The organism is Sphingomonas sp. 2378 (assembly GCF_038084995.1).
Lineage (GTDB): Bacteria > Pseudomonadota > Alphaproteobacteria > Sphingomonadales > Sphingomonadaceae > Sphingomonas.
The window spans coordinates 1-55,639 of the sequence record NZ_JAXCMJ010000037.1 but is presented as its reverse complement, the minus strand read 5'-3'; the positions used below and the strand labels follow the sequence as shown (position 1 = coordinate 55,639).

The 55,639-nt window shown below is 67.0% G+C and carries 53 protein-coding genes, 2 tRNA genes, 1 other RNA gene and 1 pseudogene (1 of these 57 cut by a window edge); 32 read left to right on the top strand and 25 right to left on the bottom strand.

Annotated features, from left to right (window positions below):
• Window positions 1-20, top strand: the end of a protein-coding gene (locus SM191_RS15460) for an NAD-dependent deacylase (protein WP_341506971.1). The gene continues 682 nt to the left of window position 1, outside the view; 20 of the gene's 702 nt are visible here — the last part of the coding sequence; its start codon lies beyond the left edge, outside the window; its stop codon occupies window positions 18-20.
• Here SM191_RS15460 and SM191_RS15455 read toward each other — a convergent pair.
• Both SM191_RS15455 and SM191_RS15450 read right to left on the bottom strand, forming a co-directional pair.
• A complete protein-coding gene (locus SM191_RS15455; protein WP_445949873.1) occupies window positions 10-819 on the bottom strand; it encodes a 3'(2'),5'-bisphosphate nucleotidase CysQ in 810 nt (269 codons plus the stop codon). The genes SM191_RS15460 and SM191_RS15455 overlap by 11 nt on opposite strands.
• Window positions 806-2,152, bottom strand: a complete 1,347-nt coding sequence (locus SM191_RS15450) for a TldD/PmbA family protein (RefSeq protein ID WP_341506970.1) — start codon at window positions 2,150-2,152, stop codon at window positions 806-808. Before SM191_RS15450 ends, SM191_RS15455 begins: the two co-directional genes overlap by 14 nt.
• Window positions 2,153-2,453: 301 nt before the next feature.
• Between SM191_RS15450 and SM191_RS15445 the strand changes: the two genes are divergently transcribed.
• A complete protein-coding gene (locus tag SM191_RS15445) occupies window positions 2,454-2,663 on the top strand; it encodes a hypothetical protein (RefSeq protein ID WP_341506969.1) in 210 nt (69 codons plus the stop codon).
• A gap of 12 nt (window positions 2,664-2,675) precedes the next feature.
• Here SM191_RS15445 and SM191_RS15440 read toward each other — a convergent pair whose 3' ends face one another.
• Window positions 2,676-3,305, bottom strand: a complete 630-nt coding sequence (locus SM191_RS15440; RefSeq protein ID WP_341506968.1) for a DNA-3-methyladenine glycosylase family protein — start codon at window positions 3,303-3,305, stop codon at window positions 2,676-2,678.
• Between the two features lie 57 nt (window positions 3,306-3,362).
• Here SM191_RS15440 and SM191_RS15435 point away from each other — a divergent pair, with 57 nt between their 5' ends.
• Window positions 3,363-3,680, top strand: coding sequence for a 2Fe-2S iron-sulfur cluster-binding protein (locus tag SM191_RS15435; RefSeq protein ID WP_267434059.1), 318 nt, complete (start codon window positions 3,363-3,365; stop codon window positions 3,678-3,680).
• Window positions 3,681-4,162: 482 nt separating this feature from the next.
• Here the strand turns inward: SM191_RS15435 and rlmB are convergent, their stop codons facing one another.
• The gene (gene rlmB, locus SM191_RS15430; RefSeq protein ID WP_007405685.1) at window positions 4,163-4,906 is read right to left on the bottom strand and encodes a 23S rRNA (guanosine(2251)-2'-O)-methyltransferase RlmB; all 744 of its coding nucleotides are present in this window, start codon (window positions 4,904-4,906) and stop codon (window positions 4,163-4,165) included.
• Window positions 4,906-6,516 carry a M20/M25/M40 family metallo-hydrolase gene (locus SM191_RS15425; protein ID WP_341506967.1) on the bottom strand — a complete coding sequence of 537 codons (1,611 nt, stop codon included), beginning with the start codon at window positions 6,514-6,516 and terminating at the stop codon, window positions 4,906-4,908. The genes rlmB and SM191_RS15425 overlap by 1 nt, the downstream gene beginning before the upstream one ends.
• Before the next feature lie 169 nt (window positions 6,517-6,685).
• On the opposite strand from SM191_RS15425, the gene SM191_RS15420 reads away from it, so the two are divergent.
• From SM191_RS15420 to uvrB, 7 genes are all read left to right on the top strand, one after another.
• Window positions 6,686-6,771: transfer RNA gene (locus tag SM191_RS15420), tRNA-Tyr, on the top strand.
• A 43-nt stretch (window positions 6,772-6,814) separates the two neighbouring features.
• A tRNA-Gly gene (locus tag SM191_RS15415) sits at window positions 6,815-6,888 on the top strand.
• Between the two features lie 157 nt (window positions 6,889-7,045).
• Complete coding sequence (locus tag SM191_RS15410; RefSeq protein ID WP_341506966.1) at window positions 7,046-7,354, top strand: polyhydroxyalkanoic acid system family protein; 309 nt, start codon at window positions 7,046-7,048, stop codon at window positions 7,352-7,354.
• A gap of 337 nt (window positions 7,355-7,691) precedes the next feature.
• A complete protein-coding gene (locus tag SM191_RS15405) occupies window positions 7,692-8,144 on the top strand; it encodes a DUF2721 domain-containing protein (protein ID WP_341506965.1) in 453 nt (150 codons plus the stop codon).
• Entirely contained in the window at window positions 8,141-8,542 is a 402-nt protein-coding gene (locus SM191_RS15400) for a DUF4345 domain-containing protein (protein WP_341506964.1), read from the top strand. The genes SM191_RS15405 and SM191_RS15400 overlap by 4 nt, the downstream gene beginning before the upstream one ends.
• 60 nt (window positions 8,543-8,602) lie before the next feature.
• Window positions 8,603-9,772, top strand: a complete 1,170-nt coding sequence (locus tag SM191_RS15395) for an MBL fold metallo-hydrolase (protein WP_341506963.1) — start codon at window positions 8,603-8,605, stop codon at window positions 9,770-9,772.
• 157 nt (window positions 9,773-9,929) lie between these two features.
• Complete coding sequence (gene uvrB, locus SM191_RS15390; protein ID WP_307002573.1) at window positions 9,930-12,122, top strand: excinuclease ABC subunit UvrB; 2,193 nt, start codon at window positions 9,930-9,932, stop codon at window positions 12,120-12,122.
• A 191-nt stretch (window positions 12,123-12,313) separates the two neighbouring features.
• Here uvrB and SM191_RS15385 read toward each other — a convergent pair whose 3' ends face one another.
• Window positions 12,314-12,685 (bottom strand): PRC-barrel domain-containing protein, encoded by a 372-nt coding sequence (locus SM191_RS15385; protein WP_341506962.1) that lies wholly within the window; start codon window positions 12,683-12,685, stop codon window positions 12,314-12,316.
• A 129-nt stretch (window positions 12,686-12,814) separates the two neighbouring features.
• Between SM191_RS15385 and SM191_RS15380 the strand changes: the two genes are divergently transcribed.
• Window positions 12,815-13,345 carry a hypothetical protein gene (locus SM191_RS15380; RefSeq protein WP_341506961.1) on the top strand — a complete coding sequence of 177 codons (531 nt, stop codon included), beginning with the start codon at window positions 12,815-12,817 and terminating at the stop codon, window positions 13,343-13,345.
• A gap of 727 nt (window positions 13,346-14,072) precedes the next feature.
• Here the strand turns inward: SM191_RS15380 and SM191_RS15375 are convergent.
• The 3 genes from SM191_RS15375 to ruvB form a co-directional block, all read right to left on the bottom strand.
• Window positions 14,073-14,807 (bottom strand): hypothetical protein, encoded by a 735-nt coding sequence (locus SM191_RS15375; RefSeq protein WP_341506960.1) that lies wholly within the window; start codon window positions 14,805-14,807, stop codon window positions 14,073-14,075.
• 4 nt (window positions 14,808-14,811) lie between these two features.
• The gene (locus SM191_RS15370; protein ID WP_341506959.1) at window positions 14,812-16,020 is read right to left on the bottom strand and encodes a toxic anion resistance protein; all 1,209 of its coding nucleotides are present in this window, start codon (window positions 16,018-16,020) and stop codon (window positions 14,812-14,814) included.
• 190 nt (window positions 16,021-16,210) lie between these two features.
• On the bottom strand, window positions 16,211-17,236 hold the full coding sequence (gene ruvB, locus SM191_RS15365) for a Holliday junction branch migration DNA helicase RuvB (protein WP_307002582.1): 1,026 nt from the start codon (window positions 17,234-17,236) through the stop codon (window positions 16,211-16,213).
• A gap of 170 nt (window positions 17,237-17,406) precedes the next feature.
• Between ruvB and SM191_RS15360 the strand changes: the two genes are divergently transcribed.
• On the top strand, window positions 17,407-18,300 hold the full coding sequence (locus tag SM191_RS15360) for a 2-hydroxyacid dehydrogenase (protein WP_341506958.1): 894 nt from the start codon (window positions 17,407-17,409) through the stop codon (window positions 18,298-18,300).
• A 108-nt stretch (window positions 18,301-18,408) separates the two neighbouring features.
• Here the strand turns inward: SM191_RS15360 and ruvA are convergent, their stop codons facing one another.
• The 4 genes from ruvA to SM191_RS15340 form a co-directional block, all read right to left on the bottom strand.
• A complete protein-coding gene (ruvA, locus tag SM191_RS15355) occupies window positions 18,409-19,008 on the bottom strand; it encodes a Holliday junction branch migration protein RuvA (protein ID WP_307002585.1) in 600 nt (199 codons plus the stop codon).
• A gap of 223 nt (window positions 19,009-19,231) precedes the next feature.
• Entirely contained in the window at window positions 19,232-19,750 is a 519-nt protein-coding gene (gene ruvC, locus SM191_RS15350) for a crossover junction endodeoxyribonuclease RuvC (protein ID WP_341506957.1), read from the bottom strand.
• 86 nt (window positions 19,751-19,836) lie between these two features.
• On the bottom strand, window positions 19,837-20,580 hold the full coding sequence (locus SM191_RS15345; protein ID WP_307002589.1) for a YebC/PmpR family DNA-binding transcriptional regulator: 744 nt from the start codon (window positions 20,578-20,580) through the stop codon (window positions 19,837-19,839).
• A 27-nt stretch (window positions 20,581-20,607) separates the two neighbouring features.
• Window positions 20,608-21,147: a DUF1003 domain-containing protein gene (locus SM191_RS15340; RefSeq protein WP_341506956.1), complete on the bottom strand. Its 540-nt coding sequence runs from the start codon at window positions 21,145-21,147 to the stop codon at window positions 20,608-20,610.
• Between the two features lie 71 nt (window positions 21,148-21,218).
• On the opposite strand from SM191_RS15340, the pseudogene SM191_RS15335 reads away from it, so the two are divergent.
• A pseudogene (locus SM191_RS15335) lies at window positions 21,219-22,664 on the top strand (helicase HerA domain-containing protein); the annotation flags it as partial.
• Window positions 22,665-22,778: 114 nt separating this feature from the next.
• Here SM191_RS15335 and SM191_RS15330 read toward each other — a convergent pair.
• Window positions 22,779-23,039: a DUF2312 domain-containing protein gene (locus tag SM191_RS15330; RefSeq protein ID WP_058746354.1), complete on the bottom strand. Its 261-nt coding sequence runs from the start codon at window positions 23,037-23,039 to the stop codon at window positions 22,779-22,781.
• A gap of 141 nt (window positions 23,040-23,180) precedes the next feature.
• On the bottom strand, window positions 23,181-23,483 hold the full coding sequence (locus tag SM191_RS15325; RefSeq protein WP_341506955.1) for a DUF1244 domain-containing protein: 303 nt from the start codon (window positions 23,481-23,483) through the stop codon (window positions 23,181-23,183).
• A 72-nt stretch (window positions 23,484-23,555) separates the two neighbouring features.
• On the opposite strand from SM191_RS15325, the gene pyk reads away from it, so the two are divergent.
• Both pyk and SM191_RS15315 read left to right on the top strand, forming a co-directional pair.
• Window positions 23,556-25,025: a pyruvate kinase gene (gene pyk, locus SM191_RS15320; RefSeq protein WP_341506954.1), complete on the top strand. Its 1,470-nt coding sequence runs from the start codon at window positions 23,556-23,558 to the stop codon at window positions 25,023-25,025.
• A 540-nt stretch (window positions 25,026-25,565) separates the two neighbouring features.
• Entirely contained in the window at window positions 25,566-26,117 is a 552-nt protein-coding gene (locus SM191_RS15315) for a GNAT family N-acetyltransferase (protein WP_341506953.1), read from the top strand.
• Between the two features lie 85 nt (window positions 26,118-26,202).
• Here SM191_RS15315 and SM191_RS15310 read toward each other — a convergent pair whose 3' ends face one another.
• Window positions 26,203-28,461 (bottom strand): NADP-dependent malic enzyme, encoded by a 2,259-nt coding sequence (locus tag SM191_RS15310; RefSeq protein WP_341506952.1) that lies wholly within the window; start codon window positions 28,459-28,461, stop codon window positions 26,203-26,205.
• Window positions 28,462-28,750: 289 nt separating this feature from the next.
• Between SM191_RS15310 and mutS the strand changes: the two genes are divergently transcribed.
• The gene (gene mutS, locus SM191_RS15305; protein ID WP_341506973.1) at window positions 28,751-31,321 is read left to right on the top strand and encodes a DNA mismatch repair protein MutS; all 2,571 of its coding nucleotides are present in this window, start codon (window positions 28,751-28,753) and stop codon (window positions 31,319-31,321) included.
• Between the two features lie 358 nt (window positions 31,322-31,679).
• Here the strand turns inward: mutS and ssrA are convergent.
• Window positions 31,680-32,029: a transfer-messenger RNA gene (gene ssrA, locus SM191_RS15300) on the bottom strand.
• Window positions 32,030-32,066: 37 nt separating this feature from the next.
• Between ssrA and SM191_RS15295 the strand changes: the two genes are divergently transcribed.
• Entirely contained in the window at window positions 32,067-32,498 is a 432-nt protein-coding gene (locus tag SM191_RS15295; RefSeq protein WP_307002597.1) for an RrF2 family transcriptional regulator, read from the top strand.
• Window positions 32,499-32,654: 156 nt separating this feature from the next.
• On the opposite strand, the gene mscL is transcribed toward SM191_RS15295, so the two are convergent.
• Window positions 32,655-33,107, bottom strand: coding sequence for a large conductance mechanosensitive channel protein MscL (gene mscL / locus SM191_RS15290; RefSeq protein ID WP_341506951.1), 453 nt, complete (start codon window positions 33,105-33,107; stop codon window positions 32,655-32,657).
• Window positions 33,108-33,214: 107 nt separating this feature from the next.
• Here mscL and SM191_RS15285 point away from each other — a divergent pair, with 107 nt between their 5' ends.
• Genes SM191_RS15285 through SM191_RS15270 form a run of 4 tightly spaced genes read left to right on the top strand, consistent with a single transcriptional unit; the run spans window position 33,215 to window position 35,906 of the window.
• The gene (locus SM191_RS15285; protein WP_307002600.1) at window positions 33,215-33,808 is read left to right on the top strand and encodes a LemA family protein; all 594 of its coding nucleotides are present in this window, start codon (window positions 33,215-33,217) and stop codon (window positions 33,806-33,808) included.
• Between the two features lie 10 nt (window positions 33,809-33,818).
• Window positions 33,819-34,709 carry a TPM domain-containing protein gene (locus SM191_RS15280; RefSeq protein WP_445949872.1) on the top strand — a complete coding sequence of 297 codons (891 nt, stop codon included), beginning with the start codon at window positions 33,819-33,821 and terminating at the stop codon, window positions 34,707-34,709.
• A 1-nt stretch (window position 34,710) separates the two neighbouring features.
• Complete coding sequence (locus tag SM191_RS15275) at window positions 34,711-35,376, top strand: TPM domain-containing protein (RefSeq protein ID WP_341506950.1); 666 nt, start codon at window positions 34,711-34,713, stop codon at window positions 35,374-35,376.
• The gene (locus SM191_RS15270) at window positions 35,373-35,906 is read left to right on the top strand and encodes an NUDIX hydrolase (RefSeq protein WP_341506949.1); all 534 of its coding nucleotides are present in this window, start codon (window positions 35,373-35,375) and stop codon (window positions 35,904-35,906) included. The genes SM191_RS15275 and SM191_RS15270 overlap by 4 nt, the downstream gene beginning before the upstream one ends.
• A gap of 260 nt (window positions 35,907-36,166) precedes the next feature.
• On the opposite strand, the gene SM191_RS15265 is transcribed toward SM191_RS15270, so the two are convergent.
• The 3 genes from SM191_RS15265 to SM191_RS15255 all read right to left on the bottom strand — a co-directional run bounded on the left by SM191_RS15265 (window position 36,167) and on the right by SM191_RS15255 (window position 40,245).
• A complete protein-coding gene (locus SM191_RS15265; RefSeq protein WP_261269007.1) occupies window positions 36,167-36,448 on the bottom strand; it encodes an ETC complex I subunit in 282 nt (93 codons plus the stop codon).
• 12 nt (window positions 36,449-36,460) lie between these two features.
• Window positions 36,461-38,911: an ATP-dependent helicase HrpB gene (gene hrpB / locus SM191_RS15260; protein WP_341506948.1), complete on the bottom strand. Its 2,451-nt coding sequence runs from the start codon at window positions 38,909-38,911 to the stop codon at window positions 36,461-36,463.
• 323 nt (window positions 38,912-39,234) lie between these two features.
• Window positions 39,235-40,245, bottom strand: coding sequence for a polyprenyl synthetase family protein (locus SM191_RS15255; protein ID WP_341506947.1), 1,011 nt, complete (start codon window positions 40,243-40,245; stop codon window positions 39,235-39,237).
• Window positions 40,246-40,355: 110 nt separating this feature from the next.
• Between SM191_RS15255 and SM191_RS15250 the strand changes: the two genes are divergently transcribed.
• Entirely contained in the window at window positions 40,356-40,634 is a 279-nt protein-coding gene (locus SM191_RS15250; protein ID WP_307002610.1) for a chorismate mutase, read from the top strand.
• 1 nt (window position 40,635) lies between these two features.
• Window positions 40,636-41,307, top strand: coding sequence for a thymidylate kinase (locus SM191_RS15245; RefSeq protein WP_341506946.1), 672 nt, complete (start codon window positions 40,636-40,638; stop codon window positions 41,305-41,307).
• 244 nt (window positions 41,308-41,551) lie between these two features.
• Here SM191_RS15245 and SM191_RS15240 read toward each other — a convergent pair whose 3' ends face one another.
• Both SM191_RS15240 and SM191_RS15235 read right to left on the bottom strand, forming a co-directional pair.
• On the bottom strand, window positions 41,552-42,145 hold the full coding sequence (locus SM191_RS15240; RefSeq protein ID WP_341506945.1) for an NADPH-dependent FMN reductase: 594 nt from the start codon (window positions 42,143-42,145) through the stop codon (window positions 41,552-41,554).
• A 77-nt stretch (window positions 42,146-42,222) separates the two neighbouring features.
• Window positions 42,223-43,071, bottom strand: coding sequence for a DUF4253 domain-containing protein (locus SM191_RS15235; protein WP_341506944.1), 849 nt, complete (start codon window positions 43,069-43,071; stop codon window positions 42,223-42,225).
• Window positions 43,072-43,242: 171 nt separating this feature from the next.
• On the opposite strand from SM191_RS15235, the gene SM191_RS15230 reads away from it, so the two are divergent.
• The 6 genes from SM191_RS15230 (at window position 43,243) to rplA (ending at window position 48,210) form a co-directional block, all read left to right on the top strand.
• Window positions 43,243-45,288 (top strand): carbon starvation CstA family protein, encoded by a 2,046-nt coding sequence (locus SM191_RS15230; protein WP_341506943.1) that lies wholly within the window; start codon window positions 43,243-43,245, stop codon window positions 45,286-45,288.
• A complete protein-coding gene (locus SM191_RS15225; protein ID WP_341506942.1) occupies window positions 45,285-45,467 on the top strand; it encodes a YbdD/YjiX family protein in 183 nt (60 codons plus the stop codon). Before SM191_RS15230 ends, SM191_RS15225 begins: the two co-directional genes overlap by 4 nt.
• A gap of 488 nt (window positions 45,468-45,955) precedes the next feature.
• Entirely contained in the window at window positions 45,956-46,153 is a 198-nt protein-coding gene (gene secE / locus SM191_RS15220; RefSeq protein ID WP_058715474.1) for a preprotein translocase subunit SecE, read from the top strand.
• 10 nt (window positions 46,154-46,163) lie between these two features.
• Window positions 46,164-46,700, top strand: coding sequence for a transcription termination/antitermination protein NusG (gene nusG / locus SM191_RS15215; protein ID WP_261268998.1), 537 nt, complete (start codon window positions 46,164-46,166; stop codon window positions 46,698-46,700).
• Between the two features lie 381 nt (window positions 46,701-47,081).
• Entirely contained in the window at window positions 47,082-47,513 is a 432-nt protein-coding gene (gene rplK / locus SM191_RS15210) for a 50S ribosomal protein L11 (protein ID WP_007407063.1), read from the top strand.
• Window positions 47,514-47,517: 4 nt separating this feature from the next.
• Entirely contained in the window at window positions 47,518-48,210 is a 693-nt protein-coding gene (gene rplA, locus SM191_RS15205; protein WP_058715478.1) for a 50S ribosomal protein L1, read from the top strand.
• Between the two features lie 433 nt (window positions 48,211-48,643).
• Here rplA and SM191_RS15200 read toward each other — a convergent pair whose 3' ends face one another.
• Together SM191_RS15200 and SM191_RS15195 are read right to left on the bottom strand one after the other, a co-directional pair.
• Window positions 48,644-50,320: an alpha-L-fucosidase gene (locus SM191_RS15200; RefSeq protein WP_341506941.1), complete on the bottom strand. Its 1,677-nt coding sequence runs from the start codon at window positions 50,318-50,320 to the stop codon at window positions 48,644-48,646.
• 175 nt (window positions 50,321-50,495) lie between these two features.
• Window positions 50,496-51,401: a sugar kinase gene (locus SM191_RS15195; protein ID WP_341506940.1), complete on the bottom strand. Its 906-nt coding sequence runs from the start codon at window positions 51,399-51,401 to the stop codon at window positions 50,496-50,498.
• 141 nt (window positions 51,402-51,542) lie between these two features.
• Between SM191_RS15195 and uxuA the strand changes: the two genes are divergently transcribed.
• The 3 genes from uxuA to SM191_RS15180 are packed head-to-tail and all read left to right on the top strand — an operon-like array spanning window position 51,543 to window position 55,527.
• On the top strand, window positions 51,543-52,745 hold the full coding sequence (gene uxuA, locus SM191_RS15190; RefSeq protein WP_341506939.1) for a mannonate dehydratase: 1,203 nt from the start codon (window positions 51,543-51,545) through the stop codon (window positions 52,743-52,745).
• Entirely contained in the window at window positions 52,742-54,154 is a 1,413-nt protein-coding gene (gene uxaC / locus SM191_RS15185) for a glucuronate isomerase (RefSeq protein WP_341506938.1), read from the top strand. Before uxuA ends, uxaC begins: the two co-directional genes overlap by 4 nt.
• Window positions 54,151-55,527 carry a mannitol dehydrogenase family protein gene (locus SM191_RS15180; protein ID WP_341506937.1) on the top strand — a complete coding sequence of 459 codons (1,377 nt, stop codon included), beginning with the start codon at window positions 54,151-54,153 and terminating at the stop codon, window positions 55,525-55,527. The genes uxaC and SM191_RS15180 overlap by 4 nt, the downstream gene beginning before the upstream one ends.
• Window positions 55,528-55,639 lie beyond the last annotated feature (112 nt).

Sequence of the window (55,639 nt, the reverse complement as noted above, 5' to 3'; positions counted from 1 at the left end):
AGCAGATGCTCAGCGGCTGACCGGCACGATCACGTCGCGCGCGCGCGGAGCCAATCGCTCGACCGCCGCATCCTGCAAGCCCCTTGCCGTCACCAGCACGCCGAAGGCGCGCGGATCGGGCTTGTTGAAGAGCAAAGGCTGGCCCAGCGCATCGGCCACCCCCGCCCCCGCTTCGGACGCGATCAGCGCGGCGGCGGCGATGTCCCATTCATTGCCCCAGCGCAGCGTCGCGACCAGATCGGCCTCATCGGCGGCGACCATCGCGATGCGCAGCGCGATCGAATTGGGCTTGAACACGGCGACCAGATCGCGGTCCGCCTTGGGCAGCGCATCGACCGGCACGCGCGCCCCCGGCATCTGGCGGCAATAGCCCGCGCTCAGCACCCGTCCGTTGCGGGTCGCGCCGCCACCCGCCTGCGCCAGCCACAACTCCCCACGAGCGGGCGCGGCCAACACCCCGATCACCGGCCGCCCGTCCTCGATCAGCGCGACCGACACGGCCCAGCCTTCGCGCCCCCGGATATAGTCGCGCGTGCCGTCGATCGGATCGACCACCCAGACCCGGCGCGCGGCCAGCCGGTCGGGCTTGTCCGCCGTCTCCTCCGACAGCCATCCGGCATCGGGGATCAGCGCCTGGAGCCGGGCATGGAGCATCCGGTCGACGTCCAGATCGACCTCGCACACCGGGCTGCCCGGCACCTTCTCCCATTGACGGAAATCGGTGCGCCAACGGGCGAGCGCCATCGCAGCCGCCTCGCGGGCCGCCGCCACGACCCCCGGAATGATGTCAGGGGCTCGGATCAGATCAGCCGCTGGCAACCGTCATTCCATCGATGCGCAGCGTCGGCACATTGACGCCGTAGCGGAATTCCAGATCATTGGCTGGCGTCATGGCGAGGAACATCTCTTTCAGATTACCTGCCACGGTGAACTCCGCAACCGGTTCCGCGATCCGCCCCTCCACGATGCGGAAGCCCGCCGCGCCCCGGCTGTAATCGCCGGTGACGGGGTTCACGCCACTGCCGATCAACTCGGTGACATAGACGCCGTCGGCGATATCGGCGATCAGCGTATCGACCGGCACGCGCCCCGCCGCCATGAACAGGTTGCTGGTCGACACCCCCGGCGCCCCCGCGCCCCCCCGCGCGGCATGACCGGTCGGCTCCAGCCCCAATTGCCGGGCGGAGGCGGAATCGAGCAGCCAGGTCTCCAGCACGCCGTCCTCGACGATCGCGGTCGGCGACACCGCCAGCCCCTCGCCATCGAAGGGGCGCGAGCGAAGCCCGTGCGGGCGGTGCGGATCGTCCTCGATCCGGATGCCCTCGGCCATGACCCGCTCGCCCAGCCGGTCGAGCAGGAAGCTGGTCCGCCGGGTGATCGCCGCGCCCGCAATCGCGGAAACGAGGTGGCCGACCAGCGACGAGCCGACGCGCGGGTCGAAAACGACCGGCATCGTACCGCTCGCCAGCTTGGCCGGGTTCAGCCGCGCCACGGTCCGCTCGCCCGCGCGGGTGCCGATCGCCTCGGGGCTTTCGAGCAGGCGACGAAGGCGGGCGCCGTGATGGGCATAGTCGCGCTGCATCCCCGCGCCCTCGCCCGCCACCACGCTGACCGACAGGCCATAGCCGGTCGCGCCATAGCCCGCCGCAAAGCCATGGCTGGTCGCCAGCGCCGAGACGGCGCGCGAGGCGGAGGCCCCGGCTCCTTCCGAATTGGTCACACCGGCCACCGCGCGCGCAGCCTCCTCGGTGACCAGTGCGGCGGCGCGGAGCTGCTCGGGTGCGACCTCTCCTCCGTCATCCAGGTCGAGCATCGGCGGTGCGCCCTTGAGCAACCGTTCCTCCGGCGCCAGGCCCGCCCAGCGATCCTCGGGCGCCTCGCGCGCCATGGCGACGGCGCGCTCGGCCGCGAGGGTGATCGCATCGCCCGACAGGTCGGAGGTGGAGACGCTGGCCGAGCGCCGCCCGACGAACACCCGCAGGCCCAGTTCCTCGCTCTCCGACCGCCCGACGTCCTCCAGCGCGCCGAGGCGCACCGACACCTCCAGCGCGGCGTCGGCGGCGAAGATGGCGTCGGCGGCGTCGGCTCCGGCGGCACGGGCGCGGGCGACGATATCGGCGGCCCGGTCGCGGGCCTGTTCGGGGGTCAACATGGGTAGGGACTTAAGGGCGCGGGGGGCGGGATGCCAGTGCGCGCTTGCCACGACCGCGACAATGATGGGGAACATGGCCGGTCAGTGGGGGGAAGGAAAACGCAATTCCTGCGCATGGCCGTTCTGATCGGCCTGGCCCTTGTCGCTACGTCTTTCACCCCCTCCGCGTCCTGCGCCGAGAGATGGATGATGCCGACGACCCGGGCCTTTACGTCCCGCAAGGGCCATGCGCGCGTCACGGTCACCCATGGTTCAGCGTTATGGCGCGTGAACGGATGGGGCGCCGCCGCGTTGATCGCCCATGTCCCATTCCGTTACGCCACGCCGTCCCAGCCATCAGTCCGCCACTCTTCGCGCCGCGATCGGGCGCAGGGTCGTGCTGCGGGCCAAGGTGCGGGTGACGTCGGGCGGACTGCTCGCCATCGGCGGGCTGGTGTCGTCGATCCTGTTGTCGACGGCGGTGCTGGTCGGGGTGGCGACCCACCACCGCACGACGCCGCACAGCGATTAGCGTCCGGGGCTTCTAGACGGGCGCGGCGTCCGCCCCGGCGCCGTAATGATGCCAGGTGAAGATCGCCAGCGCGCTGCGGTGCGGGCGGAACGCCTCCGCCAGCGCACGGACCTGCTTTTCGGAAGGGCGCGCGTCATGGCCCAGGATGCGCCCCATCTCGATCTGCACCGCCAGGTCACCGGCGGGCCAGATGTCGGTCCGCCCTTCCGCGAAGAGCAGATAGACCTCCGCCGACCAGCGGCCGATGCCCTTGACCGCGACCAGTTGCGCGATCGCTTCCTCGTCGTCCTGTGGAAGCTCGGCGAGGTTCAGGCGACCGCTGGTCACCTCTTCGGCCAGGCTACGCAGATACCCGGCCTTTTGCCGCGAGATGCCGGCACCACGCAGTTCCTCGTCGGTGACGCCGTGCATCCTCGTCGGATCGGTCGCATCGCCGAGCAATTCGTTCAGTCGCCGCCAATGCGCATTGGCCGAGGCGACCGACACCTGCTGACCCAAGATCGTGCGAACCAGTGTGGCATAGCCGCGTTCGCGGATGCGCGGTTCGGGATAGCCGATGCGCGCGAGCGCCGCCGCGATGGCGGGCTCGGACGCGGCAAGCGCGTCCATGCTTTGGCGAATCTGTTCGGCGCTCAGCCCCATGAAGCTTGATCCGTGCGTTGAGGATCGGCAGAGCCGCTACCGACAAGGAGAATGGACATGCCCAAGCTTATCGTCGTGACCCGCGACGGGGAAGAACGCGAAATCGACGGCGAGGCCGGTCTGTCGGTGATGGAAGTCATCCGCGACGCCGGAGTGGACGAGTTGCTGGCGCTGTGCGGCGGATGCTGCTCCTGCGCGACCTGCCATGTGCATGTCGATCCCGAATTCGCGGGCACCCTGCCAGCGATCGGGCCGGACGAAGACGACCTGCTCGATTCGACCAGCGAGCGGGACGCGACCTCGCGCCTGTCGTGCCAATTGCCCTTCGGTGCGGCACAGGACGGGATGCGCGTGCGGATCGCGGCGGAGGACTGATCGGGCATTTCGCGAGAACGCGGGGGGCGGGGCGATGGCCCCGCCTCTTTTTTTTGCGCCGGGGCGCGGAGGGAACAGCGTGACTTCGGCTCGCCGCCTTCTCAGAGTTTTTGTTCGCGCGGAGACGCGGAGGCGCGGAGATGTCCGGCATAGGGCCAGCGAAGGCCGCCCTCGCGACCGGGAGACTTTGCGGCGGCCGGCAGGGCTGGAGAGGCCTTGCGGCCGGATTCACAATCTCCGCGCCTCCGCGTCTCCGCGCGAACCACATGCCCATGGCCTTCGACTGCGCTCAGGCTGAACGGAGGCTGGGAGCGGATCTTCTGGAACCTACCCGCCCCGAATACCCCGCCAACACGACCGACAGCCGTTCACGCTGAGCGAAGTCGAAGCGCACGCCCGGCGCTTGCCCCAAACCCCTCTGCGCCCTCCGCGCCTCTGCGCGAACGAAAAGGCGGCAGGACCACCCCCGCCGCCCTCACAAATCACCGCGCCGCCACCGCGTACAGCGCGATCGCCGCCGCGTTGGAGACGTTCAGGCTCTCCACCTTCGGGCTGATCGGCAGCTTGGCGAGTTCGTCGCAATGCGCCTCGGTATTCTGGCGCATCCCCTCGCCCTCCGCACCGAGTACTATGCAGATGCGCTGCGTCCCCATGGCCTGCGCCAGCGTCTGATTGGCATGGCCGGTCAGGCCGATGCGCCAGAAGCCCGCTTCCGCGATCTCCTCCAGCGCGCGCGCCAGGTTCACCACGCGAATCCACGGCACCGTCTCCAGCGCGCCGCTGGCCGAGCGGGCGACCGTGCCCGATTCGGGCGGCGCGTGCCGGTCCTGGGTCACGATGCCCAACGCGTCGAACGCCGCCGCCGAACGCAGGATCGCACCGACATTGTGCGGGTCGGTCACCTGGTCGAGCACCACCAGCGGCCGCTGGTCATCCTGCCCCTCGTGCAGCAGGTCGCCCAGCCACATATCCTCCAGCGGATCGACTTCGGCCACCAATCCCTGATGCGGCGCATCGGCGGGGACCAGACGGCCCAGATCGGCGGCATCGGCATAGGTGATCGGCACCACCGGCGGCAGGTCGAGCGCGGCCAGCGCCTCGCGCGTGCCCCAGATCTTGCGCACCGTGCGGTTGGGGTTGGCGAGCGCCGCCGTCACCGCATGCCGTCCCCAAAAGCGTGGGCGGTTGGAAGAAGCCTGGCTGGGGCGATGTCCTCGGCGTGCCATCAGTCGTCATTGTCCGTATAGTCGAAGGGCTTGGTCGTCGCCGGTTGGGTCGGAACCGGCGGACGTGGCAATGCCTTGTCCGCATTCGCCGCCGCGAGCAAGACCCCCGCGAGCACGACCGAGGCCTGGCGCATGTCGTCGCCCTTCAAATGGTCGAAGGTATCGGCCGAACTGTGATGGATGCGGCTGCCATAATCCAGCGGGTCCTGGATGAACTGGAACCCCTGTACCCCCACGGCCTGCATGAAGACATGGTCGGTGCCGCCGGTGGTCCGCTGCACGACATTGCCCGCCCCCATCGCGGCATAGGGCGACAGCCATTCCTTGAGCATCGGCACCGCCGCCGGGTTGTTCTCGGCATAGATTCCGCGCAGCTTGCCCGAGCCATTGTCGATGTTGAAGTACGCGGCAAGGTCGCCGTAACCGGGCTTGGGGCTAATCGGCCAGCGATTGGTCCAGCCATAATAGCGCTTCAGGCCCGACTGCGGCGCATCGCCCGGCCGCCCGCGCGTCGCCAGATGCTGCTCGACATAGGCCATGGAGCCGAGAATGCCCTGCTCCTCACCCGACCAGAGCGCGAAGCGGATGGTGCGTTTCGGCCGCTGGCCGGTGGCGGCGAGGATACGCGCGGCTTCCATCACCATCGCGCTGCCCGCCGCATTGTCCGCCGCGCCGTCGCCCGCGACCCAGCTATCGAGATGCGCGCCCGCCATCACATAGCCGGCCTTGGGGTCCGTACCGGGAATCTCGGCGATGATGTTGTAGGCATTCTCGTCGCTGTCATCGTAGCGGACGTCGCTGAGCACCTCGATGGTCGGCGCGGGGCCAGCCTTGGCCAACCGGGCGAGGCGTCGATAATCCTCGGCGGCCAGTTCGATGCCCGGCACGGCGGGCGTCTCGCCGCGCCCGAACAGATAGCCTTCACCGTGCAGCAGCTTGCCGTCGCGATAGCTCTGGGTGACATAGGCGACCGCGCCCTCGGCCTTCAGGAACGCGTCCAGCTTCTGCGAGAAGTCGAGCCGCTTCAACCGGCGGTCGGCGGTTTCGGGATCATGCTCGGGCTGGACGTACACGTCGAGCTTGGCGATGTCCTCGCCCGACAGGCGGCGGAAGGGCGCGGTGCCGGGTTCGTCGCCGGTGCCGGGCATCGACACCATCACGATCCTGCCGCGCAACTGCCCCCGAAACTTGTCGAAATCGCGCTCCCGCTTCATCGGCGCGACGATCACGGGGGCGGTGACCGCGCCGTTGGTGGCGGGCGTCCAGGCGATGGGAATCGCGGTCAGTTGCAGCGGGCGGGGCGAGACCATCCGCACGCTCGCCCGCTCGATCGACCAGCCGCGTCCGAAAGGAAAACCCTCCTTATGAACGTTCTTCAGCCCCCATTGGCGGAACCGCTCGGCGGTCCAGCCCTCGGCGGCGCGCATCGCGGGGCTGTTGGTCATGCGCGGGCCGATCACATCGGTCAGATGCTGCGCGGTCTGCATGACCTGACTGTGGTTCATGCCCTCGTCGATGATGCGATTGGCGGCGCTGCGGTCCTGGGCGGTGGCAGTGGCGACAGGCAGCAAGGCGATCGCCGCGACGGCGGCGAGCAAGGAAACGCGCATAGGAAACGAAACCCCGGTTGGACTGATATTGGGTCAGAGGCTATGTCCCGATCCCGCGCGATGCAAGCAACCGGATCAAGCGGGGAGGCGCGAAAACCCGCAAAACGGCGTTGACAGCCGCGTTCAGCTTCGGCATTGGGCCCGCCTCGCTCCGGTGGAGCGACACCCCGGAAGGGTGGCCGAGTGGTTAAAGGCAGCAGACTGTAAATCTGCCCGCGTGAGCGTACACTGGTTCGAATCCAGTCCCTTCCACCATCCCCGCCCATCGGCTAGGGTCGATCACGGCGCTGGATATTGAGCGGGTATAGCACAATGGTAGTGCAGCAGCCTTCCAAGCTGAATACACGGGTTCGATTCCCGTTACCCGCTCCATCACCAAAGTCCATATCCGCCTCTCCGCTACGACCGTACCGGTCCCTCGGGTCGCGGGCCCGGCCCGCAAGATGAACGACTTGTCATACACGGCTTGACGGCGGCATCCGCCAAAGCCAATCCCATGGCCGTTTGCGGGACATTCGGGGTAAGATACATGGCATCGGTGAATTTCGACATTCCCCATGAATTGGGCCATGCCGAGGCGCGCCGCCGTATCGAGCAGGGACTGCCCAAGCTGGAATCCAAGATTCCCGGCGGCGGCCAGGTGACCTCCGAATGGGCCGCCGACGACCGGCTGATGCTGACCATCATCGCCATGGGCCAAACGGTGAAGGCGGACATGAACATCGCCGACCGGGCGATCTCCGGCACCGTCGCGATCCCGATGATGCTGTCGATGATGGCCGGACCCATCGGCGAATTCGTGAAGACCAGCGCGGAGAAGATGCTGGCCAAGGCGTAGCATTCCTCCCCTTGGGGGATCGTTGCGAAAGTTCACCGTCCCATCCTCTCACGCGTCAGCCCGGCGAAGGCCGGAGTCGAGCGACGTCGCGATGGGAGCGGTTTACCAGCGCATCCCCAACTGGATCCCGGCCTTCGCCGGGATGGTCCGGCGGGTTTTGCAACGAACCCCGATACAGGGAGGCGGCAGGCCGAACGCCTGACGGAGGGGGGGCTGCCTCACAGGACATGCTTTGTCGCAAGCCCCCATCCACCATGGCTCGCATCTGTACGAGCCGCGCCGGGGAGGATAACTTCCCCCTTGCCCCGAGCCGCCCGGCACGCCACCATTTCGGGCGATGCCCACTTTACCTGCCGTCACCACCATCGCCCAGACCATCCAGCTCTCGCTGGCGCCTGTCTTCATGCTCGCCGCGATCGGGCAGTTGCTGAACGTGCTGGCGGGACGGCTGGCGCGGGTGATCGACCGGGCGCGCGGGCTGGAGATGATGATCCACAAGGTCGATGACGGCCCCGAGCGGTTGCGTCACAAATGGGAGTTGCGGCTGCTCGACAGGCGCATGTCGATCATCAACGCCGCCTTGTTCCTGGCGGTGTCGAGCGCGGTCATGGCCTGTGTCGTCATCGCCGTGCTGTTCATCGCCAATCTCGGCAAATTCCATATCGGCACCTGGATCGCGCTGGCCTTCATCATCGCGGTCTGCCTGCTCATCCTGTGCCTGATCGCCTTCATGATCGAGGTGCGCATCTCGCTCCGCGCGATTCATGTCCGCAAGGAAATCCTGGATTGACCGGACGCGATGCCGAACGGCGCGCCCTGCAACTGATCGTCGCCATCGCCTGTCTGGTGCCCCTGACCATCGGGGGGATCAGCGTGGCGAAGGGGCCGGGCTGGCTGGGCCATCCACCGGTCGTGCCGAGCGATCTGGACAGCCAGTTCCGCTATGTCTCCGGCATCTTCCTGGGACTGGGGCTGGCGTTCGTCACCTGCATCCCCGCGATCGAGCGCAGGGGCGCGCGGTTCCGGTTGCTCGGCCTACTGGTCGTCGCGGGTGGTCTGGCACGCGCCCTGTCCTGGGCGGCGGTCGGCGCGCCTTCGACGGGGCATCGGCTGGGGCTGGCGATGGAACTGGGCGTCGTTCCGCTTCTTATGCTGTGGCAGGCCCGTGTCGCGCGTGGCCGTCGCTGATCCCAGGAGCATTTCCATGCGCTTTGCCGAGCCTATCCTCCCCGCTCCCGGCGGGACGGCATGAGGATCGTCCGCCGGATCGCCAAGGGACTGGCGCTGATCCTCATCCTGATCGGCCTGGCCGCGACGATCGTGCCGCATTATCTCGACCGGATCTATTATGAAGGGCCGGAGAGCGGCCATTATGACGGCGCGCGCTTCTTCAACCCCGATGGCGATGCGGACACGTTGCGGATGCCGACGCGGGGCGGACGGGGCGGGTTTCTCTGGCGGCAACTGACCGGCGATGACGGACGACCCGCCTGGCCGGAGACCGTGGCGGTCCGCGCCTCCAGGCCCGAACCCCGTGTCGAGGGACAGCGCATGGTCGCGACCTGGATCGGCCATGCGACCGTGCTGGTCCAGACCCAGGGCCTCAACATCCTGACCGACCCCATCTATGCCGAGCGTGCCGGGCCCTTCGGCTTTGGCCCGAAGCGTGTGGCGAAGCCGGGCGTGGCATTCGACGACCTGCCGAAAATCGATCTCGTCGTCATCAGCCACAATCATTACGACCATCTGGATCAGGCGGCTCTTAAAAGGCTGTGGCAACGCGACCGGCCGCTGGTGGTCACCAGCCTCGGCAATGACAGCGTCATCGGACAGGTCGGCGTACCCGCCACCGCGCTCGACTGGGGGCGGGAAAGGGTCATCAAGCCGGGTGTCTCGGTGGTGGTGACGCGCAACCATCATTGGGGCAGCCGCTGGTTCGCCGACCGCAACCGCGCGCTCTGGTCGAGTTTCGTCGTCAAGCTGCCGGGCGGGAACATCTTCTTTGCCGGCGATACCGGCATGGGCGACGGACGCTGGCCCGAGGAAGCGGCACGGCTGGGCCCGGTGCGCCTGGCCCTGCTCCCCATCGGCGCGTTCCGCTTCGTGCCCGGCCAGATGGCGGCGGGGAGCCATATCGGACCACCCCAAGCGGTGCAGATTTTCGAGCGACTGGGCGCTTCGACGGCGATCCCGATCCATTGGGGAACGTTCCGCCTGTCCTACGAGGGCTATGACACGCCGCCGAAACTGCTCGATGCGGCGATGCGCTGTTCCGGCGAGCGGGGGCACTTTGCGGCGGTCCGGTTGGGCGAGCCGGTGGAGGTCGGGCCTTTCCGGGCCGGGAGCACGGCGGGGCGGACGAGCGATGCGGCGATGCAAGCGTGTCTCCACACGGCGCAAGTTCGGGCGTTGCGATAGGCGGCCGGTTTCCCTTGGCCTTCGACTTCGCTCAGGCTGAACGGGATTTTGTGTCCAGCCCCGATCCCAACCTCCGTTCAGGCTGAGCGAAGTCGAAGCCCACGCCTCAACACCGGAACCACTGGAACAAAAGCGCAACCGGGACCATATTCCCCTTATGGCGATCCAGATCCGCACCACCCTCGACGAACCCGAAACCGGGGTCAGTTTCATTCCCCACCGCCCGTCGCGCCCCGAAAAGGCCGAAGGGGGCAAGCGGTTCGAGTTGGTCACCGAATATACCCCCAGCGGCGACCAGCCCGCCGCGATTCGGGAACTGACCGCGGCGGCGCGCGCGGGCGACAAGGATCAGGTGCTGCTGGGCGTCACCGGCTCGGGCAAGACCTTCACCATGGCCAAGGTGATCGAGGAGTTGCAGCGCCCCGCCCTGATCCTCGCACCCAACAAGATCCTGGCGGCGCAGTTGTACGGGGAGTTCAAGAACTTCTTCCCCAACAACGCGGTCGAATATTTCGTCAGCTATTACGACTATTACCAGCCCGAGGCCTATGTGCCCCGGTCGGACACGTATATCGAGAAGGAAAGCTCGATCAACGAGTCGATCGACCGGATGCGCCACTCGGCCACCCGTGCGCTGCTGGAGCGCGACGACGTCATCATCGTGGCGTCGGTATCCTGCCTTTACGGTATCGGCTCGGTCGAAACCTATTCAGCGATGATCTTCGATTTGAAGAAGGGGCAGAGCGTCGACCAGCGCGAGATCATCCGCAAGCTCGTTGCCCTGCAATATAAGCGCAATGACGCCGCCTTCATGCGTGGCAATTTCCGGGTGAAGGGTGACAATCTGGAAATCTTCCCCTCGCACTATGAGGACTCGGCCTGGCGCGTGTCCTTCTTCGGCGACGAAATCGAGGAAATCGTCGAGTTCGATCCGCTGACCGGCAAGAAGTCGGCCAGCCTCAATTCGGTGCGAATCTACGCCAACAGCCACTATGTGACCCCCGGCCCGACGATGAAGCAGGCGGTCGAGGCGATCAAATTCGAACTGACCGAGCGGCTCAAGGAACTGGAGATCGAGGGCAAGCTGCTCGAGCGCCAGCGGCTCGAACAGCGGACCAATTTCGACCTTGAGATGATCGCCGCCACCGGCAGTTGCAACGGCATCGAGAATTACAGCCGCTTCCTGACCGGCCGCCTGCCCGGCGAGCCGCCGCCCACGCTGTTCGAATATCTCCCCGAAAACGCGGTGCTGTTCGTCGACGAAAGCCATGTCACTATCGGCCAGATCAACGGCATGTCGCGCGGCGACCATCGGCGCAAGATCACGCTGGCCGAATATGGCTTCCGCCTGCCCTCCGCGATCGACAACCGTCCGCTGCGCTTCAACGAATGGGACGCGATGCGCCCGCAGACGGTCAGCGTCTCGGCCACCCCCGGCCATTGGGAGATGGAGCAGACCGGCGGCGTCTTCGTCGAACAGGTCATCCGCCCCACCGGCCTGATCGACCCCCCGGTCGAGATCAAGCCAGTCGAGGAGCAGGTGCAGGATCTTATCATCGAGGCGCGCAAGACGACCGAACTCGGTTACCGCACCCTCGTCACCACGCTGACCAAGCGGATGGCGGAAGACCTGACCGAATATATGCACGAGGCGGGGATCAAGGTCCGCTACATGCACTCCGATGTCGAGACGCTGGAGCGTATCGAGTTGATCCGCGATCTGCGGCTGGGCGTCTATGACGTGCTGATCGGCATCAACCTGCTGCGCGAGGGGCTGGACATTCCCGAATGCGGGCTGGTCGCGATCCTCGACGCGGACAAGGAAGGGTTCCTGCGTTCGGAGACTTCGCTGATCCAGACGATCGGGCGCGCGGCGCGCAACGTCGATGGCCGGGTGATCCTCTATGCCGACCGGATCACCGGATCGATGGAACGCGCCATGTCCGAGACGTCACGGCGTCGCGAGAAGCAGATGGCGTATAATACCCAGCACGGCATCACGCCGCAGACGATCCGCCGCCAGATCGGCGACATCATCGCGCATGTGGCCAGCGGCGACCAGGTGACGGTGCCGATCGACGAGGACCGTCCGCACATGGTCGGCCACAATCTGCGCGCCTATATCGAGGAACTCGAAAAGAAGATGCGCAAGGCCGCCGCCGACCTCGAATTCGAGGAAGCGGGTCGGCTGCGCGACGAGATCCGCCAGTTGGAGAATGAGGAACTCGGCCTGCCCGTCCACGAACAGAAGGCACCGATCATGGGCCGGTCGAACGAGGGCAAGCCGGGGACGCGCAAGACGCGGTTCGGCAAGAGCAAGAAGTTCGCCAGTGGGCGGAAGGCGAATTGATTTTCGGGGGTGGGGGTTGCTTGGCGTTTGCCCTCCCCCATCCCCTCCCGCCTGCGGGAGGGGCGTGCTCGTGGCAAGGGCGGGAATCTCTCAGACGTAGCGCTTTGAAGATCGCCCGGTAACGCTCCCCTCCCGCAGGCGGGAGGGGATGGGGGAGGGCCCTCGCCGCAATGACCGCGACCGGTAAACCCTTACCCCAAATCCAAATTCTCCGTCCCCACGCCATAATAGCCCGCCACCCGGTCGGCATAAGCCTGATCGAAGATGGGCGCATTATTGGCCCAACTCGGCCCGCCCTCCAGCAAGCGGCGGTCGACGGTAATCACATACTGATCCCCCACCGGATCGAACTGCAACAGGCTGAAGGGCACCGGATAGAAGCTCTTGCCCATGCCCAGAAAGCCGCCCAGCGCCAGCACGGCATGCGTCGCACGGCCCGAACGCTTATGGACCATGAAGGAATAGACGCTGCCGATCGTATCGCCGTCGCGACTTTCCAGCTTCAACGTACCCGAGACATTGGATTGGACCAGGATCAGGGTCGGCGTGTCGTGATCGGCCATTCTTAACCTCCGTTTATCGCCCTCAAAACCCGCCAGAGCGAGGCACGGTTCCGATGCCCGCCGCATCGGCACGGTCCGCCGCAGCACAGGGTTGAGCCCGAACGCCCCCTCGCCCATAGGCTGGACACGATGCGTCGCCTGTCCCTTGCCCCCCTTGCCCCGACGATGGTCGCGGCTGCCGCCCTGTCGGGCTGTATCCCCGCCACCCCGCGCCCCGAGGCGCCGCCGCCGGTGCGTCATACGCCGCAGCCCCTGCCGCCGACGCCGCGTCCGGTATCGGGGGCCGACTGGCGCGACTGGCCGCTGACGCCGGGCGACTGGCGGTATCAGCGGACCGCGCAAGGATCGGGCGCCGCGTTCGGCACGGCGGGCGTCACCCGCCTGTCGCTGACCTGCGATCCCCGCACCCGGCAGGTCCGGCTGAGCCGCCCCGCCTCGGTCGCGGGAAGCGTCACCATCCGCACCTCCAGCACGACCAAGGTCCTCGCCGCCCAGGCGGTCGCGACAGGCGCGGAGATGGTGCTGACGGCCAACGACCCGTTGCTGGATGCCATGGCGTTCAGCCGGGGCCGGTTCACGATGGAGCAGCAGGGCCAGGTCCCGCTGGTCATCCCCGCCTATGCCGAGATCGGGCGGGTGATCGAGGATTGCCGGGGCTGAGGAGCCGATGTTCGGCGGCGCAAGATGGTCGGCCAAACATCGTCGCATTTCAAGTCTTGTTTATCCGCCTCCGACTACGCACATTGCGCATGCGTTCTTCAAAGGGGCGCGTTGGCTATCCACTAGCGAAAGGAGGTGATCCGATGTCTCATGGTTCAGCAATGGGGTCGGTTCAGTTCGTTCGGGGGACCGGCTTCTGACATCGATGGGCGTGATTCGGGGGGTATCCTCCCCCAATCAACGGTCGCGTCCGATGTCATGAGGCCCGCATGGTCTCCCGGGCTGGAGCTCTCCGGCCGCTGACCATGTTTAGGGGTTGCCGGGGCCGTCGCGATGACGTCCCGGCAGCCTCTTTTCATTTGGGGGGAAGCGCTGATCCTTCGGATTTGTCGAGGCCTCACTCTGCCGTATAACTGGACCCCGGCTTTCGTCGGTGGCCGAAAGGGCCAAGGCCCGATCGACGTTCAAGCAGCGCCCTTATCCTCCCCTGTAAGGATTTCTCTGCGAAACGCTCCAGTACCATCCCGGCGAAGGCCGGGACCCAGTTGCCGTACGATGGTAAATGACTCCAATCGCTTCCCAACTGGACCCCGGCCTCCGCCGGGGTGGTACATGATGTTGGGCGACGTCCCGACTTTCGCGGAGGTTTCCTGTAAGGGGAGGAATGGTCGATCCATTCAAGTGGTTTGACAGAGCCCCAGACAAACGCCCCGACAGGCTTTGCGACCTACTCCGCCTTTTCCTCGCGATATTTCATTTCCAAGAACCGCCCACGCGTCGAGAGACTGTCGAGATCGGCCTGGGCCAGTCGCTGGGTCATGTCGCCGATTTCCTGTTCGATCAACTTGAGGCCATCGACCAGCTGCGCGTCCGGGGTGCGCCCATTACGCTCGACCCGGCGGAGCGGTTCGGGCACCCGTTCGTAATCGCGCAGGAACGCCGGCAGTTGCTCGCCGATCAGGCGGCGGACCTCCATCGCCTCGGCGGTGTCGTTGTCGACGGCGGCGAGTTGCGGGGTCAGCGTGTCGAGCCGCTGGCCGATCCGGTCGACCAGCGTGACGGCGGGCGCTGGCAGCAGGGGCCTCTGCGCCTCCAGCCAGCGCTCGGTCTGGGCGGGCAAAGCCTTGATATCGACCTGCGCCAGCTTGGCGGGGGTCGGCGCGCGCGCGGCGGGGGCCATTGCGATGGCCAGCGTTACCGCCAGCATCAGCATCATCGCCGCCAGCGCCCCGAAAATGCCGATCCCCCCGGGCAGGATCAGCCCCGTCACCATCGCCGCGATCAGGATGATCGCATTGGCGACCGCGATCAGGATCAGCCGCTGGAGCGCCGAACGGGCACGGCGACGCACCCGCTTGACGGTCTGCTCCGCCTGGCCCCGATAATCCTGCGAGATGCGCGCCATCACTTCGCGCGCACGCTCGATCTGGGCATCGACCTCGTTCGAGCGGGGAGTCGTCACGATGTTACAGCGCCTCCAGCTTGAACGATGATGCGCCGCTGGTCAGTTGCGGGTTCTGCGCCCCCTCGGCGCGGGCGATATAGCCCTTAGACTTCTCGACCTCCTGGCCCAGCGTGTTGACCGTGGTCTTCATCGAATCGAGCGCCTTCAGCTTGAAGCTGTCGATCGCGTCCATCGTGTCATAGATGTTCTGGAAAGCGCGTTGCAGCGTCTCCAGCGGGATGGTCGAGGCCGCCGCCTGCTCATGGATCTGCGCGGTCTGGCTGCGGAGCAGCTTGCCGGTCGAATCGATGATGTTGGCGGTGGTCGAGTTGAGCGCGGTGATCTGGTCGAGCACCAGCTTCTGGTTGGCCAGCGCCTGCGCCACGGTGACGGCGGTGCGCAGGGCCGAAACGGTGGTGGTCGAGGCGCGGTCGACGCCCTTCACCAGTTCGACATTGTTCTTCTTGACCAGGTCGAGCGCCAGATAGCCCTGCACCGTCACCGCCATCTGGGTCAGCAGATCCTGGGTCCGCTGGCGGGTGTAGAAGAGCGCGGTCTCGCGAATCGCCTTGGCCTTGGCGGGATCGGTGTGATCCAGTTCGTTGGCGGTATCTTCCAGCTTGGCGTCCATCGTCCTGGACAGATGGATCATCTGCTCCAGCCGCCCCATGGCGGACCAGAGGTTCGCGCGCTCGGTATCGATCGCGGCATTGTCCATCAGCAGTTCGTCGCGGCCCGAGGCGAGGCTCTTCAGGATCGCGGCGATATGCGACTGCGACGAGCGATAGCCGTCGAAATAGTCGCGCATCTTGTTGCCGAAGGGGATGATGCCCAGCAGCTTGCGCGGCGCGGAGAGATTGCCCCGCTTGCCGGGATCGAGGCTTTCGACCACGCGGCGCAACTCGGTCAGGTCCTTGCCGACGCCGGTCTCGCCGTCCATCGCCTTGACCGGGCGATCGAGGAAGCGATTGGACTGGCCCGCCGCCTCGCGGATTTCCTTCTGCCCCATGGCGGTGATCGCATCGACGCGGCGGCCGAATTCGGGGCTGTTGACGTCCTGCGCGATCAGTTCGGCGACGAAGCCGTCGACCTTCTGCTCCAACTGGGTCCGGGTCTTGTCGTCCACGGGCACCAGCCCGGCGGCCTGGGAGGGCGCGACCGTGGGCACGGGATCGGGCGGCGTCAGCGTCAGCCCCTTTTCCTGCGTCACGGTATCGGCGGTCGTGGCCATTCCAAAGTCTCCAAAAGCGCGTGTCTAGTGTGGAGGGGATGAGCGCGGTGTTCAAGTGTATTATAGGGATAATACTATGAGCCACTTGCCTACTCCCCGCCCTCCGTTGAGGCTGAGCGGGCGCTGAGATCGTGGCTGAACGGGCGTTGGGATCGCGGCTGAACAGCGGGCGGGAGAGCCAAGGGTTAGCCTATGCGTCGAACAACCCATCCTGCGACCCCACCGGCGGGTTCAGCCCCAGATGCTTCCACCCCCCGGCATTCAGGATACGCCCGCGCGCCGTCCGCGCCAGCAGGCCAAGCTGGATCAGGAACGGCTCGATCACCTCCTCGATCGTGTCGCGCGGCTCGGACAGCCCGGCGGCGAGCGTCTCCACCCCCACCGGCCCGCCGCGATAGACATCCGCGATCATTGTCAGATAGCGCCGGTCCATCGCGTCCAGCCCCAGCGCATCGACCTCCAGCCGGTTGAGCGCCTGGTCCGCCGCCGCCGCATGGACGATCTCATGCCCCGCCACGCTGGCGAAGTCGCGGACACGGCGCAGCAACCGCCCCGCGATACGCGGCGTGCCCCGCGAGCGCCGCGCCACCTCGATCGCGCCATCCTCGGAAATGGGCAGGTCGAGCAACCGCGCGGCGCGGGTGACGACGCGGGTCAGTTCCTCGACCGTGTAGAATTGCAGCCGCACCGGGATGCCGAAGCGATCGCGAAGCGGCGTGGTCAGCAGCCCCTGCCGCGTCGTCGCGCCCACCAGCGTAAAGCGCGGCAGGTCGATCCGCACCGAGCGGGCGGACGGCCCCTCGCCGATCATCAGGTCGAGGACGCGGTCCTCCATCGCGGGGTACAGCACTTCCTCGACCGCCGGTTGCAGCCGGTGGATTTCGTCGATGAACAGCACATCGCCGTCTTCGAGGTTGGTCAGCAGCGCGGCGAGATCGCCAGACTTGGCGATGACCGGGCCGGAGGTCGCGCGGAAGCCCACCCCCATTTCTCGCGCGATGATCTGCGCCAGCGTCGTCTTGCCGAGGCCGGGCGGGCCGAAGAACAGCACATGGTCGAGCGCATCGCCGCGCCCGCGCGCCGCCTGGATGAAAACGCGAAGGTTGTCGCGCGCCGCCTGCTGCCCGACGAACTCGTCCAGGCTCTTGGGGCGGAGCGCGGCGTCGACATCCTCGGGACGGCGGCTGGCGGACAAGAGTCGGTCTTGGTCGGTCACGACATGGGCCCTAGCGAGAGGATGACGGGCCTGTCGAGCATGGGGATCGTGACGGTATCGGCGAACATTGCACGAACATAGCAGCGGATGGGCCACAGGGACAGCCGGTGCGGCACGGATACCAACCTGGATGGCGGACTTGGGACGAAAATTGCGTTAGATCAGACGCCATGCCGCAGGACATCTTTCTGGCGACCGCCATCCCGCCCGCCCTGGAAATCGCGCTGGCCGAACGCTTCACGCTCCATCGCGACACGCCGCCGCCGACCACCCGCGCCATTGTCGGCGGGGGCATGATGACGGTCGACGCCGCGCTGCTCGACCGCTTGCCGGAATTGCAGGTCATCGCGGTGCATGGCGTCGGCTTCGACGGCATCGACCGGGACGCGACCGCCGCACGGGGTATCCGCATCGCGATCACCCCCGACGCGCTGACCGACGATGTCGCGGATCAGGCCATCGCGCTGTGGCTGGCGGTGGACCGGCGGATCGCGGCCAACGACCGGGCGTTGCGGATGGGCAATTGGACCGTGCCGCTGGGACGTCGCGCGAGCGGACGGCGGATCGGGATTTTCGGGCTGGGCCGGATCGGTCAGGCCATCGCCCGCCGCGCCGAGCCCTTTGCCAAGAAGATCCTCTACACCGCCCGTTCGGAAAAGCCGGTGGCATGGCGGTTCGTGCCCGATCTGGCGCAACTGGCGGCGGAGAGCGACGTGCTGATCCTCGCCGCACCGGGCGGAGCGGAGACGCGCGGGGTCGTCGATGCCGAGGTGCTCGACCGGCTGGGCGCGGACGGGGTGCTGGTCAATATCGCGCGGGGCAGCCTGGTGGACGAAGACGCGCTGATCGCCGCGCTGGAGGCGCACCGGATCGCGGGAGCGGGGCTGGACGTCTTCGCCGACGAACCCGAGGTGCCCTATGCGCTGCGGCGGATGAACCATGTCGTGCTTGCCCCGCATCAGGGCAGTGCGACGCGGGAGGGGCGGGCGGAAATGGCGGAGATGGTCGTCGCCAATCTGGAGGCGCATTTCGCGGGGCGGGAGGTGCCGGGGTTGTTGGGTTAGCGCAGTCCCATGGGCTTCGCCTTCGCTCAGCCTGAACGGCTGGTGGGATAAGGCCCTCCACACCGCCGTTCAGGCTGAGTGAAGTCGTAGCCCACGCCCCAACGCCCCCTATTTCGCCGCCTTGCGCAGCGCCAGCCGAACAAGCGCATCCAACGAGGCCGCCGCCCCCAGTTCCTCTTCCGCCGCCGCCACCGCTGCGCTCGCCTCGGCAGGCCGGAAGCCCAGATTGAGCAACGCCGACACCGCATCCGCACCCGCCCCGACCGGGGCCGCCATGCCGCCGCCCGAACCCGGCGCGAGCACGATCCCGCCGACCTTGTCCTTCAACTCCATCACGATCCGCTGGGCGAGCTTCGGCCCGACGCCATTGGCGCGCGCGACCATCGCCTTGTCGCCGCTGGCGATCGCCCGCATCAGGTCGGCGGGCTCCAGCGCCGACAGGATCGCCAGCGCCACCCGCGCGCCCACGCCCTGCACGCCGGTCAGCAAACGGAACCAGTCGCGCTCGTCGGCGCTGGCGAAACCGACCAGCCGGATCGAATCCTCCGACACCAGCATCTCGGTATGCAGCATCGCCGCCTCCCCCACTGGGCCGATGGCGGACAGGGTGCGCGCCGAAGCGCCGACCAGATAGCCGACCCCGCCGACATCGATGACGGCGTGGTCGATACCGGTGGAGTCCAAACGTCCCTTGAGATGCGCGATCATGCGAGTGGGTTAGAACAAAAGGGGGGATTGGTCACGGGGGTTATCGTCGGAGGAATCGCGTGTGTCGAGGCCCTCCCCCATCCCCTCCCGCTTGCGGGAGGGGCGTGCCAAGGTTCAGACTAGGCAATCCTTCTGGAATGTTCCGAACGTCGCCCGGTAACGCACCCCTCCCGCAGGCGGGAGGGGATGGGGGAGGGTCTCGCCGCAAGCGACTCCGACAGCGCTAGACCGCCGAAGCCCGCCGCTGCATCGCCCGCGCGCTGGCCAGATGATGCGCATGGGTGATCGCCACCGCCAGCGCATCCGCCGCATCGGGGCCGGTCAGCTTCACGCCCGGCAGCAAGTGGCCGACCATCGCCTGCACCTGTTTCTTGTCCGCGCCGCCGGTGCCGACCGTCGCCTTCTTGACGATGCTGGGGTGATACTCCCCGACGACCAGCCCCGCCTGCGCCGCCGCGAGCAGGACGATGCCGCGCGCCTGGCCCAGCTTCAGCGTCGATTGCGCGTTGCTGTTGCCCAGCACCTCTTCCACCGCCGCGCCGTCGGGCTGTTGCTGGCGGATCACGTCGTAGAGCGCGGCGTGGAGGTTCGCGAGACGCCGGGGCAGCACCATCGAGGGCTCGGTCTTGATCTGGCCGTTGGCGACGTGGCGCAGCCGGTTGCCCTCCACCGCGATCACCCCCCAGCCGGTGGTGCCGAGGCCAGGGTCGAGGCCGAGGATGATGGCGGGGGGTGGAGGCATGTCGGGCTTTCGGGAGGGGAGCTATCGCAAACGTTGCCTGCCCCTCCACCACCCCCTCCCCAAGCATAGCTTGGGGAGGATTGGGGTTAGGCCAGCTTTTCCATCACTTCGTCGGGAACTTCGTAATTGCCCCAGACGGTCTGGACGTCGTCGTCATCGTCCAGCGTGTCGATCAGCTTGAACAGCGTCGCCGCCGCCGCTTCGTCGACCACGACCATGGTCTGCGGACGCCAGGCGAGTTTGGCACCTTCCGCCTCGCCCAGCACGGGCTCCAGCGCCTTGGCGACTTCGTGCAGGTCTCCTTGCGCGGTCCAGATTTCGTGGCCGTCCTCGGTGGAGGTCACGTCCTCCGCACCCGCTTCCAGCGCCGCCTCGAAAACCTTCTCGGCATCGCCCGCGCTGGCGGGATAGTTGATCAGGCCCATCCGGTCGAAGCCATGGCTGACCGAACCGGCGGTGCCAAGGTTGCCGCCATTCTTCGACACCGCGGTGCGCACGTTCGTCGCGGTGCGGTTGCGATTGTCGGTCAGCGCCTCGATGATCAGGCTGACGCCGCCGGGGCCGAAGCCTTCATAGCGGATTTCCTCGTAATTCTCCCCATCGCCGCGCGAGGCCTTGTCGATCGCGCGGGCGATATTGTCCTTGGGCATCGACGCCGCCTTGGCCGCGTTGACGGCGGCGCGCAGACGCGGATTCATGTCCGGGTCGGGCGTGCCCATCTTCGCCGCGACGGTGATTTCGCGCGAAAGCTTGGAAAATGCTGCCGAGCGCTTCTTATCCTGCGCGCCCTTGCGGTGCATGATGTTCTTGAATTTGCTGTGGCCTGCCATCGGTGCCTCTTGAGATGAACGCGCTCTCTACGACCGCGCAAGGGCCTTTGCCAACCCGTCGATCTTCGCTTCCAGCGAGTCGAGCCGTTCGGTGACGACATTGTCCAGCTTGTGATGCAGCCGGAGGATATCGATCTCGGCGCGCAAATTGGTGCGATAGTCGAGGCTGGCGGCCAGCCGGTCCTTCGCCGACTGCCGGTTCTGGCTCATCATGATGACCGGCGCCTGGATCGCGGCCAGCGTCGACAGCATCAGGTTCAGGAAGATGTACGGATAGGGATCGAAGACCAGCCCGAAATGGCCGAGCACATCCGAGTTGAGCAGCATCCAGCCCAGCAGAATGATGGAAAAGGCGATGATGAAGCCCCAGCTTCCCCCGACCGCCGCGACCCGATCGGCCAGCTTCTCGCCCCAGGTCGAGGTTTCGTCCGCGATGTCCGCGGCATCTCGCGCGCTGAGTTGGCCCGACTCGATATCGGCGATGACCTGGGCTTCTTCCTCATCCAGTTCATGGGCCGACTTGCCCAATGTGCGGCGGGCGATTTCGGCGGCGGTCGACAGGGCCATGGCCAGGGCGCTCCTTTCGGGGAATCAAATGCCTTGCCCCTTGGGGCGTTGATCGGCCAAACGCCAGAGTCATGACGGTACGCGTGGATATGGGAACCGATGAGCGTGGCTCGTCGGTGCCGATCGATCTTGAGGAACTGCTGGCGACCCGCCTGCTGGTGCAGGGCAATTCGGGCTCGGGAAAGTCGCATCTGCTGCGCCGGCTGCTCGAGAAATCGGCGGGCCAGGTACAGCAGGTGGTGATCGACCCCGAGGGCGATTTCGTCACCTTGTCGAAGGCTTACGGCCATGTCGTGATCGAAGCGGGCGACTATGCCGAACGCGAGGTCGGGCGTTTCGCCTCGCGGATTCGCGAACACCGCGCCTCGGTCGTCCTGAGTCTCGAAGGGCTGGAGATCGAGGGGCAGATGCGCTGCGCCGCGACCTTCCTCAACGCGCTGTTCGATGCCCCGCGCGAGCATTGGTATCCGGCGCTGGTGGTGGTGGACGAGGCGCAATTGTTCGCTCCCACCACCGGCGGTGAAGTGACGGAAGAGGTCCGCCGCGCGTCGCTGTCGGCCATGACCAATCTGATGTGTCGCGGGCGCAAGCGCGGGCTGGCGGGGGTGATCGCCACCCAGCGACTCGCCAAGCTGGCCAAGAATGTCGCGGCGGAAGCGTCCAACTTCCTGATGGGCCGCACCTTCCTGGACATCGACATGGCGCGCGCCGCCGACCTGCTCGGCATGGAGCGGCGCCAGGCCGACTCGATCCGCGACCTGGCGCGCGGCACCTTCCTGGCGCTCGGACCCGCCGTGTCGCGGCGGCCGATCACGGTGAAGATCGGCGCGGTCGAAACCTCGGCCCGCTCGGGCAGCCCCAAACTGACCCCCCTGCCCGACGCGCCGCCGCCGGACTTGCAGGAACTGCTCTTCGCGCCGGTCGAGGAAGCGCCGACCCTGCCGATGACCTTCGACCCGCGCCCGCGCCGGGTGCCCGCCGAGGAACTCATGGCCGATCTGGGGCGTCCGCCTCTACCGACCACCGCCGCCCCGCCCGCACCGGAAATGGACGAGAGCGAGGTCGAGGCGATTTATGAACAGGTGCTGCGCGCCATCGTCGACGACCCCGAATCGACCTTCCGCCCTGCCTCGGTCCTGTTCCAGGATTTCCAGGTGCGCTGCCGGATGGCGGGGCTGGCCCGGCCGCCGCTCGACCTGAACGGCTTCGCGCGCCGCCTGTCCTGCGCGCGGGCGGGAATTTTCGATGTCAGCGATCCCGACTGGCAGGAGGCTCTGGCGCTGGCGGGGATGCTCCCCGACGATATGCTGGGCGCGTTCCTGCTGGTCGCGCGCGCGGCGCGGGAGGGGCTGCCCTGCCCGCCGGATACCAAGATCGCGGAAACCTATGGCACCAGTTCGCTGGGCCGGGTGAAGCGGCTGATCGCCTATATCGAGAGCCGGGATTTGTTCGTGTGCCGCACCGATCTGACGGGGAAGCGGTCGATCACGATTCCGCGGCTTGGGTGGACGACCCAGGACTTCGGCGCTATGCGCCGAAGTCGAAGGCCAAGCCCCACCGCCCGCCACAAACAAAGGGCGACGGAGCCACAAGCCCCGCCGCCCTCCGCATATCCGAACCCGAAAGCGGGATCAGATCATACCCAGCGCCTTCATATACACTTCGAGGATGGCTTCCTCTTCCTGATATTCCTCGCGCTTCTTCTTGCGGATCTGCATGATCTTCTTGATCGCCTTGGGGTCATACCCACGTGCCTTGGCTTCGGCGAAGACGTCCTTGATGTCGTCCGAAATGCCCTTCTTCTCTTCTTCCAGCCGCTCCGCGCGTTCGATCAGCAGGCGCAGTTCGTCCGCCGTCACATTGCCGCTGCTGTCGAAATTCTCGTCCGCCATGTCTCTAACCCTTTGAAATCCTGTCTGCCCCCATGACCCCGCCGCCACGACCAAGGCCTCGCCCGGGGGCAAGGTCGGTCCGGCGCGGATGTCGGGATCGGCGCGGGTCTAGGCGGTTCCGGGCCTCGGCTCAAGCGGGCGTTAACGGTTCCTCTTCACGCTTTCGGCCATGCGCGCCAGTTGCTCCGGCGTCGCCTCGACCTGATGCTCCGCCTTCCACTGGTCATAGGGCATGCCGTAGATCGCTTCGCGTGCGGTCGCCTTGTCGACCCCGGCCGCCTCGCCCACCCAGTCGGACAGGCAGTTGCGGCAAAAGCCCGCCAGCCCCATCAAATCGACATTCTGCGCGTCCGTCCGGTGACGCAAATGCAGGACCAGCCGCCGAAACGCCGCCGCCGCTGCTTTGTCATCGATTGCATTCAATGCATCCACGGTATCGGCCATATTCGTCGCTCCTAGGTTGATCGTAACGCATTAGGCTTTAGGACACTGGCCGCAAAGAAGCAGGATGTGATCATGACCCAGGCCCTCCCACCGCGTTCACGCAAAGTCCGCGTCCTCGCCACGCTTGGCCCGGCCAGCAGCGATCCCGAAACGATCGCCACCCTGTTTCAGGCAGGGGCCGACGCCTTCCGAATCAATATGAGCCATGGCGACCAGCAGTCCAAGGTTCCGCTGATCCAGGCAATCAGGTCACTGGAGGAGCGATTCGGTCGCCCGACGACGATCCTGGCCGATCTTCAGGGCCCGAAGCTGCGCGTCGGCAAGTTCGCCGAGGGCAAGGTGATGCTGGAAACCGGCAGCACTTTCGTTCTCGACCGCGATCCGACGCCGGGCGATGCGACCCGCGTCGAACTGCCCCACAAGGAAATCTTCGCCGCGATCGAGCCGGGTGCGCGTCTGTTGCTCGACGACGGCAAGCTGGTGCTGCGCGTGGCGTTCCATGACGCCGACAAGATCACGACTCTGGTCGAAGTCGGTGGTGCGCTGTCCAACAACAAGGGGTTGAACGTCCCCGACGTGGTGCTGCCCATGGCCGCGCTGACCGAGAAGGATCGTTCCGACCTGGCCTTCGCGGTCGAACAGGGCGTGGACTGGATCGCGCTGTCCTTCGTGCAGCGGCCCGAGGATCTGATGGAAGCGCGCGGCCTCATCAAGGGGCGCGCCGCGCTGCTCGCCAAGATCGAGAAGCCGCAGGCGATCGACCGGCTCGAAGAGATCGTCGAGCAGTGCGACGGCGTGATGGTCGCGCGCGGCGACCTGGGCGTCGAACTGCCGCCCCAGGCGGTGCCGCCGCTCCAGAAGCGCATCGTCGAGGTGTCGCGCCGCATGGGCCGTCCGGTCGTCGTCGCGACGCAGATGCTCGAATCGATGATCCAGAGCCCCTCGCCCACCCGCGCCGAGGTGTCGGACGTGGCGACCGCCATCTATGACGGCGCGGACGCGATCATGCTGTCGGCCGAATCGGCGGCGGGTGCGTGGCCGGTCGAGTCGGTCGCGATGATGAACGCGATCGGCGTGTCGGTGGAAAACGACCCCGGCCATGGCGAGCGCATTCACTTCACCGCGATGACCCCCGACCCGACCACCGCCGACGCGCTGGCCGAGGCGGCGGCCCGGATCACCAACACCGTGTCGTCCAAGGCGATCATCTGCTTCACCTCCAGCGGATCGACCGCCCGCCGCGTCGCGCGCGAGCGACCCTCGGTGCCGATCCTGGTCCTGACGCCGCAGTTGGAGACGGCACGCCGCCTGGGCCTGCTCTGGGGCTGTCACGCAGTCCACACCCGCGACGTCGAATCCTTCGAGGAAATGGTCGCCAAGTCCAAGCGCATGGCGCTGCGCCACGGCATCGCCGAGGCGGGCAACCAGGTCGTGCTGATGGCAGGCGTCCCCTTCCGCACGCCGGGTTCGACCAACGTGCTGCACGTCACCCGCATCATGGGCGACGAACTCGCCAATTACGGCGATCGCAGCGAGGCGTAAGCGCCGAGCCCGCGCGGTGCGGGCGATCGGACAGACAAAGGGGCGGCGGCGCGGGGATGCGTTTGCCGCCCTTTTTTACAGACTCCATCGACATTGCCCTTTTTTTCTCTGGAAAGGGAGATGGGAGGCCGAAGGCCTGATGGAGGAGCGTCGCCCTTCCGATAGGGGGAGTACGCCCCCACAATTCTGCCCATAATCGCCTCTCCCGAAGCGGGCGTGATGAAGCGGCCTCAGGGCCGATCGGAAATCATTTTCACGCGAAGACGCGAAGATTATGGTCGCGCGGAGGCGCGGAGGACGCAGAGATGTCGTGCGCGGGGCGACAGGGGTTCATTCTTCATCTGACGATCAGTGAGGGGCACCGCCGCGCGAACTGGAATTCTCTGCGTCCTCCGCGCCTCCGCGCGCAAAAAGGCGTCTTCGCTTGAACTCTTGATTTGATAAAGGTCGATCCGCCCCAAAGCGCTCGGTAAGAACGCCCCTCGGCAAATGCGAACCGCGAAGGCATGATCCGGACCGATGCCTTGCAGAGAGCCCGTCATGCCAAGATTGCTCGATCACCGCCCCGACCTGCAAACGGAGCGACTGTCGCTACGCCGGCCAGCGGATCGTGACGTCGACGCCATCGTGAACGCGGTGGGAGACTGGGACGTCGCCCGTCGGCTGGCGCGCGTGCCCTATCCCTATACTCCGGACGACGCCCGATTCTTTCTCGAGCGGATCGTGCCTGCGGAATGGGTATGGGCCATCACCCTTCGCGGTTCCGATCATCTGGTGGGCGTGGTCGGACTGACGCCGCAAGAACATGCCGATATGGCCGAACTCGGCTATTGGCTGGCGCCCGCGCATTGGGGGCACGGTCTGATGACCGAGGCCGCGCGGGCGGTCATCGCCTTCGGCTTCGACCATCTCGGCCTTCCCGCGCTGACCTCGGGATATTTCGAGGACAATCCCGCCTCGGGCCGGGTCCTTGCCAAGCTGGGCTTTGTCGAAACGGACCGCGTCCTGCGACCCTGTGTGGCGATCGGTGGGGATGTTCGCGCGGTGCGGGTGATCCTGGAGCGTCCCGCGGCTTGGACAGGGGCCGCCTGATCGCTTCGGCAAGCGACCGAACCTCGCACAAAAAGGGCCGGGCAAAACGCGCTGCCCGGCCCCTTTCCGTACCGTCCGATGAAAATCAGCGCGCGATGCCGCCCGCTGCCAGCACCGCCAGCGTCACCAGATCGCCCGCCGTCGAGGTCATCGGCGCGATCTGCACCGGCTTTTCCATACCGATCAGCATCGGGCCGATCATGGAATCGCCGCCCAGTTCGCGCAGCAGCTTGGCGGAGATGTTCGCCGACTGGAGCCCCGGCATGATGAGGACGTTCGCCGGGCCCGACAGGCGCGAGAAGGGGAAGTTCGCCATCTGCTTTGGGTTCAGCGCGACGTCGGGCGCCATGTCGCCCTCATATTCGAAACCGACCTGCCGCTGGTCGAGCACCGCCACGCCGTCGCGGATATTGTCGATCCACTGGCCTTCCGGGTTGCCGAAGGTCGAATAGGACAGGAAGGCGACGCGCGGCTCATGCCCCATGCGCCGCGCGACGGCGGCGGTCCGCTCGGCGATGTCGGCCAGTTCCTCGGCGGAGGGACGCTCGTTGACCGTGGTGTCGGCGATGAACACCGTGTGGCTCTGCCCGACCAGCAGGTGGATGCCGAACGGCACCTTGCCGTCGACCGGGTCGATCACCCGGCGGATCTCGCGGAAGCTCTGCGCATAGGTCCGCGTGATGCCGGTGATCATCGCATCGGCCTGGCCCAGTTGCAGCATGACCGAGCCGAAGATGTTGCGATCCTGGTTGATCAGCCGCTCGGCATCGCGGCGGAGATAGCCGCGCCGCTGGAGCCGCTCGTACAGGAAGTCGACCATCTGCGGCACCATCTCGGAGGTGCGGCTGTTATGGACTTCATATTCCTGCGGGTTGGTGACGCCCAGCGCCTTCAACCGGTCATAGACGTCGTCGCGCCCGACCAGCACCGGAATGCCATAGCCGCCTTCCTTGAAGGCGATGGCGGCGCGCAGCACGACTTCCTCTTCGCCTTCCGCGAACAGCACGCGCTTGGGATGCGCCCGCGCGCCTTCATAGGCCAGCGTCAGGACCGAGGTGGTCGGGTTGAGGCGCGCGCGCAGCTTCTGGCGATAGGCATCCATGTCGAGGATCGGCCGCGTCGCCACGCCCGAATCCATCGCCGCCTTGGCCACCGCCGAGGGGACGAGCTCCATCAGGCGCGGGTCGAACGGGGCGGGGATGATATATTCGGGGCCGAAGCTGTGCTGCGTGCCGTAGGCCAGCGCCACCTCTTCCGGCACGCGCTGGCGCGCCAGTTCGGCGATCGCGTTGGCGGCGGCGATCTTCATCTCGTCATTGATGCCGGTCGCGCGCACGTCGAGCGCACCGCGGAAGATGAAGGGGAAGCCGATGACGTTGTTGACCTGGTTCGGATAGTCCGAACGCCCGGTGGCGACGATCGCGTCGGGGCGCGCGGCCTTGGCGAGTTCGGGGCGGATCTCCGGCTCCGGATTGGCCATGGCGAAGATGATCGGCGAGGGGGCCATGTCCTTGACCATCTCGGGCTTCAGCGCGCCCGCCGCCGACAGGCCCAGGAACACGTCCGCCCCCGACAGGGCTTCGGTCAGGGTGCGGCGGTCGGTGACGGCGGCATGCGCCGACTGCCACTGGTTGATATCCTCGCGGCCCTGATAGATCACGCCGGTCCGGTCGCACATGATGACGTTCTCGTGCCGGACGCCCATCGCCTTCATCAGCTCGGTGCAGGCGATCGCCGCCGCGCCCGCGCCGTTGACCACGACCTTGATCTCGTCCAGCCGACGCTTGGTCAGCAGGCAGGCGTTGATGAGGCCCGCCGCACAGATGATCGCGGTGCCGTGCTGGTCGTCATGGAACACCGGGATGTTCATCCGCTCGCGCAGGGTCTGCTCGATGATGAAGCATTCGGGGGCCTTGATATCCTCGAGATTGATGCCGCCGAAGCTCGGCTCCATCAATTCGACCGCGTCGATGATCCGGTCGACATCCTCGGTCTTGAGTTCGATATCGATCGAGTCGACATCGGCGAAGCGCTTGAAGAGCACCGCCTTGCCCTCCATCACCGGCTTGGAGGCGAGAGCGCCGAGATTGCCGAGGCCCAGGATCGCGGTGCCGTTGGAGATGACGGCGACCAGATTGCCCTTGGCGGTATAGTCATAGGCCAGCGCAGGGTCGTCCGCGATGGCGAGCACGGGCACCGCGACGCCGGGCGAATAGGCCAGCGCCAGGTCGCGCTGCGTCGCCATCGGCTTGGACGCGATGATCTCGATCTTGCCGGGCCGTCCCTCGGAATGGAACAGCAGGGCCTCGCGCTCGGAGAACTGGTCGGTAGGTTCGTCGGACATGCGCGCGGCCTTCGATGCTGTGAATACTGAGGACGTTAAGGCTCTTGAAGCTTTCGCGTACGGCTGACAACCCTGTCACGCGGCACTTTTGCCGCCCGGCCGGTCATGCCGCATCGCACCATCGGCCGGTCGCGGCGTGGAGCCACGGCTCCAAGCCTCGCCAGCCGATTGTCGGCCCGCTATAGCCCGACATCCCGCTCCACCTTGGGTCGCCGCCAACGGCTCGGCCTCTTTCGCCCTCGACGTTTTCGAATCTGGAACCGACGCCCCGATGACCACCCCCACCCCGATGATGGCGCAATATCTGACGCTGAAGGCCGAGGCCGAGGATTGCCTGCTCTTCTATCGCATGGGCGACTTTTTCGAACTGTTCTTCGACGATGCACGGATCGCGTCGGGCGTGCTCGACATCGCGCTGACCTCGCGCGGGGAGCATGGCGGCGAGAAGATCCCGATGTGCGGCGTGCCGGTCCATGCCGCCACCGCCTATCTGCAACGGCTCATCAAGGCCGGGCACCGCGTCGCCATCGCCGAGCAGACCGAAACCCCCGCCGAGGCCAAGGCGCGCGCCGGGTCCAAGGCGCTGGTCGCGCGCGGGATCGTCCGCGTGGTGACGGCGGGTACGCTGACCGAGGAGGCGCTGCTCGACGCGAGGTCCGATAACTGGTGCGTCGCGATCGGCGAGGCGGGCGGCGCGGTGGCGCTGGCCGCCGCCGATATCTCGACCGGGCGGTTCGTGGTGATCGACGTGAAGGCCGATGCGCTGGGGGCCGAACTCGCCCGCCTGGCCGCCGCCGAGGTCGTCGCCGCCGAGAATGCGGCCCACGTCGATGCGGCCACCACGCTGCGTCCTTCCTCGACCTTCGACAGCGGGAGCGGCGAGGATCGGTTGAAGCGGCTGTACGGCGTCGCAACGCTGGACGGGTTCGGCCAGTTCAGCCGGGCGGGGCTGTCGGCGGCGGGGGGCTTGGTCGCCTATCTCGACCATACGGCCAAGGGGGCGCTACCCTTCCTGCGCCCGCCGGTTCTGACCCAGGCGGCGGGCGCGATGGCGATCGACGCCGCGACCCGCGAGAGCCTGGAACTGACCCAGACCGCGAGCGGCCAGCGGAAAGGCTCGCTGCTCGACGCGGTGGACCGCACGGTGACGGGCGCGGGGGCCCGTGCGCTGGCGGGGGATATCGGCGCGCCCCTGATGGACCGGGATACGATCGAGGCGCGGCTCGATCTGGTGCAGCATTTCCATGACGACGCCGCGCTTCGCGAACGGTTGCGCGCGGCGCTGCGGGCGCTCCCGGACATTGGCCGCGCGATCGGGCGGATCGCGGCGGGTCGAGGTTCCCCTCGCGATCTGGGGCAGTTGCGCGACGGGCTGGACGGGGCCTGGGCGCTGTCCGAGCAATTGAGCGACGGCCCTCCCCTGCTTCGCGAGACTTGCCCACGCCTGCGTGGGCATGGCGAGTTGATCGACCTGCTCCGCCGCGCGCTGGTCCCCTCGCCCCCGATCGAGGCGAGCGAGGGCGGCTATATCGCGGCGGGCTATGACGTGGCGCTCGACGATCTGCGCGACACCGGAGCCGGAGGCCGCCGCGCCATCGCCGCGCTGGAGGCGGAGTTCCGCCAGAAGACCGGCATCACCGCGCTGAAGATCCGCCACAACGGCGTGCTGGGCTATCATGTGGAGGTGCCCGCGCGCTCCGCCGATGCGCTGATGAAGCCGGATTCGGGCTTTACCCATCGCCAGACGCTGGCGGGCGTGGTCCGCTTCAACACGCCCGAACTGCACGAGGTCGCCAGCAAGGTCGCGCAGGCCGGGGCCCATGCGCTCGCCGCCGAAGCCGCGCATCTGGAGGAACTGACCGCCGCCGCGCTCGCCTCGCGCGAGGGGATCGCCGCGACGGCGGACGCGCTCGCCCGGCTGGACGTGGCGAGCGGCCTCGCCGAACGCGCGGTCGAGGGCGGCTGGGTGCGGCCCGAACTGGTCGATCATGCGTGCTTCGAGGTGACCGGGGGCCGCCATCCCGTGGTCGAGGCCGCCGTGGCGCGCTCGAGCGAGCGGTTCGTCGCCAATGACTGTTCGCTGTCGGAGTCGTCGCGGCTCTGGCTGGTGACGGGGCCGAACATGGGCGGCAAGTCGACCTTCCTGCGCCAGAATGCGCTGATCGCGGTGCTGGCGCAAGCGGGGTCCTATGTGCCTGCGACGCACGCGAAGATCGGCCTGATCGACCGGCTGTTCAGCCGGGTCGGCGCGTCGGACAACCTTGCGCGCGGACGCTCGACCTTCATGGTCGAGATGGTCGAGACCGCCGCGATCCTGGCGCAGGCGACGCCGCGCAGCTTCGTGATCCTGGACGAAGTGGGGCGCGGCACCTCCACCTATGACGGCCTCGCCATCGCCTGGGCGGTGGTGGAGGCGATCCATGAGGATAATCGCTGCCGCTGCCTGTTCGCGACCCATTATCACGAACTGACCCGCCTGGCCGAGCGGTGCGAGGCGCTGTCGCTCCACCACGTCCGCGCGCGGGAGTGGAAGGGCGAGCTGGTCCTGCTGCATGAGGTGTCGGAGGGCCCTGCGGATCGCTCCTACGGCCTGGCCGTGGCGCGGCTGGCGGGCATGCCGCCCGCGACAGTGGCGCGCGCCAAGGCGGTGCTGGCCAAGCTGGAGGCGGGACGCGCCAAGACCGGCGGGCTGGCGGCGGGTCTGGACGACCTGCCCCTGTTCGCGGCCGCCGCACAGATCGAGGAGGAACAGTGCGACGCAATCCGGGCCGAGGTGGAGCGACTCGACGTCGATGCCCTGTCCCCGCGTGAGGCGCTGGATGCGCTCTACCGGCTGAAGGCGCTGGCACGGGAGGTGTAAGCGTCCCCCTCCCCCTTAACCTCTTTACCGCCCCCGGAGAAGGCCGGGGTCCAGGTTCGGCGCAGCCGATGGCGCGCTACGATGGTGAGGGGGAGGCAAGTGGCAGCCCGCCTTCGATGACTCACCGCAACTGGGCCCCGGCCTTCGCCGGGGTCGAAGAGTAGATGAGGCAAATCCCCCCACCCCGTTCAGCCTGAGCGAAGTCGAAGGCCACGCGTCTCCCCTCGCAAGCGCACCCCATGCACTTCGACTTCGCTCAGTGCGAGCGGACGATGGAGCCAGACCCAAGCTGACACCGATCCGCCTCTCAATAACAGGAAAGTGGGGAGCTTCTGTTGCCCGGTGCTCCCCGTACCGCTGGATTCCCCTTCTGTTGCCCGGTGGGGTCCGACCGCGCTATTTTGGTGTAATGTCAGGCCGTGAGGCCCTCAATTACGCCGCAATCGCGAGTGCTTCGTTATCGTTGGCACTTGTGAGTATGGGCCGTTGCGGTGGTCCCATTCCGAACGAAAACAGCGCTTTTCAACACACGTCGATCCTGGTTCGGCCCCGTCAGAAACGGTGTCCAAGTACACCACCTTTTATGGTGGAGCCGCCGGGTACTGCCCCCGGGTCCGCTGCGTCTATTACTCGCCGCAGTTTATCGTCATAGCCGGGTGAAACCCGGCACGGATGGATATAGGAAGCCGAACGACTTTACGCAAATGCCTTTCGCTCGCCCCATTTTGGGTCCATGGAGGCCTGCATGTTGACCCAGCGGTCCCGTTATGCGTTGCGCGCGATGCTGTTCCTGGCGGAGATGCCTGTCGCAGGGCCGCCGACCTCGATGACGCGAATCGCGACCGAGGCGAACGTGCCGCGCAAGTTCCTGGAGCTGATCCTCGCCGATCTGAAGGGCGCGCAACTGCTCGACAGCCAGCGGGGCAAGATGGGCGGCTATCGCCTCGCCCGGCCCGCGCATATGATCTCGCTGGGCGACATCATCCGCACGATCGAGGGCCCGCTGGCGCTCGTCCCCTGCGTCAGCCGCACCGCCTATCGCCCCTGCAACGACTGCAAGAGCGAAGCCGACTGCGCCATCCGCCATGCGATGATGCGGGTGCGCGACGAGACGGCGCGTATCCTGGACGGCACCAGCCTGGCCGACGCCACCGCCAAGAAGCTGGCGGCGGCGTAAATCCCCCTTACCTCATCCAACTCCGCGCCACCCCGGCGAAGGCCGGGGTCCAGTTGCGGTGAAGGATGAAATTGCCTCCCACGCAACGTCATGGCGCGCCACGATCTTGGTGGCATCTGGGCCCCGGCCTTCGCCGGGGTGATTCAGGAAATTCCATCAAGAACGCCGCGCGCGCAGTTCGTCGCGGATTTCCCGGAGCAGCGCGATATCGGTCGGCTCGGCCTTGGGCTCTGCCGCCGCCTGCGCCTTTTCCTTCTCGAACAGCGTCGTCGCGCGGTTCACCGTGCGGACCAGCAGGAAGATGATGAAGGCGACGATGACGAAATTCACCGCCTGGGTCACGAACGCGCCATAACCCAGCAGCGGCACCCCCGCCTTCTTCAGCGCCGCATAGTCGCTCAGCGACCCCGCATAATTGGCCGGGATCGGCCCCATGCGCAGGAAATAGCTGGAGAAATCCAGCCCGCCGAAAACCTTGCCGATCACCGGCATCAACACATCGTCGGTCAGCGAGGTGACGATCTTGCTGAACGCCGCCCCGATGATGACCGCCACCGCCAGGTCCAGCACATTGCCCCGCGCGATGAAGGCGCGAAATTCCTTGAGCATCGCCAAATCCCTCTGTTTGCTTTGCTTTAGGTTATCGTCGCTTTTCCCCTTCGCCAAGCGGTTGTGGCGTCTTATATGTGTCGGACAGTTGACGGAGGAATATTCGAATGCGTCGTCCCGTTCTTGCCCTGACCCCGGTCGTGATGGCCGTCGCTTTGTCCGGCTGCGGCATGAACAGCGTGCCCACGGCGGAGGAAAATGCGAAGGCGAAATGGGCCGATGTCCAGGCCGCCTATCAGCGTCGCGCCAACCTGATCCCCAATCTGGAAGCGACTGTGAAGGGCGCCGCCGCCTCGGAAAAGTCGATCCTGACCGAGGTGATCAACGCCCGCGCCAGGGCGACCTCGGTACAGGTCAGCGCCGACGATATTTCCGACCCCGCCAAGATGCAGCAATTCGCACAGGCGCAAGGGCAACTCAGCGGTTCGCTCGGCCGGTTGCTGGCGAATGTCGAGGCCTATCCGAACCTGAAGAGCCAGGACAATTTCCAGACCTTCATGAGCCAGCTCGAAGGCACCGAGAACCGCATCAACATCGCGATCGGCGATTACAACAAGGCGGTGCAGGACTATAACACCCGCATCCGCACCTTCCCCGATGCGATCGGCGCGAAGGTCTTCTATGGTGCAAAGCCGATCACCCCCTATCAGGCGACCACGCCGGGGGCCGAGAATGCGCCCAAGGTGAATTTCGGCGGCTGATCGGTCGCCCATGACCCGGTTGTTCCGCCCATTTCTCGGGTTCTGGCTGATCCTCTGCGCCATGCCGGTCATGGCGCAGACCTTTCCCAAGTTCGAGGGGCTGGTCGTCGATGCGGCGAACAAGATCGACCCCGCGACCAAGGCACAGCTCGAACAAAAGCTGGAGGCCCTGCAAAAGGATACCGGCCGCCAGTTGGTGGTCGCGACCATCCCCGACCTGCAAGGCTATCCCATCGAGGATTATGGCTATCGGCTGGGGCGTGCCTGGGGCGTCGGGCTGAAGGACGCGGACAATGGCGCGATCCTGTTCGTCGCGCCCAATGAGGGCAAGGGCCAGCGCGGTCCCCGGCTAGAGGTGGGTCGCGGACTGGAGCCGATCCTGACCGACGCCTGGTCGTCGCAGATGATCCGCACCCTGATGCTGCCTCGCCTTCGCGAGTCGAGCGACATTTCGGGCGCGCTGGGCGCCGGGGCGGACGCCGTCATCGCCCAACTCCGCGCTTCCCCCGAAGAGGCGCAGGCCAAAGTGGCCGAGGCCGCCAAGGAGTTCGACCGTCAGCATCGGCGCGGCGGCGGTGACGCCAACGGCTTTCCGATCCTCATCGTGCTGGTGGTGTTCGTCGGCGCTTTCGTGGTCCTGGCCTTGGTTCGCCGCAAACAGGGCCAGCGCTTCCACGACGATGACGACGACGATCGCGGTGGTGGCGGCGGACGGCGCGGCAGTGGCGGCTGGCCGATCATCCTGTGGGGGCCCGGCTGGGGCAGCGGCGGATCGGGCGGCGGCTGGAGTTCGGGCGGCGGATCGTCCGGCGGGGGCAGCGACGGATCGTGGTTCGGCGGCGGCTTCACCGGCGGTGGCGGGGGCGATTTTGGCGGCGGCGGCGCCTCGGGGGACTGGTGATATGCTGAGCGATACCGATAGCGATCTGGTCACCGCCGCCGTTGCGCGGGCGGAGGCGAGCACCGACGCCGAGATCGTGACCATCGTCGCCCGCCGGTCGGACGAGTATCGCGACGTCGCGCTCTGCTATGGCGCAGGCGCGATGCTGCTGGTGCCGTTGTTCGCGGCGCTCTTTCCCGGCCTGGGGTTGAAGCTGCTGGCGCTGGTCCATGACGGCTGGAGCGCGCCGGGCGAGGACCTGATCCTGGGGGTGTTGATGATCGCGCAGATTCTGGTCTTCGCCCTCGTCGTCGCCCTGCTCGGCCCGGTGAAGCGCCGCATCGCACTGGTGCCCCGGAGCATCCGCCATGCCCGCGTCCGGGCGCGCGCGGTCTTGCTGTTCCGCGTCTCGGCCGAGCGGCGGACCGACAGCCGCTACGGCGTTTTGCTCTATCTCTCCCAAGACGAGCATATGGCGGAGATCGTCGCCGACTCCGGCCTGACCGGGAAGGTCGGGCCGGAAACCTGGGGCCGGGCGATGGCGGTAATGCTGCCGCATGTCGCAAAGGGGAATGTCGGCGAAGGCATGAGCGCGGCGATCGAGCGGATCGGGCTTGTGCTGGCCGAGCATTTCCCCAAGACGGCGGCCGACACCAACGAACTGCCGGACAGACCCATTTCGCTATGACCGATCCCCGTATGGACGCCCCCCTCGAAACGCTGGCCGAGGGGCGCTTCCTCGCTTTGTGCAAGCGCGGCACCTGGGAATATGCCCACCGTCCGCGCGACATCCGCGCCGCCGTCATTCTGGCGGTGGAGGACGGCCATATCCTGCTGGTCGAGCAATTCCGCGTGCCGCTGGGCGCGCCATGCCTGGAAATGCCCGCCGGGCTGATCGGTGACCAGAGCGAGGGCGAGGCGGTGCTGGACGGGGCCGCGCGCGAACTGGAGGAGGAAACCGGCTATCGTCCTTCGCGGATCGAGGCTTTGGGCGAATTCTGTTCGTCGCCGGGCATGACGTCGGAGCGCTTCACCTTGGTTCGCGCGACCGGTCTGGTGAAGGTCGGCGAAGGCGGCGGCGATTCGGACGAGCGGATCACCGTCCACCGGGTGAATCTGTCCGATGTCCCCGCCTTCATCGCCGAACGCCGTGCGGCGGGGGTGGCGGTGGATGCCAAGATGCTGTTGCTGCTGGGTGGCGGCATTCTGGGTCTTTGAGTTCACGCGAAGCCGCGACGACGCGAAGAGAAGAAGTTTGTTCGCGCGGAGGCGCGGAGGTGTCTGGTTCGCGACAGCGAAACCCTCTCTTCAACGACCGATGATGACAGGATGGCGGCGCCGCCGGATACGACATCTCCGCGCCTCCGCGTGAAATTCATTTCCAACTCTTCGCGCCATCGCGGCTTCGCGCGAACAAAAAAACCGGACCCCGGCCTTCGCCGGGGGTTAGTCCCCATTACAAAGGGTGAAAGCGACGCTCAGCGGAAATTGTCGGCGTAGCTTTGCAGCTTGAGCGTCTTTTGCGGCGTCGGCACGACATGGTGGTCGAGCCCCTCGCGCTGGCAATAGGCGATCGCCTCCTCCAGCGTCGCGAAGGTCAGGCGAACCTGTTCCCGCGTGTCGCCGCTACCGGCCCAGCCGGTCAGGGGATCGGGCTTTTTCGCCTCGGTCGATTCGAATTCGAGTTGCCAGCGATCGGTCCGGTACTTGCCGGATTGCATCGCGTTCTTGGGGCGCTGGAAGATGCGAGCAGTGGCCATAATCATAGTCCCTTATCGCGAACCGGCGGTTCTTGCATCCGCCTTTTTCGTGCGAAGTGTCGCGGAGGCCGCCGCCGGGTCGTCGGGCCAGGGATGGCGGGGGTAGCGGCCGCGCATTTCCTTGGCCACCGCGCTCCAGCTTCCCGCCCAGAAACCGGGCAGGTCGCGCGTCGTCTGGATCGGGCGACCGGCGGGTGAGGTCAGGCTGAGGACCAGCGGCACCCGCTCGGTCCCGATCACCGGATGCGTCGCGAGGCCGAACAGCGCCTGCACGCGAAGCTCGACGCGCGGGCCGCCTTCCGCCGCATAATCAATCGCATGGCTGCTCCCTGCCGGGCTGGTGAAATGCGACGGGGCCATGGAATCGATCCGCCTTTGTTCGTTCCAGTCGACCAGATGGCGGACCGCCTCGACCAGCGCGCCGGGCGCGATGGCATCCAGCCGCCTTTTGCCCGCCACCAGCGCGGGCAGCCAGTCGTCCAGCCGTTCGATCAGCGTTTCGTCGTCCAGCGCCACCCCGGCATAGGCCGCCCGCGCCCGATACGCCCCTGCGCCGTCGCTCAATGGCAGGAGCGACAGGCCATGCGTCCGCACCCCCTCGACCAGCGCTTCGGCAATGGTGTCGGGGGATGCGCCCGAATCGGGTCCGCTCGACAGGCGCAAGCCGCCCAGCCGCCGTTCGCGCAACGCCTCGACCCCGCCGGTCGCGGGATTGAAGGTCACGGTGCGCCGCGTCTCGATCCGGTCGGCAAACAATGCCTCGACCGTGGCGAGGTCGAGCGGCGCGGCGGACAGGATACGCGCGCCCGAGGCGGCCCCTTGCGTCTCGCCCACGGCCAGCCATTCCGAACTCGCGAGCCCCGAGGTCGGATCGAGTCGAAAGCCGCGCCCGCCGACGCTGGCCCAATTCTCGCCGGTGGCATCCCGCCGCCGTGCCACCCGGTCGGGATAGGCGAGCGCAAGACACACCCCCGCCGGATGGTCCCAGGCTTCCTGCTCGACCGGCTTGGGGGCAAGTGATGCCCAGCGCTTCGCCATCGCCCGCGCGGCCTCGGCCTTGGGACCGCGTTCGGTCCGCCAGCGGCGCAAGCGTTGTTCCAGATCGACATCTTGCCCGCCAATGCCGCGCTCGCCCAGCAGCACGGCCACCTCGGCGGCGGTAGCGGCCAGGCCGCGTTCCCCGCTGCGGATCAGCATATGGGCCAAGCGCGGCGGCATGGGCAGCCGGGCGATGGCCTTGCCATGCGCGGTCGGGCGGCCGCTCTCGTCCAGCGCCTCCAGAACTGTGAGGCGCGCCCGCGCCTCGGCGACGGCGGCCTCGGGCGGCGGGTCGAGCCAAGGGAGCGCGCGCGGATCGCCGACACCCCATAATGCCGTGCCGAGCAGCAGCGCCGACAGGTCCGCCTCCAATATCTCGGGCGGGTCGAAGCGGGGCAGGCCCGCCGTCGCCGCCGCTTCCCACAGGCGATAGGCGACCCCCGGTGACTGGCGGGCGGCGCGGCCCGCGCGCTGGGTGACGGCGGCCTGGCTGGCGCGCTCGGTAACCAGCCGGGTCATCCCCGCCGCGCGGTCATAGCGCGGGCGGCGCGCCAGCCCCGAGTCGACCACGATCCGCACGCCGTCCAGCGTCAGGCTGGTCTCCGCGATCGAGGTAGCAAGGACGACCCGCCGCCGCCCCTCAGGGTCACGCCGGATCGCCGCGCGCTGCGCGGCCGGGTCGAGCGAGCCGTGGAGTTCGTGAATCGCGATGGCGGAGGGCAGGGTCGCCAGACGCTCGGCGGTCCGCGCGATCTCGGCGGTGCCGGGCAGGAAGGCGAGGATGTCGCCCTCCGGCTCATCCTGAAGCGCGCGGCGGATAGCGGCGGCGACCGAATCTTCGATCCGTGCCTCCGCTGCCCGGCCGAGATGGCGCAGGGTCAGCGGATGGCTGCGTCCCTCGCTCTCGATCACCGGCGCGTCGCCCATCAGGCTGGAAAAGCGGCGGCCGTCGAGCGTCGCCGACATGGCAACCAGCCGTAGGTCGGGCCGCAGCCCGGCTTGTGCATCCAGTGCCAGCGCCAGGCCGAAATCGCCGTTGAGGCTGCGTTCGTGGACTTCGTCGAACAGCACCGCAGAGACGCCCGCCAGTTCGGGATCGGCCTGGATGCGCGCGACGAAGATACCTTCGGTGACGACGGTCACGCGGGTCGCGGCGCTGACCTTCGTATCCATGCGGGTGGCATAGCCGAACGTGCGGCCGACCGGCTCCTCGGCCAGCGCGGCCATGCGCTCGGCGGCGGCGCGGGCGGCCAGACGGCGGGGAGAGAGGAGCAGGACTTCGCCGGTGCACCAGGGCTGGTCGAGCAGCGCGGGGGCGACCGCCGTGGTCTTGCCCGCGCCGGGAGGGGCGACGAGGACGGCATTGGGGGCGTTCGCGAGCGCGGCCAGCAAATCGGGCAGGACGGCGGTGACGGGCAGGGTCATGCGGCTTGCGATAGGGGGTTTGGGGGGCGGGGTGAAGAACCCGTGCCCCCGTCCGGCCCCCGTTCAGCCTGAGCGAAGTCGAAGGCCAAGGGAAAATCTGTCCGCTTCGCGAATGATGGGGCGCGGGCTTCGACTTCGCTCAGCCTGAACGGGGGTTGGGTGACGGAACGATCACCGTCAACGACCATCGACCCCGGCGAAGGCCGGGGCCCAGTTGCGGTGAGATATCGAAGGCGCAGGGCGATTGCCTCCCCCCGCCTTGTCCGGCGCGCTGCAAAGTTCGCGGAACCTGGGCCGGGGCCTTCGCCGGGGTCAAAGTGGGTTCAGTACGCCCGCGCCACTGCGAACTCGACCGCCTCGATCATCGCGCTCTTTGCCGGACCATCGGCAAAGCCCCGAATCGCCTCGATCGCCAGCCCGCCATAATGGCGCGCGCGCGCCATGGTGTCATCGACCGCGCGGCTCTTGCGGACCAGCGCGATGGCGTGGGCAAAGTCCTCGTCCGAGGTGCGCCGCCCCTCGACCGCGTCCTTCCAGAAGGTCCGCTCTTCGTCATTGGCGCGCGCATAGGCCAGGATCACCGGCAGGGTCATCTTGCCCTCGCGGAAGTCATCGCCCGCATCCTTGCCCATGGTCCCGGCGTCGGAAACATAGTCGATCGCATCGTCGATCAACTGGAAGGCGATGCCCAGATTACGGCCATAGGCCTCCAGCGCCAGTTCCTCCGCATCGGGCCGCTCGGCGACGACCGCAGCGATGCGGCAGGCGGCGGCGAACAGCGCGGCGGTCTTGGCGTCGATGATCGACAGATAGCGTTCCTCGGGCAGGCCTACCTGCCGGACGGCGGTCAACTGGTTCACCTCGCCCTCGGCGATGATCGCCGACGCGCCCGACAGGATGCTTAGCACCTTCAGGCTGCCCGCATCGACCATCAACTGGAAGGAGCGGCTGAACAGGAAGTCGCCGACCAGCACACTCGCCGGATTGCCCCAGATGATGTTGGCGGTCCGCCGCCCGCGCCGCAGGTCCGAGCCGTCGACGACATCGTCATGGAGCAGGGTGGCGGTGTGGATGAACTCGACCGCCGCCGCCAGCACATGGTGGCTGGTCCCCTGATAGCCCAGCAGTTGCGCGCTCGCGAGGGTCAGCATCGGGCGCATCCGCTTGCCCCCGCCCGCGATCAGATGCCCGGCCAGTTGCGGGATCAGCGGAATCTCCGACCGCATCCGGTCGATGATGACCTGGTTCACGGCGTTCATGTCGTCGGCCACCAGCCGGATCATCGGGTCCAGCGAGGGCGCGGGCTTGGCGAGGCGGGTGGCGGTTACGGTCATGGGCAGGTAAGAGCCTCTGGCGACAACGCTTGCCGAACGCAAGCCTAAGCGCGAAAGGACAGCCGCGAAATTGCGCGGAGCCCTGCGCGCCAGAGGGAGACACGTCCACCATGTCCGACACCGTGCTGACCGGCTATCGCCAGTCGATCGACAATATCGACGCCGCACTCGTCTTCATGCTGGCCGAACGGTTCAAGGTCACCCAGGCGGTCGGCGAGTATAAGGCGAAGAACGGCCTGCCCCCCGCCGATCCGGGCCGCGAGGAAGCGCAGATCGCACGGCTTCGCCAACTGGCGAGCGATGCGCAGCTCGACCCGGAATTTTCCGAGAAATTCCTGCGCTTCATCATCGATGAAGTGATCCGCCACCACGAACGCCTGCGCGGCTGAGATGGCCTTTCTTCTGGCGATCGAGGGCGCGGACGGCGCAGGGAAAGCGACCGCGACGGCGGCGGTGACCGAGCGGTTGAACGCCGCCGGGCTGTCGGCGGCGGCTTTGTCCTTTCCGCGTTACGGCGACACGATCGGCGGCTGGGCGCTGGGCGAGTATCTGGCGGGCCGCCTGCCCCATGCCGCCGCGCCCGAGACGGCGGCGACGCTCTATGCGCTCGACCGATTCGAATCGCGGCCGCATCTGGTCGAACTGGCGGCGGCGCACGACGTCATCGTGTTCGACCGCTATATCGCGTCCAACATGGCCTATCAGGCCGCGCAAGTGCCGCCCGAACAGGCCGAAGCCCTGCTGCAATGGATCGAGCGGCTGGAGACGGTCCAGTTTCGCCTGCCCGCACCCCATTTGTCGGTCTATCTCGACACGCCGCTGGACATCGCGCGCGACCTGATCGCCCGCAAGCGCAAGCGGAGCTACACCGACGACACCTATGACGCATACGAGGCCGATCTGGGGCTTCAGGCACGGGTGCGGGCCAATTATGTCGCGATGGCGGACGGCGCGATGCTGGGCGAATGGGCGACGGTGTCGACCGTGGCGCATGGCGCGTTGCGCGATCCGGCGGAGATCGCCGACGAGATCACCGCGCTGGTCACGGAGCGGTTGGGGTAATTTCCTTTATTTCGCGCGAAGACGCGAAGACGCGAAGAGAAAGAGGATGGTTCGCGCGGAGGCGCGGAGAACACGGAGGTGTCGTACCTTGTGGACAACGCATCCCTTCTTCCTCCAGCGACCGAAGAAGGGGGACTGCGCGCTATCGCGCGCAAGACATCTCGGCGTCTCCGCGCGAACTTCATCTGGAAAACTTCGCGCCATCGCGGCTTCGCGTGAACCAAAATCCGCGCGACGCCCCACCTCAATTCGACGCGCGGATGGTCCCCGCCAGCGGAGCGAAGCGGGCGACCTGCTGGCCGACCAGCCGCAACTGCCCCTCCACCGTGGCGTCGCTGATCTTCCCGGCTTCATCGAACCGCGTCTGCTGCGTATTCACCGCCGCCGCGAAGGGCGTGGGCCAGCCGCGCAGGGCGTGGACGATCGAGCGGAGCGCGGCGATGGTCGACCCCGTCGCCTGCCAGCCATAGGCCGTGGCAATCAATCCCACCGGCAGGTCGGCCAGATAGGGCCGGTCGTCCTTCGCCGTTTCCTCCAGCAGGTCGAGCGCGTTCTTCACCAGCCCGGAAATGCTGCCATGATAGCCGGGGCTGGCGATGATGATCGCCGACGCCTGGCGCACCGTTTCGACAAAGACGCGCTCCGCCTCGGTCCGCTCGACGGCGCGCGGGTTGTAGAGCGGCAGGCGCGCCAGATCCTCGCCGCCGAAGACATGGGTGCGAAACCCTTCATCGGCCGCCGCCGTCATCGCGATGCGCAGCGCGCGCTCGGTCGAGGAGACACTGCCGATCGTGCCGCCGATGCCGACGACCAGCGGGGAAGAGGAAGGATGGGCCATGCCAGCCTTTCACCCCGGACCGGGCGGCTGGGCAAGCGCTAAGTTGCGGGGGCCGTTTCGGCAGGGAGGTTACGCCGTCAGTCCCACCAGAGGAACCACCAGTCCGTCGTCATTAATCCGGCGGCGAGATTGGACAGGGTTTCCGCCCCCTGCTCCACGGCGTCGGGGCAATATTCGTACATTTCACGCGCCAGCCGCAGCGCGTCCGCCCGATCCTGGGGGCGCGTCCTGACCCGGATGTTCATCGTATCGCCGTTGATTCCGATCAGTTCGGCACCATAGCGGCGATTCCAGTCGCGCAGCGCCGCGACATGATATTCGGGTGGCGGGCAGGCATTCCAATTGCCCCAGCGCAGATAGGCGGGCGCCTCCCACCCATGTCGCGCGGGCAGCATCACTATGTGCACCCGGTCAAGGACCTTGCCGGATGCTATGTTCTCCGCCACGGCGAGCCCCGGCGCTTCGGGACCGGCATCGACATCCGTGGGCCATTGGCCGATCGGAGCACGCAAATCCTCCCCGCCATTCGCCGCCGACCATGTCCGAAAATCCGCCGGAAAGCGCAGAGCGTCCGCCGCCGCGATGATCTGTGCCGGGGAACGCGGCCCCGCACGGTTCGAGGGAACCCCCGAGACGGCCGGATCATCGATCGTGAACTGGTCCGCGATCCGCTCCAGATCCGCATCGCCGCCGATCACCACCGGCCAGCCTCGCTCCGAAGCCCTCAGCCGCTTCCATGCCGCCAGCGCATCCTTGCCGGGAACGGTCACCCGCTCATAGGGCAGCGCCGCCATCATGCGCTTGTGCATCGCCTCATAGGCGGTGCGCTGATCGGGTCGAAGATGGGACAGGTCGCGCGTCGCCTGTTCGCTTTCCGCCGATCGTGCCGCGCCGAGCAAGCCGCTCAGCGTCAGGCCCCCGATCATCCATCGCCGTGTCGGTTTCATAGGGACAGCCTCGCACGACACCCCCCACCGGCGCAATCGATTCAGGGGTGGATCGGGGGCGGGCCGATAAGCGATGACATTCGGGGCTGGCACGCTCGCCAGCGGGGAGTAGAAGGTTCGCCAAGAGCATATAGGAGGACCGGACGGGGCATGACGAAACACCTTCCCTGGATCGCGCTGGCGATCGTCGGAGCGGGCGCGTTGGGCGTCGTTGCAACGGTACGCGGCGAGCCGATCAACGCACTGTGGATCGTGGCCGCCGCCGTCTCGGTTTATCTGATCGCCTATCGTTATTATGCGCTGTTCATCGCCAAGGTGATCGGCATCGACCCCAGTCGCCCCACCCCGGCCATCCGCCGCGCCGACGGCCTGGACTATGTCGCGACCGACCGGACCGTGCTGTTCGGCCACCACTTCGCGGCGATCGCGGGGGCCGGGCCCCTGGTGGGGCCGGTGCTGGCGGCGCAGATGGGCTATCTGCCCGGAACCTTGTGGATATTGGCGGGCGTGGTGCTGGCCGGGGCGGTGCAGGATTTCCTCGTGCTGTTCCTGTCGATGCGCCGTGACGGACGTTCGCTCGGCGAGTTGATCCGCATGGAGATGGGCCCCGTGGCGGGCACCATCGCGCTGTTCGGCGCCTTCATGATCATGGTCATCATCCTGGCGGTGCTGGCGCTGATCGTCGTGCGGGCGCTCGCCGAGAGTCCCTGGGGGCTGTTCACCGTGGCCGCCACCGTGCCGCTCGCGATGCTGATGGGCGGCTATACCCGCTGGGTCCGGCCGGGGAAGATCGGCGAGGTGTCGATCATCGGCTTCATCGGCCTGATCCTCGCCATCGTGTACGGCCAGTCGATCGCGCAGTCCGCCGTGCTCGCGCCGCTCTTCACCTTCACGCCCGTGCAGCTCTGCTTCCTGCTGATCGGGTATGGCGCGGTCGCCTCGGTCCTGCCCGTCTGGCTGCTGCTCGCGCCGCGCGACTATCTGTCGACCTTCCTCAAGATCGGCGCGATCGTGGCGCTGGCGATCGGCATCGTCATCATGGCGCCGCCGCTGAAGATGCCCGCGCTCACCAAGTTCATCGACGGCAGCGGGCCGGTCTGGGCGGGGCCGCTCTTCCCCTTCCTGTTCATCACCATCGCGTGCGGCGCGGTGTCGGGCTTCCACGCCCTCATTGCCAGCGGCACCACCCCCAAGCTGATCGCCAGCGAGAAGGACGCGCCCTTCATCGGCTACGGCGCGATGCTGATGGAAAGCGCGGTGGCGATCATGGCGCTGGTCGCGGCCTCGATCCTCGATCCGGGCGTCTATTTCGCGATGAACGCGCCCGCCGCCGTGCTGGGCACCGACCCGGCCAGCGCCGCCGCCGCCGTGACCGCGATGGGCTTCCCCATCTCGGCCGACACGCTGGCGCAGGTCGCGCGCGACGTGGGCGAGCATACGATCATTTCCCGCGCGGGCGGCGCGCCGACGCTGGCGGTGGCGATGGCGGAAATCTTCAGCCACCTGTTCGGCGGACAGGCGATGAAGGCCTTCTGGTATCACTTCGCCATATTGTTCGAGGCGCTGTTCATCCTGACCGCCGTGGATGCGGGCACCCGCGCCGGGAGGTTCATGTTGCAGGATCTGATCGGGCTGGTCGTCCCCAGCTTTCGCGGATCGAGCAAGGTCGCGCCGGGCCTGATCGCGACCGGGCTGTGCGTCGCGGCCTGGGGTTTCTTCCTCTATCAGGGTGTCACCGATCCGCTGGGCGGGGTGAACACGCTGTGGCCGCTGTTCGGCATCTCCAACCAGATGCTGGCCGCCGTCGCACTGATGCTGTCGACGGTCGTGCTGTTCCGCATGAAGAAGGACCGCTTCGCCTGGATCACGGTGATCCCGACGGTCTGGCTGCTCGCCTGTACGCTGACCGCCGGGTGGTTGAAGATCTTCTCCGCCGATCCGCGCGTCGGCTTCCTCGCCCATGCCGACAAGTTTTCCAGCGCCGCCGCCGAGGGCAAGCTTCTCTCCCCCGCCAAGACCATGGCGGAGATGGGGCGGATCGTGTTCAACGACCGGATCGACGCGGGACTGTGCGCGATCTTCCTGGGCGTGGTGCTGGCGATCCTGGTCTATGCGGTGCGCACCTGCCTGATCGCGCGGTCCATCGACCGGCCGAGCGTGACCGAGGTGCCGCCAGAGATGGTGGCGGCCGAATGAACTGGTTCGCCCGCCTGCGCGAGATCGGGAACGCCATGGTCGGGATGCCCAGCTATGACGCCTATGTGGCGCACATGGCGGCCCTGCATCCCGACCGCGAACCGATGGATGAAGTGACGTTCTTCCGTGAGCGACAACAGGCGCGGTATGGCGGGAAGAATGGTGGGCGTTGCTGCTGATTGTTCACGCGAAGCCGCGAGGGCGCGAAGAAGGTTTGTTCGCGCGGAGGCGCGGAGACGCGGAGAGAAGAAGAGGCCAACACTCCCACCGCCGTTCAGCCTGAGCGCAGTCGAAGGCCACGGGCTGACGCTCGCCAGGCCCCAGCGCCAATAGAGCCTGCGGCTCGAAGACCTTTTGGGCGATGTCTTGTCCTTGGCCTTCGACTACGCTCAGGCTGAACCGCGGTTGGGGATGCCGGTCTCCGGGCTCCCCCCTCCTCCGCGCCTCCGCGTCTCCGCGCGAACCCACCTTCTTCGCGCCGTCGCGGCTTCGCGCGAACGAAAAAGCCCCACCCCGCCCCACCCTTGCCTTTTGACCAAGCCACAGCTACATCGCGTTCCCATCCGAACAGCGCGGACGGTGTTTTCGTCGCATGACCCTTCAGTCAGGCGACGGCGGACCCATGCCCCGCTGACAGTATTTCAACGCAGGTGCGGGAACGGCACGAGTGGCGAAGACGACCCCCATCGAATTCATCAACCAGGTCAAGACCGAGACCAAGAAGGTCGTCTGGCCGACGCGGCGCGAGACGGTGATGACCGGCGTGATGGTGGTCGTGATGACCACGATCCTGGCCATCTTCTTCCTGGCGGTCGACTCGTTCTTCGAGACGCTGGTCCGCACCCTGCTGTCGCTCGCGAAGTAAAAGGGTTCCCATGGCGCGCTGGTACATCATCCACGCTTATTCCGGTTTCGAGGGCAAGGTCCGCGACTCGATCATGGCCGAGGCGACCCGTCTGGGCCTCGACCATCTGGTCGACCAGATCGAGGTGCCGACCGAAACCGTGACCGAGGCCCGCCGCGGCAAGAAGATCGCGGTCGAGCGCAAGTTCATGCCCGGCTACGTTCTTGCCAAGCTCGACATGACCGATCAGGTCTATCACCTGGTCAAGAACACGCCGAAGGTGACCGGCTTCCTGGGCGCGATGGGCAAGCCGCAGGCGATCAGCGAAGGCGAAGCCACGCGGATGCTGAACTCCAAGGAAGAAGCCGCCGCCGCCCCGAAGCACAAGGTCAAGGTCGATTACGAGATCGGCGACGCGGTCAAGGTGCTGGAAGGCCCCTTCGCCAGCTTCAACGGCGTGGTCGAGGAACTGGATTTCGACAAGTCCAAGGTCAAGGTGTCGGTGTCGATCTTCGGCCGCGCGACCCCGGTGGAACTGGACTTCGAGCAGGTCGAACGCTCGAAGTAAGTTCGAGCCATTGGATGAAAAACGGGCCGGGGCGGCAACGCCACCGGCCCTTTTTTTACCGTCGCCCCAGCGCAGGCTGGGGCCTTCATCGGCGAGCGTGTCGGCCCGTGGCAAGAGATCCCAGCCTGCGCTGGGATGACGGCGCGTTCAGGCTGAGCGAAGTCGAAGCCCACGCCCCACGCCTCGCCGCGCGCGAATCCCGTGCACTTCGACTTCGCTCAGTGCGAACGGAGGTTGGGGGCAGACTCACCTTGCCATTTCACCCACAATCCGCTATCGGCCCGCGCTTCCCTAGCATCATGCGACGGAACCCTTGCGGGAGGGTGCGCAGGCCTATGCCTGTGTGCCCGTCACGACCGCTAGACTCGAAAAGAGAGTGACATGGCAAAGAAGATTACCGGCTATATCAAGCTGCAGGTCCCTGCAGGCGCCGCCAACCCCTCGCCGCCGATCGGCCCGGCGCTGGGTCAGCGCGGTGTGAACATCATGGAATTCTGCAAGGCGTTCAACGCGCAGACTGGCGAAGTCGAGAAGGGCACCCCGCTGCCCACCGTCATCACCGTCTATGCCGACCGTTCGTTCTCGTTCGAGACGAAGACCGCGCCTGCGACCTACCTCATCAAGAAGGCCGCCAACCTGAAGTCGGGCTCGAAGGAGCCGGGCAAGGTGTCGGCGGGCAAGATCGCGCGCTCGAAGCTCGCGGAAATCGCCCAGGTCAAGATGAAGGACCTGAACGCCAACGACATCGAGGCTGCGACCAAGATCATCGAAGGCTCCGCCCGCGCGATGGGCCTCGAAGTGGTGGAGGGCTAAGATCATGGCCAAGCTGACCAAGAAGCAGAAGTCGGTCCAGATCGACTCCGAGAAGCTGCACGGCATCGACGAAGCGATCTCGCTGGCGCGCACCCACGCGACCTCGAAGTTCGACGAGACGATCGAAGTCGCCGTGAACCTGGGCGTTGACCCGCGTCACGCCGACCAGATGGTCCGCGGCGTCGTCACCCTGCCCAAGGGCACCGGCAAGACCGTTCGCGTCGGCGTGTTCGCCAAGGGCGCGAAGGCCGACGAAGCACGCGCCGCCGGTGCGGACGTCGTGGGCGCCGAGGACCTGATGGAAACCATCCAGGGCGGCACCATCGATTTCGATCGCTGCATCGCGACCCCGGACATGATGGGCGTCGTCGGTCGCCTCGGCAAGGTGCTGGGCCCCAAGGGCCTGATGCCGAACCCGAAGCTGGGCACCGTGACCATGAACGTCGCCGAAGCCGTCAAGGCGGCCAAGGGCGGTCAGGTCGAGTACCGCGTCGAAAAGGCCGGCATCATCCATTCGGGCATCGGCAAGGCGTCGTTCCCGGCGGAAGACCTGCGCGCCAATTTCGACGCGCTGGTCGATGCGCTGATCAAGGCCAAGCCGTCGGGCGCGAAGGGCAAGTATGTCCGCAAGGTCGCCGTCTCGTCGACGATGGGCCGCGGCATCAAGGTGAACGTCTCGGAAATTCCGGGCGCGTAATCCGCCGCTGCCGAAAGGCTGAAGAATTGGGGGTCGGAACCGTGGTTCCGGCCCCTTTTTCTTTGGGGTTCGGCTCGGGCCTTTGTCCCTCCACCGCCGGACTGCGCCCAGCGGCCCTCAAGTACAGCTTGGGGAAGATTTCGACAGATCCATTCCTCCCCATCTCCGATGGGGAGGGGGGACCGCGCCCGTCAGGGCGTGGTGGAGGGGCATTGCCCTGCCCTCGATCCATGCCCCGCGTGAGGCGATGTTCCGCCTTGCCCCGGCCAAGACGAACTGGGGTCAGTCAACATTCATCCATTCCTCCCCTTGCAGGGGAGGTGGCAGGCCGGAGGCCTGACGGAGGGGTGTCGCGCTCTCGATAAGGGGACACCCCTCCACCATGCTGCGCATGGTCCCCCTCCCCAAGCGAGCTTGGGGAGGATTGTGGCGATCACGCCGGGTCGGGCAGGCTCCCCTCGACCAGCCCACGTCCGGACAGGACCAGCGGCACCCCGATCGTCTCGCGCGCACCGGCGGGGAGCGTCACCTCCAGCGCGTCGCCGGTACGGCGGAAGGACAGCGGGGTCGCATCACCGAACAGCGTCACCCGCGACACCTCGCCGCGTCCGATCGTGTTGCCCGTCGCGAACAGCGTCAGCCGCGCCACGCCGTCCTCGGGCCAGCCGAGCAGCAGCGCATGGAGTTGATCGCCCTTGCGGACATAGCGGATATCCGTGGCACCATATTTGGACTTTTGCGACTCGCTGAACATGCCGCCGCCGCCCATGCCCGGCCCTTCGCCGAAGACGCGCCAGGGCCGCGAGCCATGGATGGCCCCGCCATAGCGGCCCATCCAGGCGGCGATGCCCTCGACGATCGCTTCTTCCTTTTCGTCGATCGTACCGTCGCCGCGCATCGGCACGTTGAGCAGCAGATTGCCGTTCTTCGACACGACATCGCACAGCGTATGGATCACCGTGGCCGCGCTCTTGTAACCGTCACGCTCATAGAGCGCCCGGTCATAATGCCAGTTGCCGATGCAGGTATCGGTCTGCCACGGATAGGTCTCGATATAGGTCTTGCCGCCGCGCTCCACATCGTCGACCAGCGCCATGCGGCGGTGCGCGGGCGTGGTCTTGGCGGTCAACACGCCCTCCAGCCGCCCGCCATGCCAGCGACGATTGGCGTTATAATAATAGGCTGCCATGTCGAGCCCGGTCTGCTCCAGCGGCAGGTCGATATCGTCGAAATAGAGCAGGTCGGGCTGGTAATTGTCGATCAGCTCGCGACAGCGCCGCGCCCAGCTTTCGACATAGTCGGGGCGGTTGGGCGGACGCCCCTCGGTCCACATGCTGTCGTTGCGCTCGTGAAAGGCCTGTGCCTCGGTCCGGTTGGTAATGCCGTCGGGCATGGGCATGATCGGACCGTTATAGAGAAGCTGCGGGTCCAGCCCCTCCCACCAGGTGCCCCGCCCGTCCGCCGTCCGCCGCCACGCCGCGTCATAGCGCCTGCCCTGCATCGGTCCTTCGGGATCGTAACCATAAGCGGGCTGGTACCAGTGCCAGCTATGCGCGCCGTGGTTCGACACGCCGAAGCGCAGCCCCCGCGCCCGCGCGAGTTTCGCCCAGGTGCCGACGATATCGCGCCTGGGGCCGATCCGGGTGGTGTTCCACGGATGGGAGGAGGCGAAGGTGTCGATATTGTCGTGGTGATTGGCGAGCGCGACGAAATATTTGGCGCCGGCGCGGGTATAGAGATCGAGCAGGTGTTCGGGGTTCCAGCGCTCCGCCTTCCACTGGCCCGCCACGTCGAGAAAACCGACCTTGCTGGGATGGCCGTACTTCCTGACGTGGGCGTTATAAGCACGCGAGCCCTGGATATACATGTCGCGGGCATACCAGTCGCCCTCCTCCGGCACGCATTGCGGCCCCCAATGCGCCCACATCCCGAATTTGGCATCGCGATACCAGTCGGGCGCGCGGTAACCGGCGGACAGCGATGCCCAGTCCGGCGTGAAGGGACGGTCCTGCGCCGTCGCCATGCCGACGGCTCCCGCCGGAGAGGACAGCGCCGTCGACGCGCCCGCCATTCCGACCGCCCCCAACAGATCGCGCCGATTGACCTTCATCCCGCCCTCCCGTCACACCCGTAGCACTGCCGGTCTTGTCGGAGTTAAGCTGTCATTCCGTTCGATACCATGCAAGCGTTCTCATCGGCGATGGAAGAAATTCGCCTGCGACAACAACGACCAGCCGAGGCCGAAGGATGCGACCGGCCATAGCAATTTGGTTAGTCCAAATGCATCACCGCAAAGCGGCCAGTGCCTCGTCGCGCACCGGGATCGCGCCGGACCGCATCACCGTCCAGCCCGCCAGCATATGCCCCCGAACCGCTGCCTCCTCCGGCGACGCCCCGTCGAGCCGCGCACCCAGATATCCCGCGTTGAAGGCGTCGCCCGCCCCGCTGGTATCGCGTGGCGACAGGCGCTCGGGCGGGGGAACGACACCGACGCCGCCGAGCAGACAGCCCTCGGCGCCGAGCTTCACCACGACTTCCCGCGCACCGAGCCCCTGCCAATGCGCCTGCACCTCCGCCGCCGAGGTCGCGCCGTTCAGCATCGCCTCGTCCTCCAGCGTGGGCAGGCCGATATCGCAGACCGCGATGGCGCGGCGGCAGAGATGCTGCGCCTCCTGCTGGTCGCGGAACAGACGTGGGCGGTAATTGCCGTCGAACGCGACCCGACCACCCCGCGCCCGCACGCGACTGGCCAGCGCGATCAACCGATCGCGTCCCTCGTCATCGAGAATGGCCATCGTGATCAGCGAGAAGAGCAGCAGATCGGCCTGCTCCGCCGCCGCCATCACCGCGTCCGCACCGGGCAGGGACAGGGTCCGCCGCGCTGCGCTCTCACCACGCCAATAGGCGAAGCTGCGCTCGCCATTCGCATCGGTCGCGATGGCGTACAGTCCCGGCATCCGGCTCGGATCACGCTGGATCAGCGAGGTGTCGATCCCCTCGACCGCCCAGTCGCGCAGCAATCCGGCGCTGAACGCATCCTCGCCCAGCGCCGTGACATAGCGCACGTGCCGCCCCATCCGCGCCAGATGGATCGCGGTGTTCAGCGTGTCGCCGCCATGGCTGAGCCGCCACAGATCGCCCTCCGCGCGCGACAACTCGACCATTCCTTCGCCGACGATCACGATCCGCATCGATATTCTCTCCTACAGGCCCATGGCGCCATAGCCGCCCTATAGTGGCAAGGCCAAAATTTGTAACTGGTCAACCAGACCGGGCGATGCTACCGCGAACGCGGAAAAACCAGGGTTCGGGACGGGGATGACGGCGTGTTGATGATCCAGTCTATGCGGTGGTTCGGCCCCGCCGATCCCATCCCCTTGTCCCATATCCGCCAGGCGGGTGCCACGGAAGTCGTGACCGCGCTGCACGAAATTCCCAACGGCATGGTCTGGCCGCGCGAGGCGATCGCGGAGCGGCGCGCGATGATCGAGGCGGCGGGACTCGGCTGGTCGACCGTCGAGAGCCTGCCCGTCCATGACGCGATCAAGCGGGGCGAACTGACCGACGAACTGGTCCGGGCCTATGGCGACAGCCTGCGCAACCTCGCGGCCGAGGGCATCCGGACCGTCACCTATAATTTTATGCCGCTGCTCGACTGGACCCGGACCGATCTGGACTGGCGGCTGCCCGATGGCGCGACCGCCCTGCGGTTCGAATGGGCGGCGGTCGCGGCCTATGACATCCATATGCTGCGCCGTCCGGGGGCGGAGGCGGATTATTCGGACAGCGTCCGCGCCGCCGCCGCCCGGCGCTTCGCCACGATGAGCCCGGAAGAGCGCCACAGGCTGGAACGCACGATCATCGCCGGCCTGCCAGGCAGCGAGGAGAGCTTCGACTCGCCCGCCTTCCAGCGCGCGATCGACACCTATGCCGGGATCGATGCCGAGGCGCTGCGCGCCAACCATATCGCCTTCCTGCGCGCGGTCTGCCCGATCGCCGAGGAAGTCGGCATCACGCTGGTCGTCCATCCCGACGATCCCCCCTTCCCCATTTTCGGCCTGCCCCGCGTCGTCAGCACCGCCGAGGATCTGGACCATCTCTATGCCGCCGTGCCGTCACTGGCGAATGGGTTGTGCTTCTGTACGGGCTCGTTCGGCGCGCGGCCCGACAACGACCTGCCCGCGATGGTCCGCCGCTTTGCCGACCGGATCGACTTTCTCCACCTCCGCTCGGTCGGCTGGGAAGAGGGCGAGCGCAACTTCCATGAGGCCGAGCATCTGGGCGGCCATGCCCGGATGACCGAGGTCATGCGGGCGATCGTGGAGATTTCGCATGTTCAGGGTCGTTCGATCGTGATGCGGCCCGACCATGGCCATCGGATGATGGACGACCTTCATCGCACCTCCAATCCGGGCTATTCGTTGCTGGGCCGGATGCGGGGTATGGCCGAGCTGCGCGGGTTGGAGCGTGGGATCGTGCATATGTTGGGTCTTGGCGACACACGGGCGAAGGCCGAACCGGAGTTGACCGCATGACCCGTCCGCTGGCGCTGCACCCCGACCGGCTGTTCCCCGCCGACCCGACGATGCGCGGGATCGCCCGCACGCTGTACGCCGAGATCGCCGTCCTGCCGATCATCAGCCCGCACGGCCATACCGATCCGCGCTGGTTCGCGACCGACGAGCCGTGGCGCGATGCCAGCGACCTGCTGCTCGCGCCCGACCATTATGTCTTCCGCATGCTCTACAGCCAGGGCATCGCGCTGGACGATCTGGGCATCCCGCATCGCGGCGGGCGCCCCTCCACCGATCCGCGCGCGGCGTGGAAGCTGTTCGCGGCGAACTATCACCTGTTCCGCGGCACGCCCTCGCGGATGTGGCTGGACCATGTGTTCGCCGAGGTGTTCGGTTTCACCGAGGCGCTGGAGGCGGCGACCGCCGACCGCTATTTCGACGCGATCGGCGAGGCGCTGGCCACCCCCGCCTTCCGCCCGCGCGCGCTGTTCGAGCGGTTCCGCATCGAATGCCTGGCGACGACCGAGGGCGCCGACGATCCGCTGATCCATCACCAGGCGATCAGGGAGTCGGGCTGGCAGGGTCGCGTCATCACCACCTATCGCCCCGACAGCGTGATCGATGTCGAGCATGAGCAGTTTGCAGGCGCGATGCAGCGTTTCGCCGAGGCGACCGGCGAGGATGTCCATAGCTGGTCGGGCTATCTCGCCGCCCATGCCAAGCGCCGCGCCGCCTTCCGCGCTTTGGGCGCGACCGCGACCGATCATGGCCATCCGACAGCGGCGACCGCGAACCTGTCGACGGTGGAATGCGAGGCGCTGTTCGCGCGCATCGTCGGCGGCGGCTGGACGCCTGCGGACGCCGAACTCTTCCGCGCGCAGATGCTGACCGAGATGGCGAAGATGAGCGTCGCGGACGGCATGACGATGCAGATCCACCCCGGATCCTATCGCAACCACAATGCTGGCCTGTTCGCCAGCCATGGGCGCGACAAGGGCGCGGACATGCCGATGCGCACCGATTATGTCCATGCGCTCAAGCCCATGCTCGACGTGGTCGGCAACGAACGCGACCTGACCATCATCCTCTTCACGCTGGACGAAAGCGTCTATGCGCGCGAACTGGCGCCGCTGGCCGGGCACTACCCTTGCCTGAAGCTGGGCCCCGCCTGGTGGTTCCATGACAGCCCGGAGGGGATGCGCCGCTTCCGTGAGATGACGACCGAGACGGCGGGCTTCTACAACACGGTCGGGTTCAACGACGACACCCGCGCCTTCCTGTCGATCCCGGCGCGGCACGACGTCGCGCGGCGGGTCGATTGCGCCTTCCTCGCGCGGCTGGTCGCCGAGCATCGGCTGGAAGAGGACGAGGCGGTCGAACTGGCCCATGCGCTGACCAACGGGCTGGTCCGTTCGGCGTACCGCTTGTGACCCGGCTGAGCGAGGCGACCGCCGCCGCGCTGCCCGCCGCCGTCGCGCGGCCCGGTTACGACCGGGCGAGCCAGCGGATCGGGATCGTGCATATCGGGCTGGGCGCGTTCCACCGGGCGCATCAGGCGGTCTATACCGACGACGCGATGGCGGCGGGCGACCGTGACTGGGCCATTGCGGCGGCGTCGCTCCGTTCATCAGGGGTCTGCGATGCCCTGGCCCCGCAGGACGGGCTCTATACCGTCACCGAACGGTCGGGCGCGGGCGAGGCCGTTCGCCTGATCGGCGCGATCCGCGAGGTGACGGTCGCGGCCAAGGCGCCCGAGCGGCTGGCGGCATTGCTGGCCTCGGCGGATACGCGCGTCGTGACGCTGACCGTGACCGAGAAGGGCTATTGGCGGCGTCCAGACGGCGCGACCGATCTGGCGGGGATCGTCGCGGACGGGAACAGCATCTACCATTATCTGGCTCAGGCCGTGGTTGCGCGTCGGGCGGCGGGATTGGGACCGCTGACACTGGTGAGCTGCGACAATCTGCCCGACAATGGCCGGGTGCTGCGCGCCGGTGTGAGTGCGTTCCTCGACCATCGGGGTCAGGGTGCCGCGCGCGACTGGTTCGAGCGGGACTGGCGCTGCCCCAATACCATGGTCGACAGGATCGTCCCCGCCGTCACCGATGCCGACCGTGCGAAGGTCGAGGCGGCACTGGGGATGCGCGACGAGGCGGCGGTCATCACCGAACCCTATCGCCAATGGGTGATCGAGGACGATTTCGCCGGGGACCGTCCCCGCTGGGACGTGGGCGGCGCGCAGTTCGTCGCCGATGTCGCGCCCTATGAGACCGCGAAGCTGCGTATGCTCAACGGCGCGCATTCGGCGCTGGCCTATCTGGGGCTGGAGCGCGGGCATGCGTTCGTCCACCAGGCGGTCGCCGATCCCACCATCCGCCCGGTCGTGGAAGCATTGATGCGCGACGAGGCGGCAACCAGCTTCACCGCCGCCAAAGGCCAGGCGCTTGGTCCCTATGCCGATGCGCTGCTTGCCCGTTTCGCCAATGTCACGCTGGAGCATCGCCTGTCGCAGATCGCCAGCGACGGGTCGCAGAAGGTGGGGCCACGCTGGCTGTCATCGCTTTCGGCGCATGGCGGCGACGCGCCCGCGACGCTGACCGCGCTGGCCGCGTGGCTGCGCTTCATCCGAACGGGGCATGATGCGTCGCCCGATCCTCGCCGGGCGGAACTGGCCGGACTATGGGCCAAAGGCGATGCGGCATCGGTGGTCGATGCGCTGTTCGGGCCGGGCGGCTCGATGGCGAGTCAATGGCAGCCGACCGAGGCGCAGCGTGCGGCCCTCGTCCGCCAGGTCGCCCCATAAATTCCTCCCCTACAAAGGATTCCTCTGCGAAACGTCTGGCAATGAGGATGGTTGAGTGATTCACTGTGCGGGCAGGAGGGCATGGTGATGGTCGAGCAGCGATTGCTGGTGG

Excerpts from the sequence above, each read along its gene's own strand:
- SM191_RS15450 (WP_341506970.1), bottom strand. The coding sequence starts at position 2,152 with ATGTTGACCCCCGAACAGGCCCGCGACCGGGCCGCCGATATCGTCGCC.
- SM191_RS15445 (WP_341506969.1), top strand. The coding sequence starts at position 2,454 with ATGTCCCATTCCGTTACGCCACGCCGTCCCAGCCATCAGTCCGCCACT.
- SM191_RS15440 (WP_341506968.1), bottom strand. The coding sequence starts at position 3,305 with ATGGGGCTGAGCGCCGAACAGATTCGCCAAAGCATGGACGCGCTTGCC.
- SM191_RS15435 (WP_267434059.1), top strand. The coding sequence starts at position 3,363 with ATGCCCAAGCTTATCGTCGTGACCCGCGACGGGGAAGAACGCGAAATC.
- rlmB (WP_007405685.1), bottom strand. The coding sequence starts at position 4,906 with ATGGCACGCCGAGGACATCGCCCCAGCCAGGCTTCTTCCAACCGCCCA.
- SM191_RS15425 (WP_341506967.1), bottom strand. The coding sequence starts at position 6,516 with ATGCGCGTTTCCTTGCTCGCCGCCGTCGCGGCGATCGCCTTGCTGCCT.
- SM191_RS15410 (WP_341506966.1), top strand. The coding sequence starts at position 7,046 with ATGGCATCGGTGAATTTCGACATTCCCCATGAATTGGGCCATGCCGAG.
- SM191_RS15405 (WP_341506965.1), top strand. The coding sequence starts at position 7,692 with ATGCCCACTTTACCTGCCGTCACCACCATCGCCCAGACCATCCAGCTC.
- SM191_RS15395 (WP_341506963.1), top strand. The coding sequence starts at position 8,603 with ATGAGGATCGTCCGCCGGATCGCCAAGGGACTGGCGCTGATCCTCATC.
- uvrB (WP_307002573.1), top strand. The coding sequence starts at position 9,930 with ATGGCGATCCAGATCCGCACCACCCTCGACGAACCCGAAACCGGGGTC.
- SM191_RS15385 (WP_341506962.1), bottom strand. The coding sequence starts at position 12,685 with ATGGCCGATCACGACACGCCGACCCTGATCCTGGTCCAATCCAATGTC.
- SM191_RS15380 (WP_341506961.1), top strand. The coding sequence starts at position 12,815 with ATGCGTCGCCTGTCCCTTGCCCCCCTTGCCCCGACGATGGTCGCGGCT.
- SM191_RS15370 (WP_341506959.1), bottom strand. The coding sequence starts at position 16,020 with ATGGCCACGACCGCCGATACCGTGACGCAGGAAAAGGGGCTGACGCTG.
- SM191_RS15360 (WP_341506958.1), top strand. The coding sequence starts at position 17,407 with ATGCCGCAGGACATCTTTCTGGCGACCGCCATCCCGCCCGCCCTGGAA.
- ruvA (WP_307002585.1), bottom strand. The coding sequence starts at position 19,008 with ATGATCGCGCATCTCAAGGGACGTTTGGACTCCACCGGTATCGACCAC.
- ruvC (WP_341506957.1), bottom strand. The coding sequence starts at position 19,750 with ATGCCTCCACCCCCCGCCATCATCCTCGGCCTCGACCCTGGCCTCGGC.
- SM191_RS15345 (WP_307002589.1), bottom strand. The coding sequence starts at position 20,580 with ATGGCAGGCCACAGCAAATTCAAGAACATCATGCACCGCAAGGGCGCG.
- SM191_RS15340 (WP_341506956.1), bottom strand. The coding sequence starts at position 21,147 with ATGGCCCTGTCGACCGCCGCCGAAATCGCCCGCCGCACATTGGGCAAG.
- SM191_RS15330 (WP_058746354.1), bottom strand. The coding sequence starts at position 23,039 with ATGGCGGACGAGAATTTCGACAGCAGCGGCAATGTGACGGCGGACGAA.
- SM191_RS15325 (WP_341506955.1), bottom strand. The coding sequence starts at position 23,483 with ATGGCCGATACCGTGGATGCATTGAATGCAATCGATGACAAAGCAGCG.
- pyk (WP_341506954.1), top strand. The coding sequence starts at position 23,556 with ATGACCCAGGCCCTCCCACCGCGTTCACGCAAAGTCCGCGTCCTCGCC.
- SM191_RS15315 (WP_341506953.1), top strand. The coding sequence starts at position 25,566 with ATGCCAAGATTGCTCGATCACCGCCCCGACCTGCAAACGGAGCGACTG.
- SM191_RS15310 (WP_341506952.1), bottom strand. The coding sequence starts at position 28,461 with ATGTCCGACGAACCTACCGACCAGTTCTCCGAGCGCGAGGCCCTGCTG.
- mutS (WP_341506973.1), top strand. The coding sequence starts at position 28,751 with ATGATGGCGCAATATCTGACGCTGAAGGCCGAGGCCGAGGATTGCCTG.
- SM191_RS15295 (WP_307002597.1), top strand. The coding sequence starts at position 32,067 with ATGTTGACCCAGCGGTCCCGTTATGCGTTGCGCGCGATGCTGTTCCTG.
- mscL (WP_341506951.1), bottom strand. The coding sequence starts at position 33,107 with ATGCTCAAGGAATTTCGCGCCTTCATCGCGCGGGGCAATGTGCTGGAC.
- SM191_RS15285 (WP_307002600.1), top strand. The coding sequence starts at position 33,215 with ATGCGTCGTCCCGTTCTTGCCCTGACCCCGGTCGTGATGGCCGTCGCT.
- SM191_RS15280 (WP_445949872.1), top strand. The coding sequence starts at position 33,819 with ATGACCCGGTTGTTCCGCCCATTTCTCGGGTTCTGGCTGATCCTCTGC.
- SM191_RS15275 (WP_341506950.1), top strand. The coding sequence starts at position 34,711 with ATGCTGAGCGATACCGATAGCGATCTGGTCACCGCCGCCGTTGCGCGG.
- SM191_RS15270 (WP_341506949.1), top strand. The coding sequence starts at position 35,373 with ATGACCGATCCCCGTATGGACGCCCCCCTCGAAACGCTGGCCGAGGGG.
- SM191_RS15265 (WP_261269007.1), bottom strand. The coding sequence starts at position 36,448 with ATGGCCACTGCTCGCATCTTCCAGCGCCCCAAGAACGCGATGCAATCC.
- hrpB (WP_341506948.1), bottom strand. The coding sequence starts at position 38,911 with ATGACCCTGCCCGTCACCGCCGTCCTGCCCGATTTGCTGGCCGCGCTC.
- SM191_RS15255 (WP_341506947.1), bottom strand. The coding sequence starts at position 40,245 with ATGACCGTAACCGCCACCCGCCTCGCCAAGCCCGCGCCCTCGCTGGAC.
- SM191_RS15250 (WP_307002610.1), top strand. The coding sequence starts at position 40,356 with ATGTCCGACACCGTGCTGACCGGCTATCGCCAGTCGATCGACAATATC.
- SM191_RS15245 (WP_341506946.1), top strand. The coding sequence starts at position 40,636 with ATGGCCTTTCTTCTGGCGATCGAGGGCGCGGACGGCGCAGGGAAAGCG.
- SM191_RS15240 (WP_341506945.1), bottom strand. The coding sequence starts at position 42,145 with ATGGCCCATCCTTCCTCTTCCCCGCTGGTCGTCGGCATCGGCGGCACG.
- SM191_RS15235 (WP_341506944.1), bottom strand. The coding sequence starts at position 43,071 with ATGATCGGGGGCCTGACGCTGAGCGGCTTGCTCGGCGCGGCACGATCG.
- SM191_RS15230 (WP_341506943.1), top strand. The coding sequence starts at position 43,243 with ATGACGAAACACCTTCCCTGGATCGCGCTGGCGATCGTCGGAGCGGGC.
- SM191_RS15225 (WP_341506942.1), top strand. The coding sequence starts at position 45,285 with ATGAACTGGTTCGCCCGCCTGCGCGAGATCGGGAACGCCATGGTCGGG.
- nusG (WP_261268998.1), top strand. The coding sequence starts at position 46,164 with ATGGCGCGCTGGTACATCATCCACGCTTATTCCGGTTTCGAGGGCAAG.
- rplK (WP_007407063.1), top strand. The coding sequence starts at position 47,082 with ATGGCAAAGAAGATTACCGGCTATATCAAGCTGCAGGTCCCTGCAGGC.
- rplA (WP_058715478.1), top strand. The coding sequence starts at position 47,518 with ATGGCCAAGCTGACCAAGAAGCAGAAGTCGGTCCAGATCGACTCCGAG.
- SM191_RS15200 (WP_341506941.1), bottom strand. The coding sequence starts at position 50,320 with ATGAAGGTCAATCGGCGCGATCTGTTGGGGGCGGTCGGAATGGCGGGC.
- SM191_RS15195 (WP_341506940.1), bottom strand. The coding sequence starts at position 51,401 with ATGCGGATCGTGATCGTCGGCGAAGGAATGGTCGAGTTGTCGCGCGCG.
- uxuA (WP_341506939.1), top strand. The coding sequence starts at position 51,543 with ATGATCCAGTCTATGCGGTGGTTCGGCCCCGCCGATCCCATCCCCTTG.
- uxaC (WP_341506938.1), top strand. The coding sequence starts at position 52,742 with ATGACCCGTCCGCTGGCGCTGCACCCCGACCGGCTGTTCCCCGCCGAC.